This is a genomic window from Mesorhizobium sp. M7A.F.Ca.US.008.03.1.1 (assembly GCF_003997495.1).
Classification (GTDB): Bacteria; Pseudomonadota; Alphaproteobacteria; order Rhizobiales; family Rhizobiaceae; genus Mesorhizobium.
On the sequence record NZ_RZRU01000015.1, the window covers coordinates 113,233 to 153,925 of the forward strand.

The following is a 40,693-nucleotide window of genomic DNA, read 5'->3' on the forward strand; positions in this document are numbered from 1 at the left end:
TCGAAAAGATCCGCTCCATCGGCCACACCGAAGACCGCTTCGACACCAAGACGATCGACATCACCTATGGCTCGGCCGAAGGGGCCGCGGGCATGCAGGGCGCCATCGATCGGTTGTGCGAGCGGGCGGAGGCGGCGGTCGCCGGCGGCTACAACATCATCATCCTGTCCGACCGCCAGGTCGGGCCGGACCGCATCGCCATCCCGGCGCTCCTGGCGACGGCGGCGGTGCATCATCACCTGATCCGCAAAGGGTTGCGCACCTCGGTCGGCCTCGTCGTCGAATCCGGCGAGCCGCGGGAAGTGCATCATTTCTGCTGCCTTGCCGGTTATGGCGCCGAGGCGATCAATCCCTACCTCGCCTTCGACACGCTGCTCGACATGCACAAGCGTGGCGAACTGCCGAAGGAAGTGGACGCCTACGAAGTCGTTTCGCGCTACATCAAGTCGATCGGCAAGGGCATCCTCAAGGTCATGTCCAAGATGGGCATCTCGACCTACCAGTCCTATTGCGGCGCGCAGATTTTCGACGCCATCGGCCTGAAGACCGATTTCGTGCAGCAATACTTCACCGGCACCGCGACGCTGATCGAAGGCGTCGGCCTGGACGAGATCGCGACCGAGACGCTCAGCCGACACAATGACGGTTTCGGCAACGACCCCGTGCTGCGCAACAGCCTCGAAGTCGGCGGCGAATACATGTTCCGTATGCGCGGCGAGGCGCATATCTGGTCGCCTGATGCGGTCGCCACCTTGCAGCACGCCGTGCGCCAAGGGTCGTGGGAAACGTTCAAGGACTATTCCGCCCAGATCGACAGCGAGACGGCCCGCGCACAGACCATTCGCGGCCTGTTCAGGCTCAAGCTGGCGCAGGAAACCGGCCGCAAGAAGGTGGCGCTCGACGACGTCATGTCGGCGGCCGACATCGTCAAGCGGTTCTCGACCGGGGCGATGTCGTTCGGATCGATCTCGCGCGAAGCGCACACGACGCTGGCGCGCGCCATGAACCAGATCGGCGGCAAGTCGAACACCGGCGAGGGCGGCGAAGAGGCCGACCGCTATCTGCCGCTGCCTGGCGGCGGCAAGAACCCGGAACGCTCGGCGATCAAGCAGATCGCCTCGGGTCGTTTCGGCGTGACGGCCGAATACCTCGTCAATTCCGACATGATGCAGATCAAGGTGGCGCAGGGTGCAAAGCCCGGCGAGGGCGGCCAGCTGCCCGGCCACAAGGTGGATGCCACCATCGCCAAGGTCCGGCATTCGACGCCGGGCGTGGGGCTGATCTCGCCGCCGCCGCATCACGACATCTATTCGATCGAGGATCTGGCGCAGCTGATCTACGACCTCAAGAATGTCAATCCGGCCGCCGACGTGTCGGTCAAGCTGGTGTCGGAAGTCGGTGTCGGCACGGTTGCGGCGGGCGTCGCCAAGGCACGCGCCGACCACATCACCATCTCGGGTTATGATGGCGGCACCGGCGCCTCGCCGTTGACTTCGCTCAAGCATGCCGGCAGCCCGTGGGAAATGGGCCTTGCCGAGACGCACCAGACGCTGGTGCTGAACGGTCTGCGGTCGCGCGTTGCGCTGCAGGTCGATGGCGGCCTGCGCACGGGGCGCGACGTCATCATCGGCGCGCTGCTCGGCGCCGACGAGTTCGGCTTCTCGACCGCGCCGCTGATCGCGGCAGGCTGTATCATGATGCGCAAGTGCCATCTCAACACCTGCCCGGTCGGCGTCGCGACGCAGGATCCGGTGCTGCGCAAGCGCTTCAAGGGCACGCCCGAGCATGTCATCAACTTCTTCTTCTACGTCGCGGAAGAGGTGAGGGAACTGCTCGCCGAGATGGGTTACACCCATATCGACCAGATCATCGGCGACACCGATCTTCTGGAAAAGCGCGACCTGATCGTGCACTGGAAGGCGCGCGGGCTCGATTTCTCGAAGATGTTCTTCAAGCCGGATGCGCCGCATGAGGCCGTGCATTGGACCGAGCGGCAGAAGCACCCGATCGACGACGTGCTCGACCGCAAGCTGATCGAACTGGCAAAGCCGGCGCTCGAGAGCAAGCTGCCGGTCAAGATCGAGGTCGATATCCGCAATGTCGACCGCTCGACGGGCGCCATGCTGTCGGGTGAAGTGGCCAAGCGCTTCAAGCACAAGGGCCTGCGCGAGGATACGATCCAGGTGAAGCTGACCGGCACCGCCGGCCAGTCCTTCGGCGCCTTCCTGGCGCGCGGCATCTCGTTCGAGCTTGTGGGCGCCGGCAACGACTATGTCGGCAAAGGCCTGTCGGGCGGACGTATCGTCATCCGGCCGCCGGAAGAAGCCAAGATCGTCGCCGCTGAATCCATCATCGTCGGCAACACGGTGCTCTATGGCGCAACCGAGGGCGAGGCCTATTTCGCCGGCGTCGCCGGCGAGCGTTTCGCCGTGCGCAACTCGGGCGTCGCCGCTGTCGTCGAAGGCGTCGGCGACCATGGCTGCGAGTACATGACCGGCGGCATCGTCGTCGTCATAGGCAAGACCGGCCGCAACTTCGCCGCCGGCATGTCGGGCGGCGTCGCCTATGTGCTGGACGAAGCGGGTGATTTCGCCGAGCGCTGCAACATGGCGATGGTCGAGCTGGAGCCGGTTCCCGAAGAAGACGATCTGATGGAAAGGCTGCTGCACCATGGCGGCGACCTCGATCACAAGGGTCGCGTCGACGTCTCCGGCGACATGACCAGCCATGACGAGGAGCGGCTCTACCAGCTGATCTCCAACCATGTGCATTACACCGGATCGGTACGTGGCCGCGAGATTCTCGACGGCTGGACGACTTTCCGGCCGAAGTTCCGCAAGATCATGCCGGTCGAATACCGCCGCGCCCTGATCGAGATGGAACGCATGCGCATGGGCGTCGCGGCGGAATAGGCTTTTGCAATTGCCGGGGAGCCCAGGCTTCCCGGCCCATCTTCACCGACAGTTTGACCTCCGGCGCAAGGTTGCCATGGCTGCCTCAAGGGGTTAACGGGTGCGGCGAAAACCGCACCATCTGGACAGCAGGAACTGGACTATGGGCAAGGTAACAGGCTTTCTCGAAATCGACCGGCAGGTGCACAAGTACCAGCCGGCCTCCGACCGCATCCGGCATTTCCGCGAGTTCACGCTGCCGATGTCTGACAAGGAGGTCGAGAAACAGGCCGCGCGCTGCATGGATTGCGGCATTCCGTTCTGCCATGGGCCGACCGGCTGCCCGATCCACAACCAAATTCCGGACTGGAATGACCTCGTCTACAATGGCGACTGGGACAACGCGATCCGCAACCTGCATTCGACCAACAATTTCCCGGAATTCACCGGCCGCATCTGCCCCGCGCCCTGCGAGGAAGCCTGCACGCTGAACCTCGAGGACATTCCCGTCGCCATCAAGACGGTCGAGCAGGCGATCGCCGACAAGGCCTATGAAACCGGCCATATCAGGCCCTACCCGCCGGAGAAGAAGACTGGCAAGCGCGTCGCCGTCATCGGTTCCGGTCCGGCCGGTATGGCGGCTGCCCAGCAGCTTGGCCGCGCCGGCCACGATGTCCATGTCTACGAGCGCGAAAGCCGGCCGGGCGGGCTGATGCGCTACGGCATTCCCGACTTCAAGATCGAGAAGCACTACATAGACCGGCGCATCGAGCAGATGCAGGGCGAGGGCGTGACCTTCCATTGCGGCGTCAATGTCGGCGTCGACAAGCCGGTTGCCGAGCTGCTCGCCGAACATGATGCCGTGCTCTATTGCGGCGGTTCCGAAACGCCGCGCGCGGCCGGCATTCCCGGCGACGATCTCGGCGGCGTGCATGACGCGATGCCCTATCTGGTGCAGCAGAACAGGCGGGTCGGCGGCGAGCCGATCCAGTCGGTGGCGTGGCCGTCGCATCCGATCATCGCCGGCGGCCAGCATGTGGTCGTCGTCGGCGGCGGCGATACCGCGTCCGACTGTGTCGGCACGGCCTTCCGCCAGGGTGCGGTGCGTGTCACCCAGCTCGACATCCGCCCGCAGCCGCCGGAGAAGGAAGACAAGCTTTCGGTCTGGCCTTACTGGGCGACCAAGATGCGCACCTCGTCCTCGCAGGCCGAAGGCGCGGAGCGCGAATTCCAGGTGGCGACGCTCGAATTCATCGGCGAGGAAGGCCAGCTGACCGGCGTCAAGTGCTGCGAGGTCGACGACAAGCGCAAGCCGATCGCCGGTACCGAATTCGTCATTCGTGCCGATCTCGCTTTCATCGCCATCGGCTTTGCCGGGCCGGCCGCGGCCGGGGTGGCGACGGAGCTGGACGGGCAGATGAAGATCGCCACCGACAGCCGCCGCTCGCGCAATGTCGAGGCCAATGACCGCGACTACAGGACCAGCGTCGACAGGCTTTATGCGGCTGGCGACGTGCGTCGCGGCCAGTCGCTGGTCGTGTGGGCGATCCGCGAGGGCCGCCAGGCGGCACGCTCGATCGATGAGGCGTTGATGGGGTCGAGCGTTCTCCCGCGTTGAGCGTCTTTAGCGATTGATCGCGGTCGTGGTGTCGGTCGCGGCCGCGGCCTTCGGCGGCCATGAGAAATCGTCGGCGCGGCCGGGCGATGCAATCGGTGCCTTGCCCTCGACCACAAGCTTTTCACCGGGCAGGTCCGGACTTGCCTTCGCCGGCGGGGCCGCGCCAAGCAACTCTGAGCCGCCGTCGAGTGCCGGATCGCTGAGCAGCATCGGCGCGGTGCGGTCGATGACGATGGGTGCCGCGGCCGGCGCCGGCGCCTCGACAGGGGCGCCAGCCGGAGCGGACGGTGTAACCACGCTTCCCGGTGCGGTCAGGCCGAGGATCTTCAGCAACGGTTTTTCGGTATAGAAGGCGAGCTTGCGCTTGCCCGCCCTCGAGACGTTGATGCCGTCATCGGCGCGCAGCCGCACCGGCTGGCCGTTGATGTCGGGGCCGTTGGTGACGAAAGCACCGTTCTCATCGACGAAGCCGTCCCAGACGTCGACGAATTCACCGCCATGGCTTTCAGCGGCCTGATGATAGATGTCGTTGAAGGCCAGCATGTCGGAGGTCATCTTCGGCACCCGGAACGCCGGCATGCCAACCCATAGGAAGGGTACCTTTGCCTCGGCGATAGCTTTGCCGAACGCCTCGGTCCGGCGCTCATATTCCTTGGTCCAGGTTTCAGAGCGGGGCTGCTCGCGCACGTCACCCACCTTCATCTGCTGGCGGTCGTTGGAACCCAGCATGACGATCACTGCGGCGGGGTTTTCGGTCTCGATCAGCGATTTGATCTGTTCGGGCCAATTGTAGAAATCATCGCGTACGAAGCCGGACGAGCCATTGCTGCGAACGACGATCCTGACGCCGGTATTCTCGGCAAAGGCGGTGTCAAGGCCTTCGGCGAGGCCGGCCGCCATGAAGTCGCCGACCACCAGGACGGTGCGGGCGTCCGGTGCCTTGTCGACCACCGGGATTTCCGGTTCCGCGGGCGGGCGAGGGGCGCGGGGTTTTTTTGCCTTGGGCCTGGGCCTTGCCTTCTGGATGTCCTGCGGTGGCTCGATGCGCTCGCTGCGGCGCGGAAACAGAAGATCGCGCAACGACCAGCCGCGGTTTTGCTGCTCCTGTGCCAAGGCCGGCGCATGAAAGGCGCCAGCCACGCCGACGGCGAGCACGATCACGGCCAGAATGAGCACCGGCATGCGACGAACAAGCCCTGCGATGCGCGCAGCCGAAGCCAATCGTTTCCTCCATCCCATGGCGTGGTCCTGCCGAAAAACCGCATCGATCTCTCGGCAAATTCCGCGCCAACCAGATTGCTACAGCGTCCTTTGTGCGGCCGAAAGGCCGCGCGGCACCGCAGGTGGCTCTATTTCTGCCGGAGCCACTTCAGCACTTCCATGCTCGGGTAACCGTCCTGGGTCAAGCCGGCCTTGGCCTGGAAGGCCAAGATGGCTGATTTCGAGCCGTCGCCTATCTTGCCGTCGAACTTGCCGTCATAAAGGCCATGTTGGGAAAGCCGCTGCTGCAGCTCCTGCCTTTCCTCGAAAGTGAGCTTGGTGAAAGGCCGCTTCCAGTCCTGCACGAGACCGCTGGAGCCGGCGATTTCGTCGGCAAGAAGGCCGACGGCAAGCGCATATTTGTCGGCGTTGTTGTAGGCCTTGATGACCGTGAAATTCTTGATCATCAGAAAGGCCGGCCCGCTGCGGCCATCCGGCACCTTCAAAGTCGCTTTGTCGGAGCCGTTCTTGAACGGCTTGCCGTTGGCCCTGACGACGCCAAGCGCCTGCCACTGCGACAGCGTCTTGGAACCGCCAGGAAGTTTGCCGGCCGGCAGGGCGACCTCATAGCCCCAGGTCTTGCCGGCCTGCCAGCCATTCTTCTTCAACAAATTGGCCGATGTCGCCAGCGCATCGGGGATCGAATTCCAGATGTCGCGCTTGCCATTGCCATCCATGTCGACGGCATAGTGCAGATAGCTGGTCGGGATGAACTGGGTGTGGCCCATGGCGCCGGCCCAGGATCCGCTCAGATGGCTTTCATCGATGTCGCCTGTCTGCAGGATCTTCAGCGCGGCGACCAGCTGGGTGCGGGCGAATTTCGCCCGCTTCGGATCGGCATAGGCCAAGGTCGCCAGCGAGCGCACTACATTGCGCATGATGTCGTCGCGCTTGAGGATCTCACCATAATTCGACTCCATCGACCAGATGGCCAGCAGGATGTAGCGGTTGACGCCGAACCTGGCCTCGATCCGATCCAGCCACGGCTTCCATTTCCTGGCCATCTGCTGGCCGACGGCGACCGACTGGTCATGGACGCGGTTGTCGAAATAGTCCCAGGCAGGGGCCGTGAATTCAGGCTGCGTACGCGCCTTTTCCAGCACCACCGGATCGATATCCCTGATGTTCCTGAAGGCCTGGTCGTAGAGGGCGCCGGAAACGCCGCTCTGCACGGCGGTGGCGCGGAAGCCGGCGACCCACTGCCGGAAACCAGCATCGGCGAAAGCGGGGCCAGGCATCAGCAGAGCGAGCGATAGGCCGGCTGCCGCTATGACGCTGGTAAAACGTTTTGCGGCACTGCGAACGGACATCTTTTCCTCCTTCTCTGTCTCAGGAAAGACCATTCATCGCCGAACCAGGTTAGGAATTAGTTTACCATAGGTGCCACCGGGAACGAAAAGACGCTTCGAAGCTTTACCGGTGGACATTCCCCTCAGTCGCCCAGTAGTCCCCAATTCCGGCGTGAAAATGTCTTGAAACGGGGATTGCGGAGCTGGCCCTCAAACGGATAATTGAAAGCATGAAGAGAGTTCGCAAGGCAGTCTTCCCGGTCGCCGGTCTCGGCACACGGTTTCTCCCGGCCACCAAGGCTGTCCCCAAGGAAATGCTGACCGTCGTCGACCGGCCGGTGATCCAGTATGTGGTGGATGAGGCGCGCGAGGCCGGCATCGAGCATTTCATCTTCGTCACCGGCCGCAACAAGGCCGTCATCGAGGACCATTTCGACATCCAGTTCGAACTCTATGACACGCTGGCCCAGCGCGGCAAGGACGACCAGCTCGCCCGCCTGCAACGGCTGCAGCCGGCGCCGGGGCAGACCAGTTTCACACGCCAGCAGGTACCGATGGGACTTGGCCACGCCGTCTGGTGCGCCCGCGAGCTCGTCGGCGACGAGCCCTTCGCGCTTTTGTTGCCCGACATGATCATGCAGTCGGAGAAGAGCTGCACTAAGGCAATGGTCGAGCTCTACGAGGAGACCGGCAACAACATCATCGCGGTGCAGGAATGCGATCCCGCCGAAACCCACAAATACGGCATCGTCGGCCGCGGCGAGGACACGCATCACGGTTTCCGCATTACCGAGATGGTGGAAAAGCCGAAGGCCGGCACCGCGCCGTCCAATCTCTACATCAACGGCCGCTACATCCTGCAGCCGGAGATTTTCAAGATCCTCGAAGGCCAGGAAAAGGGCGCCGGCAACGAGATCCAGCTCACCGATGCCATGCTGAAGCTGGAAAAGCAGCAGCCCTTTTACGGCTATCACTATCAGGGCCGCACGTTCGACTGCGGATCGCCGGAAGGTTTTGTCGAGGCCAATGTCGCCTTCGCGCTGTGGCGCAGCGACATGAACGAGAACATGGCTGGCGTCATCCGCACGCTTCTCGACGAGCTGAAGCCTTCTGAGCGCAGGGGCGCTGCGTTTTAAAGCATTCCAGCGAGCGGCCGGATGTCGTTGGTGCGGCCGTTCAGCGCTGCACCTTCACGCCGAGGAAGATGCTGTTGGCGGTGTAGTCCCGGCCCGGCAGATTGCTGGTCAGCTTCTCGGTCCTCACTCTTGTGGTCAGGCCGGCGTAGCGGTTCAGCCACCAGGTCAGTCCGGCCTCGGCGCTCAACACCCTGTCATGGCCGTCGATGCCGATGTAATCACGCCAGTCGAGGCCCAGAGCCGCGTTGGCGGTGAGATTGGCGCGAATCTGGCGTTCGCCGGTCAGGCGACCGGAATAGAGGATGTCGCCGCTTTCGCCCGATGTGGTCGTGGGCTCGACGGTGGTCCGCCCGGTCAGGCCGATCGTGGTGCCGCGCTCGGGTGACCATTTGAGGTCGGCGTTGACGGTGGCACCCGCGATCGCATCAAGGTTTTTGTCGTCGATCGCTTCCCTGAGCCAGCCGGCCGAGAATTCGCCCGACAGCTTCTCACCCATGTCGAGTGCAAGGCCAGCGCGGGCGCCGAGCCGCGTCGACGAGCGCTCGAAGCCTTCATTGTCGATGCGTTGATCATAGGTCCGGCGGCCGACCTCGATCTCGGTGAAAGGGGTCAGGGCAGGGGAGATCTCGTAGCCGGTGCGCAACGTCGTCGTGTAGAGCGTGGAGTCCTGATCCTTCTGCGACAGCGAGGTGCCGTCCGAGAGCTTGGCGTCGCCGTAGAAGTCGTGCGAGACCGCGCCGGTCAACGTGTACTGCATCTTGCCGAGATGCTTTTCGACGGCGAGGCTGCCATCGATGGTCTGCCGCAGTGGCTGCTTGCTGACGCCCGCAATGGCGTCCGGCGATGATGCTGATTCCGGCACGGCCTCATAGCCGAGCTTGGCGATGGCGCGCAGCTCATTGTCGAGGTCGACATTGAGCTGGCCTTCGATACGCCCTTGTTCGTCGTGAACCGGGTAACCCGAGACGGTCTCGCGAAACAGGCCATAGCCGTCGATCGTGGCTGAGTTCTCGCGCCAGTCGGAGGCGGCGGAAAAGCGCAGCGCCGTCTCGGACAGCAGCGCCGACGTGCCGGCACTGCTCGAATCGCCGTTCGAGGTGGCGGTCAGGCCCTGTTCGATGGTTGGCCGGATGACGAAGGAGCCCCATTTCACGCCGGTGGCGGCAAATGGATCATCCTCCGGCTTCTTTTTCTGGCCTTCGATGGCGTCCGTGCGCTCTGCACCTGGGTCGAGCTTCTGCTTGTCGGCACTGTCGATGGTGAGGGCGCGGCGGTTGGCCGTGTCCTCGTCTGTCTCTTCACCATCGGTAGCATTCGTCGTGGCGGCGGTCGTGGAAGCGGTGATGTCGGAGGTGTCGGCCGTCGATTTCTTCTTCTTTTTCGACTTGTCGGCTGCCTTGTCCTTGGCCTGGTCAGCCGCATTCTGCCTGGCGGTCGATGAGCGGCGGCGAGGCTTGGGGGGCGCCGCTGTGTCGGCGGACGTGTCGTCAGTGGCTGCCGGCGGGTCGAAGAGGCTGCCAGTCGCGGTGGCATCGCCAGTGTCGGCGTCGTCAGGCACGGCACCGGCGCTGGCCGGCAGGTAGGTGCGGGCAGGCGCATTGTCGTCCTGCGCGGCGTTGGCCGGCTGTTGACCCTGCGCTGCCAGGGCCAGCTGTCTCGCCTTGCGCTGCTGGTCGGACAGGATCGCCGATTCCGAAACTTCGCCGCGCAGTTCGGTTTCCTGGGCATGGAGCGCCGTTGGGCGCAGCAAGGCAAACATGCTGGTTGCCAGCAGCAAGGCGCAGACCGCCTTGCCCCCACGTCCTGTCGAATTTTCTGGCTGGACCCCGAACATCGCCACCACTGCTTGCGCGGCGCACGCGCGCCATACTTACCGAACCGTAAATGGGGATGGTTAACGGAGGGTTGAGGCAGCGGCCCGTCAGCCGCCTGAAGCGCTGATTTCCAAAGGGATTCATACCGCGTGCGTTAAGCTTTTTGTTTTCGCGCCTGCCGTTGTCTGAAACCACCGCACCCGTTCGAGCAACATGCCTGGGGCCATTTCTGTTGGACAGCGCGCCGGCAAAGCGCTAATCGCATCAGCCATGCATGCGGGATCCCTGGATAAGAAGCCTTCGGACAGGCAAGCCTCGATCGCTTCGGCGCTGAGGACGGTGGCAACCGAACAGGCTGGGGTTGCAGCCCTTGCCGAGGCCTTGGAGAACGGATTGGCCGCGCCTTTCGCGCAGGCGGTCGCGACGATCTCTCGGATTGAAGGCCGGCTCATCGTCACCGGTGTCGGCAAAAGCGGCCATATCGGTTCGAAGATCGCGGCGACGCTGGCCTCGACCGGCACGCCGGCTTTCTTTGTCCATCCCGCCGAAGCCAACCACGGCGATCTCGGTATGATCGCCAGGGATGACGCCATCATCGCCATGTCGTGGTCGGGCGAAAGCAAGGAACTGATGGGCATCGTCGCCTATTCCAGGCGCTTTTCCATTCCGCTGATCGCCATCACCGCCGGAGAGACATCGGCGCTGGCACGGGCGGCGGACGTGGTGCTGCTTTTGCCGCGCGCTCCGGAGGCCTGTCCGCACGGCCTGGCGCCAACGACATCGACGCTGCTGCAACTGGTGATGGGCGACGCACTGGCGATCGCGCTGCTCGAAGCACGCGGCTTCACGCCGGACCATTTCCGCACCTTTCACCCGGGAGGCCAACTCGGCGCCAACCTGACGCAGATCCGCGAAATCATGCATGTCGGCGACAGGCTGCCGCTGGTGGTTGCGGGCACCGGCATGCAGGACGCGATCCTGGAACTGTCGCGCAAAGGATTTGGCTGCGTCGCGATCACCGACGCCGACGGTGCGCTGGTCGGCATCATAACCGATGGCGACATCCGCCGTCACATCGGCAGCAATCTGCTGGCGATGACGGTGGATCAGGTGATGACAAGAGGACCGAAGACGGCCGCGCCGGACACGCTGGTGGCAACGGCGCTGCAGACGATCAACAATTCAGCCATCACCAGCCTTATGGTGGTGGAGGGCCGGAAACCAGTCGGCCTCATCCACCTGCACGACCTGTTGCGTATCGGAGCGGCCTAAGGTGTGCTGATCTCCGGGTGATGCCGGCCTGACCTGAATCTGCGCGCTCGTTCAGACCGCCTCGACGGTCAGTTCCAGATCCGTATCGGCTGCACCCGTCACGCGCACTTGCGTGCCGGCCGGCAAATCCGGCCCGGAGACGCGCCACAGCGTATCGCCCAGCTTGATGCGGCCGCGTCCATCCCGGATCGGTTCGGCAAGTGTCGCCATCCTGCCGACCATTTGCGCGCCGCGCCGGTTGAGCAGCGGCTGGTCGGTCGGGTCATTGCGGCTGCCGACCAGCTTCTTGCCGACATAGGCCGAGACCAGCGACAGCGCCAGGAAGGCGAGGACCTGGACCTGCCAGGTCCAGAAGCCGGCGTCCCAGATCAGCAGCGACACAGCGCCGATGATCAGCGCGGCGATGCCGATCCACAGCATGAAGATACCTGGTGCGATGATTTCCATCACCAGCAGGACGAAGCCGAGAACCATCCAGTTCCACGGGCCGAGTTCGGAAACGATGCGGTCGATCATTGGTTTCGACCTCAGTTGTCGGTTGGGCGAACGACCGGCGGGCGCGCGGCCTGCCTTTGCGAGCCGGTCGTGCCTTCGCTGCGGAAGACTTCCTTGGCGATCTCGCCGATGCCGCCGAGCGAGCCGATCAGAGACGACGCCTCGAAGGGCATCAGCACGATTTTGCTGTTGGTGGCCGTGCCGATCCTGCCAAGCGCTTCAGTGTATTTCAGCGCCACGAAGTAGTTCAGCGCCTGCACATCGCCTTTGGAGATCGCTTCCGACACCACCTGGGTGGCGCGGGCTTCCGCCTCTGCCGAACGTTCGCGCGCCTCGGCATCGCGGAAGGCGGCTTCCTTGCGGCCCTCGGCCTCGAGGATCTGCGACTGCTTGAGGCCTTCGGCGGCAAGGATCTGCGCGCGCTTGTTGCGTTCCGCGGTCATCTGCCGGCCCATCGATTCGATAAGGTTGGCCGGCGGGTTGATGTCCTTGATTTCGACGCGGGTGATCTTGATGCCCCACGGGTGGGCTGCTTCATCGACGACGCGCAGCAGGCGCTCGTTGATGGCGTCGCGGTTCGACAGGAGTTCATCGAGGTCCATCGAACCCATGACGGTACGGATGTTGGTCATCGTCAAATTGAGGATGGCGTTCTGCAGGCCGGATACCTGGTAGGCGGCCTGCGCCGCGTTGAGGATCTGGAAAAAGGCGATGCCGTCGACACCGACGATGGCGTTGTCGCGGGTGATGATTTCCTGGCTCGGAACGTCAAGCACCTGCTCCATCATGTTCATCTTGGCGCCGATGCGGTCGATGAACGGGTAAATGAAATTGAGACCCGGGCTCAGTGTCTTGGTGTAACGGCCAAAGCGCTCCACCGTATAGTTGTAGCCTTGCGGGATTGTCCTGATGCCCTTGATCAGCAGCACCAATACCAGAAGGGCAAGTGCACCAACCGCAATATCGAAACCACTGAAATCCATTTGGCTCTCCCTCAGACGAAGGCCGCTCAAGCCATTCTCGCGCAGCCGACTTCACCAAAGACTTAAGTGTGTTTCAGATGCGTTACAATCAGGTGATGATGGGATTGTTTATAGGTTTGCACTCAGCGGTTGAAGGCAAACAACCTTGCATCCGTGTCATCCAGCCCGTTGATCGAAGCCGGGACAATCTCGGAAGCGATCTGCGAGAAGGTGATGCCATTGCCGCCGTAGCCCATCACCGCATGGATGCGAGGGTGGCGAGGAATGGCGCCGATATAGGGTAGGCCGGTGGTCGTGGTGCCGAAAGAACCGGCCCAGGCGAATTCAGGCCTGGTGTCGAGATGCGGAAATACCAGGCCGAGCTTCTCGGCGATGCGCGTGCTCTTGTCGGCGATCAGCTCGTCGCGCCGCGCTTCGTCGACAAAATCCTCGTCCTCGCCGCCGCAAATGACCCGGCCGTCGATCGTCGTGCGCATATACAGATACGGCTCCGACGCTTCCCAGATGAACGCTGCGTCCGGCCAAAGCTTTCGCAGTTGCGGGCGTGTCGCAATCGCCCATGTCGAGATGATCCGGTGGGCCGTCGCGGGCACGATGTCGACAAGTTCGTAGCCGGTGGCCAGAACAACATGTCGTGCGGTGATGGTAGGCCCATCCCTGGTCGCGACGACCGCTTCGTCGGCGCTGTCCTCGATCGTTGTGGCTTCGACGGGGGCGTAGAAGCGTGCCTTGCGCTCCAGGGATTTCAGCAGCAGCCCGGCCGTCAGCTTGCGTGGGTCGAGTGCGATATTGCCATGGCTGAGGATGGCGCCACCGCGATCAATGCCGAATGTCTCCGCCAGCGGCGCCGGCGTGAGATAGGTCGCGCCGATGCCGGCTAGCCGACGTGCCTCGGCCTCGTCGCGCAGTTCCGACGGACCAAGCATCGTGCCGGCCAGATAGAGCGACGGCGTCCGGCTCAGGCCACAATTGATACCGAGTTCGGCGATGCGGGCGGCGAGATTGGAGACGGCGAGCTGCGAGCGTCGCCAGGCCTGCCGCGCCGAGGCCCCGCCGACCATCTTCGAGAGCGTGGAGAGAGGCTGGTCTATTTCGAATGCCACCAGTGCGGTGGTTGCGGCCGTCGAGCCCTTCAGCGGGCCGCGCCGGTCGATGCAGATCACCTGATGGCCGTCGGCCGTCAGCGCCTCGGCCATCATGGCGCCGCTGATGCCCATGCCGACGACCAGCACATCTGTCTTGACGTCCCGGATCAGGCCGTCCGTCGGCACCGCAGGCGCCCGATAGGCTGACCAGACGGGCCGGCCACTACTGAGGTCGAGTTTGCGGGACATCGAATTCTCCGGAGGGCGCGGCTTAACGCCCCGGAGCTTGTGTTGTTCCGGTGTTAAAGCGGCGAGCCGCTCTAGCTCTCTGGTTGACGAAATTCCGGACGGAAAACCGTTTCCACACTTTTCCTGGAATTTCTCCTAGACCCAGCCGGACAGTTCGCGCCGCACCATCGCCTCGATCACCGCCATGCCCTCGGCGCTGTCGTTGAGGCAAGGGATATGGGCGAAATTCCTGCCCCCGGCATGATGGAAGGTCTCGGCCGCCTCGCGGCCGATCTCATCCAGCGTCTCGATGCAGTCGACGGAAAAGCCGGGATTGACGATGGCGATCGACTTCACGCCGTCCTGCGCGAGTTTCTCGACCATCTTGTCGGTATAGGGCTGCAGCCATTCCTGCGCGCCGAAGCGCGACTGGAAGGTGATGATCAGTTTCTTGTCATCCCAGCCGAGCCGTTCACGCAACAGCCGCGTCGTCTTCTGGCAATGGCAATGATAGGGATCGCCCTTCTCGAAATAGGGCTTTGGAATGCCGTGATAGGAGGTGATGACCACCTCCGGCTCGAAGTCCAACGTCGTCAGATGCCGTTCGATCGAACGCGCCAGCGCCTCGATATAGACCGGCTCGTCATAGTAGGGCGGCACGCTGCGGATGGCCGGTGCGCGGCGCATCTTCATCAGCGCGCGAAACAGTTGGTCATTGGCGGTTGCCGTGGTCGTCGCTGAATATTGCGGATAGAGCGGGAAGGAAAGAATGCGGTCGCAGCCCTGGTCGACCAGACGCTGGGCAATGCTGGCGGTTGAAGGGTTGCCATAGCGCATCGCCCAGTCGACGACGACATCAGGCAGGTCGCGCAGCGCTTCGGCCAGCTTTTCGGCCTGTGCGCGGGTGTAGGTGCGCAAGGGCGACTCGTTCTTTTCCCGGTTCCAGATACGGGCGTAGTTGGCGCCCGACTTCTTGGGCCGCGTGGTGAGCACAAGGCCATAGAGGATCGGATACCAGATCGCCCTGTTGAGCTCGATGACACGCGGATCGGACAGGAATTCACGGAGATACCGCCACATCGGCTTGAAATCGGTGCCATCGGGCGTGCCGAGATTGACCAGCATGACGCCGATCTTGCCAGCCTTGACCGGCGGATGCCCAGCGGGCAACGGGCCGAGCGCCTTTGCGGCCTTGGGTTCGGCAGGAGTGGAAAGCGTCATAAAGGTTCTCCGGGAGACGCGAACCTAACCATCTTGCGCGCGCATTCAATGCAGCGTCTGGCCGCACCTTTAGCCCGAAAACAGGACGTCCGTCCGGTTTTCGGGCGGGCGGTGTCATTCGGGCATGTAAGCGAGGCTATTTCGGCGGGATGGTCAGCGTTGCGCCGACAGGAAGCCGGCGCGGCTCATAGCCCTTGTTGGCGCCCGAAATGACCTTCCACTTGGCGCCGTCGCCATAGGCCTTCTTGGCCAGATCCCAATAGGTATCGCCGGCAACGATGACATGGCTGACTTCGGCCGGCGCGGCCTCAGCAGGCTTTGCCGGCTCGGCCGGTGCCGCCGCGGCTGGCGGCGCTGGCGGGGGAGGTGCTCCTTCCGTCGATATGGCCGGTGGTGTGTTGGCGATATCGCCCGAGTTGGCCGGCAATTCAGGCATCGCAGGTGCCGCTTCGGCAGGCTTGGCGGCCTCAGCCGGCGCGGGCGCCGGGGTCGCCGGCGCTGCTTCGGCTGGCTTGGCCGGCTCGGTTGCCGGGGCCGCGGGCGCTGCGGCGACGGTCGCCGCGATCTCGGTGATGCGGCCGTCGAGCTTCGGCGTGTAGGGCCGGTGGGCGCCGAGATAGTCGGCAACCACCTGTTCGAGGCCCGGACCGTAGTCGTAGGGGTTCTTGGCCTTGTCGGCGAAGACCTTGTAGCCGTCGCCGCCCTGGCGGACATAGTTGTTGGTGGCGACCAGATAGTCCTTGTCCGGCGTGATCGGCGTCCAGGCGCCGCCTTCCATGACCTCCACCGATTTGACGCGGCCGGCATTTGGCGCAACGGATTTGTCGAAGGAATATTTCAGGCCGGCGACCTGCGGGAAGCGCCCGGCGCCGTCCTCGACCTGGCTGAGGCCGCCCTCGAGGCCGGCCACCAGATCCTTGCCGGAAATCTGGAAGGTCGCGAGCGTGTTCTGGAACGGCAGCACGGTCAGCACCTCGCCCATGGTGACGGTGCCCTTGTCGATCGAGGCGCGCAGGCCGCCGCCATTGGAGATGACGATCTCGACGCCCTGTCCCTTGACGCGGTCGAGGATGGCGTCGGAGACGAGGTTGCCCATCGCGCATTCGCGGGTGCGGCAGCTCTCGCGGCTGCCGTCGATGACGTCGGTGGTCTCAGCCACTTCCTTGTTCTTCAGTGCCTCGATCGGTGCGCCAAGCTCCTTGATGCGGGCGAGCACGGTCGGGTCGGGGGTGATCGACTTGTCGAGATAGATCGGGTCGCCGCTGGCCGATTTGACGACGCCATTGTCGTCGAACACCACCTTGAACTCGCCGAGATATTTCGAATAGGACGCCGCCTGCACGACCGGCACCTTGTAGCCGTCCGGATTGTCGACCATCGTCGGGTAGGGACCTTCCGCCTTGGGGTCGGTGTTCGATAGCAGCGAATGGCTGTGGCCGCCGACAACGACGTCGATGCCCGGGATCTTGGCAATGACGTCGCGCTCGCGCCTGTAGCCGATATGGGTCACGGCGATGATCTTGTTGACGCCCTCGCCCTTCAGCTTCTCGACCTCGGCGGTGATCGACTTGACGTCGTCCTCGATGGCGACGTTGGGTCCAGGGGAAGCGAGATCCGGCGTGTCGTTGGTGATCGCGCCGATGATGCCGATCTTCTGGCCGCCGACCTCGACAACCACAGACGGCTTGACGCGGTCGCCGAGCTTGGATTGCGCGTTGGCCTTCACATTGGCGCCGAGCACTGGGAACTTGATCATGTCGAGGAACGGAGCCAAGGCCACTTCGCCGTCGTCGAATTCATGGTTGCCAAGGGCCATGCCGTCGAACTTCATGTCGTTGAGGAATTCGCCTTCGACCTTGCCCTTGTAGGTCGTGTAGAACAGTGAGCCCTGGAAATTGTCGCCGGCGCTGAGCAGCAGCACGTTCTGGCCTTCCAGCTTCTTGCGCTCCTGGGCGATCGCGGTGATCAGCCGGCCCGCGCCACCGATGCACTCGCCCTTGGTTTCCTCGTCCGCCGAGCAGGTCGATTCATATTTGTTGTTGCCTTCGATGCGGCTGTGCCAGTCGTTGATATGCAGGATATTCAGCGTGTAGTCGGCAAAGGATGCGCCGGCCGACAGGCCGAGGGCTGAGGCTGACAGGGCTGCAATGGCGGCAAGCTTCTTCATCTTCGTCTCCCGGAAAGCTGATCAGAGGCCATTAGCGCTCTTGCTTGACTGGAACATAACAGCCGGCGCTTCGGCCATGTTCCCATCACGTTCCGGATGACGCAAGCGGAATCCGGGACCTTTTGCCGGCACAAAAAAGGACGGCGGCCAACCGGCCGCCGTCCTTGGAAAACGAATGGTCGTGGGTTCAGACGCGCCTTGTCAGCACGAAATTCTGACCGCTGGAGCTCGTGCAGTTGAGCTGGCTTGTCGACACCATCAGGCAGTTGAAGCTGACCGCGGTCTGGCGGATCAGCGAGGTGCCGTTGATCTGCACCGATGTTGCGCCGGTCATCGTGTAGCTGCCGTCGGCAAGCTTCTGGCCGGTGTCGGTGGCGACGGTCGTGAAGGTGCCGCCGGCGAAGGTCGACAGGCCGGTGCCCTTGGCGTCGATCCACGAGCCCTCGACGCCTTTCGGCGCCGCAGCCATCGGCGGTTCATCAGGGCCGCTGGTCGCACAGGCGGCGAGCATCGTCGCAATGGCACCCGCCACGCTCATCGAAAGAATTTTGCGCGCAATGATCATGTGAAAATCCTCTCCTCTCGCATCGGCCCGAAAATCGGAATCGATTTTCGACAGGCACGAGGCGTGCATCCAAGTTTCCAGAGCGACGTGCGTCCAGATGAATTACCTATCGCTGTGGTCCGCATCCCTTCAATCGCCCGATTTCCGGGCGATTGCAAGGCAGTGAGGCAGGTAGGCGGTGCTGCTATCGCACAAGGATGTTGCGGAACTGCCACGGGTCGTTCCGGTCGAGGTCTTCCGGGAACAGGCCGGGACGGTTATCGAGCGGCGTCCAGTCGGTGTAGTAGCCCTTGACCGGTCCGAGATACTGGGATTGCACTTCCAGGCAGCGCCTGTAGTCCATCTCGTCGGCTTCGACGATGCCGGCTTCGGGATTCTCCAGCGCCCAGACCATGCCCGAGAGCACCGCCGAGGTGACCTGCATGCCGGTGGCGTTCTGGTAGGGCGCCAGCTTGCGCGCCTCGGCGAGCGACAGCTGCGAGCCGTACCAGTAGGCATTCTTGTCATGGCCGTAGAGCAGCACGCCGAGTTCGTCGACGCCGTCGATCAACTCGTTCTCGTCGAGCACGTGATGCACCGGCTGAGGCTTGCCGGCGGCGCCGAACATCTCGTCAAGCGACAGCATCGCGTCGTTGCAGGGATGGTAGGCATAGTGGCAGGTCGGGCGGTAGTGCACCTTGCCCTTCTTCGAACGCACGGTGAAGAAATCGGCGATCGAAATCGCCTCGTTATGTGTCACCAGCAGGCCGTATTGCGCGCCGGGCGTCGGGCACCACGAGCGCACGCGCGTGTTGGCGCCCGGCTGCTCCAGATAGATGGCGGCCTTCGAGCCGTGCTTGTGCTTCTTGGCGTTCTTCGGCATCCATGTCTCGTGTGTGCCCCAGCCAAGTTCCGCGGGCTGCAGGCCCTCGGAGATGAAGCCTTCGACCGACCATGTGTTCCAGAATACATTCATCGGTTTCGGCTTCTTGGTGCGCTGGGTGTCGCGTTCGGCGATGTGGATGCCCTTGACGCCGGCTTTCTTCATCAGCTTGGCCCAGCCCTCGCGGTCGTCCTGCGCGGGCTCCGAGAACTCCAGGCCAAGATCGGTGGCGAGATTGACCAACGCCTGCTTGACGAACCACGAGACCATGCCTGGATTGGCGCCGCAGGTGGAGACCGCCGTGGCGCCGCCGGGCTTGTCGTGCTTTTCCTTGAGCAGCGACTCGCGCAGCGCGTAGTTGGTGCGGCTGGCGTTATCGGCCTTGGCGTCGAAATAGAAGCCGAGCCACGGCTCGACGACGGTGTCGATGTAGAGCACGCCGAGCTTGCGGCAGAGCCGCATCAGGTCCACGGAGCCGGTATCGACCGACAGGTTGATGCAAAAGCCCTGGCCACCGCCATTGGCCAGAAGCGGCGTCAAGAGCTTCTTGTAGTTCTTCTCGGTCACGGCTTCCTGGACGAAGGCGATGCCGCGCTCGTCGAGCAGTTTGCGGTCGGTGTCGCGCGGGTCGATGACCGTCATGCGCGACGTGTCGAACTTGAAATGGCGTTCGATCAGCGGCAGCGTTCCCCGGCCGATCGAGCCGAAGCCGATCATTACGACAGGGCCGCTGATCTCACCGTAAACGGGCCAGTTTTCATTCGCCATTTTATCGAGCACTCCTTCAAAACCCAGGAAACTGGGAAAACATGCGCAAAACCGGGAATTTTTGCCCGGCGGCCATGCGCTACATCACAGATCATTGTCACAAACCAGCGAAAAGCGCCAACCAGCGGCTACGCTGCGTTGGCCATGTGGTTAAGGACCGTCATCAGCCGATCGCGGTCTGATGTCAGGCCCTTGTAGTCGAGCTGCGCGAGGTCGAGCGCCTCGAGCTGGGCGGCGAAAGACGCCGCGAGCTTCGCCCGATCAGGGTGCCTGGCCAGCACGGCGAGCGGGTCGATATGGATGCGGATGGTGAACAGGATATCGCGTGAAACAGGCAGTTTGCGCAGGGTTTGCCGCTCGACGCGGATGAAGGCATGGGCGTCGATGTCGCCATCGGGAAAGCGCGACGGCCGGTTGGTGGCGCGGTCGATGCGCTGCAGGTCGGAGAGCGGATGGTAGAGCGCGTTGTCGGACTGGATGGACCAGTTGTAGCGCTCGACGGCCTGCCCCTGGAGGCCATCGAACATCCGGTTGATGAGTCCCGCCGGACGCGTGCCCGGGCCGAAACCCGGCACCGGCGCGTGGATGTCCTGCAGCGGCTTGCCGAATTTTTCCAGGAGCGACCAGGACGAGGGAAAGCAAAGCGAGCCGGCGACCAGCCGCCAGCCGCTGTCACTGCTGCGCATCAGGATCAGATCTTCCTGGACGAGCTGTGAGGCTTTAGCCAGCGGCGCATCGGCGAGGGAAGCAGGCAGACGGCTCGCGGCGCCCATCACCTCGACGGCTGATCCGGTGCGCCGATGGGTTCCGGGGAACCTCTCCAGGAGATGCGCGGCGAGCAAGTCCAGCACTTCCTGCTGGGCATCGCGCGTGCCGTCCTCTTCGACGAAAACACGGTCGGGGATTTCGGCATAGAGCCGGTGCTTTTCGGCGAGATACGGCAGCAAATGGCCATCGACCTCGATCCAGTCCGCCGGGTCGAGCGGCTTCAGCCCGATACTGAACAGTTTCGACGAGCCGTCATAGGGCGTGTGGGTGGGCAGCGTATGCTTTGGGGGTGTGTGAGTGGGCATAGACGTCATGTTTCAGGTCAGTCTTGCGGGGATCAGTCCGCGCAGCGAATTGCCGACGAACAGGGATTTGGCGGATTTCAGATCGTCCAAGCTGTAGATCGCTTCGCGGGCGCGGCCTTCATCCAGAAGCTGCGCGCGCAATACGCCAGGCAGCAGGCCGCAATCGAGCCGGGGCGTGGCGAGCACGCCGTCGCCGAGATCGGCAAAGACATTGGTGATCGTGCCCTCACAGATTTCGCCGCGTTCGTTGGCCATAAGCACCTCGTCGGCCTGGGTGATGAGGTGTTCGGCGCGGGCACGCGTGTAGAGCTGCCGCCGGCTGGTCTTGTGGCGCAGCAGCGTGTCGTTCGAATCGAGCCTCGTCCGCGCCAGCCGCAGCATCCAGACCTTGTCGACGGCGAGCGGTTCATAAGGTTGCGCGGAGGCGGTCACCTCACCATCGTGTGACAGGACGAGCCGCGTGCGCATGGCAACGCCGGAACCGCTGACCGCGCTGCTCAGCGCCTCGCCGACCTTGCCTGGATCACAGCGGAAGCCGAGCTCCGCCGCCGAGCCATAGAGGCGCGCAAGATGGCGATCGAAGCGCAGGAAGCCAGGGCCGGGTTCCCAGCGCATGGTCTCGATCAGCTGAAAGTCGGCGGTGTTCCCGTCGCGAAGCGCGCTTTCAAGAGACACTCCTGATACTCCTCCTGCGCCGTCGAATCGAAGACGACGCCACCTCCGACATTGTAGACGGCCTCGCCGCCCGAAAAGAGCGAGATGGTGCGGATCGCCACGGAAAAGCGCATCGGGCCGCCGGGCGCGATCCAGCCTATGGCGCCGCAATAGGCATCGCGGGGCGTGCCTTCCAGGTCGCGCAGGATCTCCATGGCACGGATCTTAGGCGCGCCGGTGATCGAACCGCAAGGAAACAGCGCCGCGAAGATCTGGCGGATAGAGAGACCCGGCAGCAGTTTGGCCCTGACGTCGCTCACCATCTGATGCACGGTCGGGTAAGTCTCGATGCGGAACAGCGCCGGCACGTCCAGCGTGCCCACCTCGCTGATCAGCGATATATCGTTGCGCAGGAGATCGACGATCATCCGGTTTTCGGCCTGGTTCTTCTCGTCATTGCGCAAGAAGATCTTCTGCCGTTCGTCCTCGGCTTTGGTGGCGCCGCGCGGCGCCGTTCCCTTCATCGGATGCGTCTCGATCATGCCCTCGGCGTCGATCTCGAAGAACAGTTCGGGCGAGCGCGATAGCACGATGGGTTCGCCGAGCGCGATCAGCGCGCCGTATTTCACCGGCTGACGTTCCGTCAATGCATCGAAGGCGGCCAGCGGCTCGCCCGACCATTGCGCATGCACGGGAAAGGTCAAATTGCCCTGGTAGCAATCACCTTGCCTGATGTGCCGGTGCAACCGCGAGAAGCGTTTTTCATAATCCTCGGGCGACCACGTCGCATGGGCGTCGAAGATCGGGCCATTGGTCGCCGCCGTATTGCGCGGCGGCACCGCCTCTTCGACCGAGGCATCGAAAACCCCAAGGCACACGAGTGGGGAGCGGCGCCCGTTCGGCAGCAGGGGAACGAGTTTGGGTTCAAGCAGGTAGCCCGCCTCATACGAGAAATAGCCGGCAAGCCATTTGCCTGCATCATGCGCGGCTTGTGCTGCTTCCAGAGCCGGCTCGAAATCCCCTGCTTCGTGCGCCACGATCACATCGGCCGGCCGGTCGAAGACGAGCTGGCGCGCGCTTTTGTCATTGCGAAAAATTGCGGCGGGCAGGGACATGGGCACCGAATGCTGAGGTCAATGAAGCCATCAACCGCTCTATATGGGGTGCCGCCCGCGCGCAATCGAGGGAACGGCACGCTGCCTCTCAAAGCCGACCTTAGGGCCAACTCAGGAACCAAGAGCAAACGGCGGCGCCGATATTGCGCCGCCGCTTGCAATCTTCAGTGTTCGCCAGGCGATCAGCTGTTGCTGGAGGTTCCGGCTGTCGGAAACTGCTTGGCGAATTCCTTCTCGTTGCCGGCGGCGAGCAGCTTGGCCTGCTCGATCCAGCGTTCGCGCGCGATGCGGCCGTCGAAATTCATGACGTCCTCGATCCGTTTGATATCGGCGGCTGTCCAGGACGCGATCTGGGCGAAGCTGGTGACGCCTTGCGCCCTGAGCAGCTTCTCGTTGACCGGACCGATACCGATCAGCCGGCGCAGATTGTCGGGCTTGCCTGATGCTGAGCCGGCTGCTGGCTTGGCTGTTGCCGGCTTGGCTGTTGCGGATTTGGCTGGAGCCGAGGCTTTGGTGGCGGCGGGTTTCACCGCCGGCTTGGCAGGAACCGCCTTGGCAGAGACCGCTTTCGCAGCGGCCGGTTTAACCGGCGCCGGCTTTGTGGCGGCGGATTTGGCCGTCGCGGAGGTCGACATCAGGGCTGCCGGCGCCTGGCTTGCCGGCTTTGCCGCGCTGCTTCCGGCGGCAGGTGCGGCCGGCGCTTCGCGCAGCCGGCGCTCGAGGTCGGCGCGGGTCTTGCCGCATGCATCGAGTTCGCCGGTCAGGCGGTCGCTGTCGGTGCGTAGCCTGTCGCGTTCGCTGCGTGTACGGTCGAGGTCGCCGCGCAAGCTGCCGAGTTCACCGCGCAGGCGCCCCCAAAGGAACCAACCGGCCAGCACGCCTATCAGGAACGCCAGGACGACATAGAAAAAAGTGCCCATTGTCTCTCTCCAGTCAGATCCGTCTGCCGTGGGGTCATGACCTTCGGCGAAGGACTACTCTTGGTGGTTCCGCGGTAAGCAGAACAGCCGGCTTCGGTTCGAGCTATCGGCGATCGGCTTTGCTTGCCCATGGCCAACGGCCGTTGTCGCGTTCGCCTGAGCGCCACGGCCGGCTGAGATTTCTCCTCGCCGATCCGCATGCGCTCCGGCTGAGCTTGGAGCGAAGGCTACCATAGAGCTTGTGGAAAGCTATCGGAAAACTTCGGTGGAGAGTACTTCAAGAACAGATATTTAGGGCGATAGTAGAGCTGTCCAAACATGCATTCAGGCTAAACTGTCAGAGCGACGCCTGAGGGACGCATTTCAAGCGTCGAGCGCTTCGAGCTCGTCGATCAGGCCACTGATGACGCCAAGTCCGATCTGCCAGAAGGCGGGATCGGTGGCGTCGAGCCCGAAGGGCGCCAGAAGCTCGGAATGATGTTTGGTGCCCCCGGCGCGCAGCATTTCGAAATACTTGTCCTGAAAGCCGCGCTCGGCGTTCTGGTAGACCGCGTAGAGCGAGTTCACCAGGCAGTCGCCGAAAGCATAGGCATAGACATAGAAGGGCGAATGGATGAAGTGCGGGATGTAGGTCCAGAACACCTCGTAGCCTTCGCGCAGCTTGATGGCGGGACCCAGACTTTCGGCCTGCACTTCGAGCCAGAACTGACCGAGCCTGTCGGAGGTCAGTTCGCCGTTCTTGCGTTCGGCATGCACCTTGCGCTCGAATTCATAGAAGGCGATCTGGCGTACGACCGTGTTGATCATGTCCTCGACTTTCTGGGCGAGCATGGCCTTTCGCTCGCGCCGGTCGGTGGTCTGGTCGAGCAGTGAGCGGAAGGTCAGCATCTCGCCGAAGACCGACGCCGTCTCGGCCAGCGTCAGCGGCGTCGAGGCCATCAGAGCGCCCTGGCCGCCGGCCAGCACCTGATGCACGCCATGGCCAAGCTCGTGCGCCAGCGTCATCACATCGCGCGGCTTGCCCATGTAGTTGAGCAGGACATAGGGATGCGCCGACGGCACGGTCGGATGCGCGAAGGCGCCAGGCGACTTGCCGGGCCGCACCGGCGCGTCGATCCAGTTGCGGTCGAAGAAGGTTCGTGCGATCTCAGCCATGTCGGGCGAAAAGCGCTGATAGGCGGACAGCACGGTGTTCCTGGCCTCGTCCCAGCCGATGATCGCCTGGGGCGTATCCGGCAACGGCGCGTTGCGGTCCCAGTGGTTCATCACCTCCATGCCCAGCCAGCGTGCCTTCATCGCGTAATAGCGGTGCGACAGGCGCGGATAGGCATCGCGAACGGCGGAGGCCAAGGCGTCCACCACGCTGCGCTCGACGCGGTTGGCGAGATGGCGTGAATCGGCGATGTCCTCGAAGCCGCGCCAGCGGTCGGATATCTCCTTGTCCTTGGCCAGCGTGTTGGTGATCAGCGTGAAGGTGCGCAAATTTTTGCGGAAGGTCGTGGCCAGCGCCTCGGACGCCCGGCGGCGCACCTCGCCGTCGGCGTCCTGCAAACGGTTCAGCGCCGGCTCCAGCGTCAGTTCCTCGCCGTCGATGTCGAAGCGAAGGTCGGTCATCGTCTCGTCGAACAGGCGGTTCCAGGCACCGCGCCCGGTGATCGACTTTTCGTGGAAGAGCTGCTCGACGCGGTCCTCAAGCTGGTAAGGCTTGTCCTTGCGCAGATCGAGCACCCACGGCCGGTAGTGACCGAAGGCGGGATCGCCGGCGAGCGCGCCTTCGATGGCGACATCGTCGATCAGGTTGAGTTCGAGCGCGAAGAACAGAAGATGCGCGCTGGCGTCGGTCATCTTCTCCTGGATGTCGCCATAGAGCTTGGCGCGCTGGGGATCGGCGGTATTTCCGGCATAGACCAGTCCCGCATAGGAGACGATGCGGCCGATCAGTTCCTCCAGCGCCTCGTAGGCGACAAGCGCCTCGCCCAGCCTGCCGGCGCTGCCACGCGCCGCCTCGGCGGCCAGCGTGCCCTTCCAGCGGCTTTCGAAGCTGATCGCATCGGTGGCGGCCTCGGCGATGTCGCGCTTCAGCTCAGGCGCGTCCATCCCGGCATAGAGGTCGGAAAGGTTCCATTCCGGCAGGTCGCCCAGCTCGGCCGCGCCCTGACCGGACGCCGGCGCCGCCAGCCGCCGTGCGGAAACCATGTGCCCAGAATCCTTATGCATTGCCGACACCTTCCGTGGCCAACGTTCAAGGAGAAACGAGAAGCCGGTCAAATCCTAAGGAATTCATTCACCGGGTTTTTTGAAACCTTATTTAGAACCCTGTGCCAAGATGGTCCACAGGGCAGAATTCCTCGGGCGGGCGCCATACCAGTCATGACAGGTTCCATACTCATAGTCGATGACGATCCGGTGCAACGCCGGCTGCTCGAAGCGGCGGTGACGCGGTTCGGCTACAGCGCGATCGTCGTCGACGGCGGCGCGGCCGCTCTCGATATCCTCGATGGACCCGGCGCCCGCGAGGTGTCGGTGGTCATCCTCGATCTGGTCATGCCTGGTCTCGACGGTATCGGCGTGCTGAAGGCGATGCGCGAGCGCGACATCAACGTGCCGGCCATCGTGCAGACCGCGCAGGGCGGCATCGAGACCGTGGTTTCGGCGATGCGTCATGGCGCCTTCGATTTCGTCGTCAAGCCGGCGTCCCCCGACAGGCTGCAGGCGTCGATCGGCAATGCGCTCAAGGTCGAAGCCGTCGAGGGCGAGGTCAAGCGCACGTCGCGCCGTCGCGGCGGCCTCCTGACCTTCAAGGACATGATCACGCACAGCCCGGCCATGGACAGGGTGATCCGTCTTGGCCAGAAAGCGGCGGCATCCAACATCCCGATCCTGATCGAGGGCGAGTCCGGCGTCGGCAAGGAACTGGTGGCGCGCGCCATCCAGGGCAGTGGCGACCGCCGCACGAAACCCTTCGTCACCGTCAATTGCGGCGCCATTCCAGACAATCTGGTCGAATCGATCCTGTTCGGCCACGAGAAGGGTTCGTTCACCGGCGCCACCGACAAGCACACGGGCAAGTTCGTCGAAGCGCATTCGGGCACACTGTTTCTCGACGAGATCGGCGACCTGCCGCTCGACGTGCAGGTCAAGCTGTTGCGCGCGGTCCAGGACGGCGAGGTAGACCCGGTCGGTGGACGCTCGACCGTCAGGGTCGACATCAGGCTGATTTCGGCGACGCACCGCAACCTCCTGCAGCAGGTCAAGGACGGCAAGTTCCGCGAGGATCTGTTCTATCGGCTGAACGTCTATCCGATCTTCGTGCCGCCGCTGCGCGACCGCCGCGACGACATCCCGTATCTGGTCACCCATTTCATGGAGAAGGTGGCGCCGGCCGACCCGCAGCGTCGCCTGCAAGGTATTTCGGCGGCAGCGCTCGCCGTGCTGCAGGCCTATGACTGGCCCGGAAACATCCGGCAGCTCGAAAATGCCGTCTTCCGGGCCTCGGTGCTTTGCGAAGGCGATGTGCTTTCCGCCGAGGACTTCCCGCAGATACGGGCGCAGGTGGAAGGCACCGTCAACCTCGATATGGATGGCGACGCGCCGTCGCCGCCCCTGTCTTTGGAGGGGCGCGATGACGAAGCCTTGCCCGGCGAGGGCGGCCCAGCAATCGCGTTCGATCCGCCGGCAAGGCTGCAGCCTCGCTTCGGCACGTTGCGGGCGCTCGACGAGCGCGGCAATGTGCGGGCACTAGCCGATGTCGAACTCGAGATGATTAAGCTCGCCATCGATCACTACAACGGACAGATGAGCGAAGTCGCCCGCCGACTCGGCATCGGCCGCTCGACGCTCTATCGCAAGCTCAAGGAACACGGCATCGATCCGGAGACAGGCCGCGTGGACCGGCTCGCCTCCTAAAGGTGATGCCGGGCTACAAAGGATAGCGTATCCAAAGCCCGCTCGGCTGCGGTTCGGGAACCATCATTCTCGGCTCGGCCTGTCCAAATCTTAACACACCTTTGGAGCGCATGGCTTCTTGCCAGGCTGGGCTTGGGCCCGAAAGCCGGCTTTGCCACAAGGCCGACGCTAGCTTGCAATGCCACAACGGGCCTTGTATCGCCGTTTCAGCGGCATTGTGGCTGTCTCATGGACATCTCTGTTCACGCATTAAGGCTAACGGAAACAGATCGTGTTCGGGCGAAGGCGAAAATCTGATCTAAACCAGCGGTTTACCAAGAAACCTTGTGAACAATTTTTGACGGGATATCGCCACGGTGTTACCGCATTTCGGCTTCAATAAGCGATGATTAACCATTAGGATCGATATTCGGGTGTGCTAATGCCACATCCGTTTGGACAAATCCGGGGACAAACGGCAGCCTGCAAGGCCTTTTGATTTGAACAGAATCGAACGACACACAAACAGGCGGCACCATCATTTGAGCGTCTGGCCGAAGTGGCTGGCAGTGTTGGTTGTCGCTTTTGGTTTTGTTGCCGCGGCTGCGAGCGGAGCCAGCGCCGAAACACGGTCGCTGAAGCTTTATCATCTCCACACCCATGAGAAGGCCGAGATCGTCTACAAGCGCAACGGCCGCTACGTTCCCGAGGGTCTCAGGAAAATCAACATCATTTTGCGCGACTGGCGTCGCAACGAGCCGACCAAGATGGATCCGCGTCTGCTGGATCTGGTCTGGGAGGCGTATCGGGAAGCGGGTGCCACGGACTACATCCAGGTCGTCTGCGGCTATCGCTCGCCGTCGACGAACTCGATGCTGCGCGGCCGCAGCAGAGGCGTCGCCGAGAAGAGCCAGCACATGCTCGGCAAGGCGATGGATTTCTATATTCCCGGCGTGCCGCTTAAGAAGCTGCGTAACATCGGTCTCAAGATGCAGGGCGGCGGCGTCGGCTACTATCCGTCCTCGGGTTCGCCGTTCGTCCACATGGATGTCGGCAATGTGCGCCATTGGCCCGGTATCAGCCGGCAGGAACTGGTCGGCCTGTTTCCCAATGGCAAGACGCTGCATGTGCCGAGCGACGGCAGGCCGCTGCCCGGCTTTGAGCAGGCGCTCGCCTCCTACAAGGCGCGCAAGGGTTCAGGCTCGCCGGCTATTGAGATGGCCAGTGCTGGCGGCAGCAGCAAGAAATCAGGTGGCTTCCTGTCGGCTTTCTTTGGCGGCGGCGACGACGAGGCCGACGACAGCGCCGATGTCCAGACCGCTTCGGCCGCCCCCCCGCCCAAGGCGAGAAACCTGAAGCCGGCAGCGGCGGCCAAGACCAGCAACCTCCCAGGTATCGCCATCGTGGCGCCGGAGAATGCGCGCCGCGCCGAGATTCCGCAGGTGACCGAGCAGCAGGCTCCGGAGCCGGAAGAGGACACGCCGGAGACGATCATCGCGGCATTGCCGGCCCGAAGCATTCCGCTGCCGGATTTCGCACCGCGGCCGAAAGCCGATGTCGGCGCACAGCAGCCTGAGAACGTTCCTTTTGCGATGGCGGAGGCGACAGCCACCACCGAGCAGGCCGTGGCGACCGCGCATGCGCCGGCGAGCGTTCCTTTCGGCATGGCCGATGCAACGGCTTCGGCTGATTCGACCCAGGTCGCGGTCAACAACGTGCCGTTGCCGACATGGCGTCCCGACAATTCGCTGCCGGCCGCTCTGTCTGAGCCGCCCAGCAAGGATGTGCTGATGGCGCTGGCCGAGACGGCTGATCAAGGCAAGACCGCGACCGATGCGTTCTCGGTGCTGCCGACGGCGCGGCCCGAGATGGCCAGACCGGATGCGGTCAAGGCCGTGCTCGACGAGGCCAATGCCCAGGTCGGTGCGGCCGATTACCAGCTTGCTTCCTTGTCCGGATCCGAGCCGCGTTCGGCGTTCAACGATCCGGGCGCCAACGCCGCATCGCCGCGCGATGCTGTCGTTGCCCGTCCGGCCGGTTCCGATCCGGCCGCCGCGATCGGCGCCGGCGTCAAGACGACCCGCAAGGAATCGAGAGCCACCGCCCGCGACCTGAAGCCAGGCCCCAAGGCCATGGTGGTTGCAGCCGCACCGCAGGCCGCCCGCTGGGCATTGACCAGCGGCGAGCATGTCGCCACCGTTTCAAGCGCGACGACGGCGCCGGGCTACGCCTACAGCATCGTGCACACGCCGCCGAGCGAGGTCTACACGGCCGGCTTCCAGCCGAGCAGCCAGATGGCCGATGCCAATCGCTTCACCGGCAACGCCGTCAAGTTCATGTCGGTAGCCCGCTTCCAGACCAAATGACGGCAAATCAATCGACAAAGCCGCGCCGGACAACCAGCGCGGCTTTTTGCTGCGTGGCCGGATCCGGTCGCCCGGCCCGCCGGGTTCCGATCACGCCGGCCTGACATTGCCGTGATCGTGGAACGCCTTGCGCCGTCAACGGTTTCTCTCCCGTTCGTTCAAACCCGGGGATATCCATGAAGAAGATTCTATTGGCGTCGGTCATCGCTTTGGCAACCGTCTCGGCGGCCATCGCCCCTACGCAGGCCGAAACCATTGTCGTCAAGACCAACGATCATATGCATATGAAGAAGCACTGCAGGACCAAGCTGGTCACGACCTGGAAGCACCATCACAAAGTGGTCAGGGAGATCCGGGTCTGCAACTGATCCCAGCTCAAAGCAGCTCTTTTAAAAACATCTGGCAAACCCGGTCGACGCAAGTCGGCCGGGTTTTTTCATGCCCGCCTTGAAAGCCTTATTTTGCGAGCTTGCTCGCCGCGCGCGCCAGGGCTTCGATCTCGTCCCACTTGCCGGCCTTGACCAAGTCATCGGGCGCCACCCAGGAGCCACCGACGCAGACCACGTTGGGAAGGCTTAGATAGTCGGGCGCGTTCTTGGCCGAGATGCCGCCGGTCGGGCAGAATTTCACATCGGCGAGCGGTGAGGCGAAGGCCTTCAGCGAAGCGATGCCGCCCGACTGCTCGGCCGGGAAGAATTTGAGAAAGCGCAAGCCGGCTTCCCGCGCCGCCATGATCTCGCCAGGCGTGATGGCACCGGGCAGCAACGGAACATCGCTGCCGGCGGCTGCCGCCAGAAGCTCGCGCGTGATGCCGGGGCTGACGATGAACCGAGAGCCTGCGGCGGCTGCCTCTTCGAACTGCGTGGCATCGAGAATGGTGCCGGCGCCGACGATGGCTTCCTCGACTTCACCAGCCACCCGTCGGATCGCTTCCAGGGCGTCGGTGGTCCTCAGCGTGATCTCGATAGCCGGCAGGCCGCCGCGTGCCAGCGCGCGGGCCAGCGGCACCGCATCGGCGACGTCAGAGATCTTCAGCACCGGGATGACCGGCTGGCCGTTGAGGAGCGACAGGAGTTTTTCGGTCTTGCGGGGCATCTGTCTCTCCGTGCGTGGGATAATTCAACCGATTAGCAGACGAGTGTTTTTCTGTCCATGAAACGAAGCGTGTCGCGATGTCACGCGCTGTCGATGCTTGCCGGGATTCCGGCTCTGCCTTGAATAGGCTTTCGTGAGCGTTTAGTGGCTTCGGCAATGACATCACTTCCACGCTTCCGCGTCGCAGCGCTCTACCGGTTTGCCCGGCTCGACGCTTTCGAAGAACTGCGCGCGCCGCTCGCCGCCTTCTGCTGCGCGCGCGGCGTCAAGGGCACGCTGCTTCTGGCGCATGAAGGCATCAACGGCACTGTCGCCGGCAGCGAGACGGCAATTGCCGAACTGATCTTGTATCTCGAAGCCATCGAAGGGCTGGCGGGCCTCGAGGTCAAGTACAGCGCAGCGGCGGACATGCCGTTCCACCGCATGAAGGTGCGGCTGAAGCGCGAGATCGTCACCATGGGTGTCGATGACATCGATCCTTCGAAAAGTGCCGGCACCTACGTCGCGCCGACCGACTGGAACGCGCTGATTTCGCAGCCCGATACTGTCATCATCGACACGCGCAACGCCTATGAGGTGTCGATCGGCACGTTCAAGGGTGCGATCGATCCGGCCACCGCAAGCTTTCGCGAGTTCCCGGCCTGGGTGGAAGCGCACCGGGCGGAGCTCGAAGGCCGCAAGGTGGCGATGTTCTGCACCGGCGGCATACGCTGCGAAAAGGCAACGGCCTATGTCAAATCGCTCGGCTTCGAGGATGTCTTTCATCTCAAGGGCGGCATCCTCAAATACCTCGAAGAGGTTCCGGCCGAACAGAGCCTCTGGCAAGGCGAGTGCTTCGTCTTCGACGAGCGGGTTTCGGTGTCGCACGGCCTCGCCGAGGGCGAAGCGGAACTGTGCCGCGCCTGCCGCCACCCGCTGACGCCGGGCGACCTGACGTCGCCCAAATTCGCCGCCGGTGTTTCGTGCCCGCATTGCTTCGATGCGCGTTCGGACGAGGACCGCAAGCGTTATGCCGAGCGCCAGCGCCAGGTCGAGCTTGCGCAGGCGCGGGGCAGGGGTCCGCATATCGGCTCCTGATCCAGGCATGCTGCTGCTGCAAAGCGGCTGCCTGTCATTGCAATGTCAAGTTTCGGGACCTACGTCTTCGACGTTCGAAACCTGCCCGTTCGGCCGGGCAAATCCTGGAGGCACTGAATGTTCGATCCCAAGAAGCTTCTCGACGATCTGCTCGGCTCGCAAATTCCCGGCACCAGCGGCACAGTTCGCGACAAGGCGGGGCAGGCCGTGCAGATGGCCAAGGACAATCCGCTGGCCGCCGGTGCGCTGGCTGCGGTGCTGCTCGGAACCGGTACTGGTCGTAACGTGACGGGCGCCGCGGTGAAACTTGGCGGACTGGCTGCCATCGGCGGTCTCGCCTACAAGGCCTACCAGAACTACAAGGCCGGCAACGCACCCGCGGAAGCGCCGGCGGCCGGCGAACCGGAATTGCTGCCGCCGCCCAAGGACACCGCCTTCCACCCGTCGCAGGCGCCGCAAGGCGAGGACGAATTCACGCTGACCCTGATACGGGCGATGATCTCGGCGGCGAAGGCCGATGGCCATATCGACGACGAAGAGCGCCAGAAAATCGCCGGCAAGCTCAGCCTGGCCGGCATAGGCTCCGATGCCGAAAAGTTCCTGATGGCGGAGCTGGCAAGCCCGCTCGACCTCGATACGCTGGTGGCCGGCGCCAAGACCGATGCGCAGAAGCTCGAACTCTACACGGCGTCGCGCCTGACCATCGATCCCGACACACGCGCCGAGCGCGGTTATCTCGACCTGCTTGCCGGCCGGCTTGGCCTGCCGGACGCGCTGGTCGACCATGTCGAGGCGACAGTTTCGGCGGCCAAGGTCCCGGCCAAGGCCGGCACGTCACCCAATCCGCGCTGGTAGGCCAAAACGGCACAGGGCGCACTTTCCGGCTTAACCTCTCGTTAACCCAGCAAGCGCATCATTCTACCCAGTCGGATCGGCTTTTCCTCCTCCCAAGCCCGGTTCAGATCAGGGGCGGTCGCCAATGACCGCCCTTTTTGTCGGCCCGATCTGTTCGCCCGACTACGACCTTTTCCGACAGCCGAATTCGACTTTTCGCGATCGTGCTCCTGTGCTCGGCTTGCCATCGGCGCCGCCATTTGCGATGCCTTTGGTTCTTACGCCAACCCTGAAAATCAGGCGGGCACGCACCGCGATGCCGGAGGACAACAGTCATGACCGAGCAAAGAACCGCCATCGTCACCGGGGCCGGCACGGGCATCGGCAAGAGCGTTGCCACGGCGCTGCTCAAGGCCGGCTGGAACACGGTGTTCTGCGGACGCCGCAAATCCGTGCTGGATGCAGCCGTGGCTGAGGCCGGGCCCACCGACGCCAAGGCCTTGGCGGTTGCCTGCGATATCAGCAAGGCAGGCGAGGTCGACGATCTGTTCGAGACCGTCGCGGCGGCCTTCGGCCGTGTCGACCTGCTCTTCAACAATGCCGGCATGGGCTACAAATCGACGCCGATCGACGAGATACCGGTCGAAGTGTGGAACGATATCGTCGGCGTCAACCTCACCGGTTCGTTCCTGTGTGCCCGCGCCGCCTTCGGCGCCATGCGCAAGCAGAAGCCGATGGGTGGCCGCATCATCAACAATGGCTCAGTGTCGGCCTATGCGCCACGCCCTGGTTCGGTTCCTTACACGGCGACCAAGCATGCCATTACCGGGCTGACCAAGACGCTGGCGCTCGACGGCCGGCCCTATGACATCGCCTGCGGCCAGATCGACATCGGCAATGCGCTGACCGATATGGCGCAGCCGATGACGGTCGGCGTGCCGCAGGCCAACGGCTCGATATCAGCCGAAGCGGTGATGGACGTTCAGCGCGTCGCCGACGCCGTCGTCCACATGGCCAGCCTGCCGCTCGACGCCAACGTGCTGTTCATGACCGTCATGGCGACCAAGATGCCGTTTGTCGGACGTGGTTAGTTATTTCCCCGCCAGCGGCACGCCGGGCTTGAAAAGCAGAATGGGCCTGATCTCGTAAACGGCGGTGGGATTGACGCGGCGCAGGTCGCGGGCGATCGCGATTGCCGCGTCTCTCGTGGTGCAGTCGACCACATAGAGGCCGAGCAACTGTTCCTTGGTTTCGGCGAACGGGCCGTCGATGATTATGCCGTCGCCGGGGCCGCGCAGCGTGCAAGCGTCGTTTGTCGCGCCCAGACGCGCGGACGGTCCAAGCGTGCCTTCCTCATGAAGCCGGGTGTTGATCTTCAGCAGGTCGGCCATCAGCGCCGCATCTTCCTGAGGCGTCAGCGCCTTGATCGCATCTTCCACGTGATAGGCAAGGATTGCGTAGAACATTTGATGTCACCTTCCGTCTTGTCGTGAAGAGCCGAGGACGTTCCGGATGGCTCACTTCGCCAGGAACGCTCCGATCCGCTCCAGCGCGCGCAAGATGTTCTCCTCGGAATTGGCGTAGGAGAGCCTGATATAGCCTTCGCCGAGAATGCCGAAATCGGGGCCGCCGATCAGTGCCACGCCGGCCTCGTCGAGCAGCGCCGAGGCCAGCTTCTTCGCCTTCCAGCCGGTCTTCGAGACGTTGGGGAAGGCGTAGAAGGCGCCCTTGGGCGTGATGCAGGACATGTTGGGCAGGGCGTTCAATCCCTCGACGACGATCTTCCTGCGGCGGTCGAAGGCGCGCATCATCTTATCGACGTCGTCCTGCGGGCCGTCGATTGCGGCGATGCCGGCAAACTGGCTCGGCGCGTTGACGCAGGACCAGCAGTTGACCGCCAGCTTGCGCACCTTGTCGTAGAGATGGGCGCCCTTGTCGCCGTTCGGCCAGATCGACCAGCCCATGCGCCAGCCGGTCATCGCCCAGGTCTTCGACCAGCCATTGAGCACGATCAGCCGGTCGCGGATTTCGAGAAAGCCGAGCAGCGAGCAATGCGTCTCGCCATCATAGGTCATGACGTCGTAGATCTCGTCGGAGAGGATGGCGACGTGCGGATGCGCCTCCAGCCCCTTCACCAGTTTCTCGATCTCGGCACGGGGCGTGACCCCGCCGGTCGGATTGGCCGGCGAGTTGAGGATCAGCAGCCTGGTCTTCGAAGTGATCAGGGCCAGCGTCTCCTCGGCGGAGAAGGCAAAGCCGTTTTCCTCGCGCATCGGCACGGGAATAGGGGCTGCGCCGGTGAACTCGATCATCGAGCGATAGATGGGGAAGCCCGGATCGGGATAGAGAATTTCGGCGCCAGGTTCGCCGAACATCAGGATCGCCGCGAACATGGTCGGCTTGCCGCCGGGCAGGATCATCACCGTTTCGGGCGATATTTCGACGCCGGTGGTGGTCAGCGTGCGGCGCACCACCGCCTCGCGCGTCGCCAGCAGCCCGTTGGCCGGGGTGTAGCCGTGGTGGCCGTCGCGCAGCGCCTTGATCGCCGCCTCGACGATGTGCTGCGGCGTCTTGAAGTCCGGCTGGCCGATGCCGAGATTGACGATGTCGCGGCCCTGGCTTGCAAGGGCCGTCGCCCGCGCCAGAACGGCAAAGGCGTTTTCTTCGCCAAGGCGGTCGAAGGCCGAAATCGTGTGGAGCATTTTTCCCGTCCGTGTGGTTCTTGCTGTTGGGTCGCGTTTTTGTGAGCTTCGGCTGGCAAAAGTCAAACGGATTGGAGCTTTCGGTGTCGGAAAATCTCAGGGATTGGCAACCGCGCCCGCGGCCCGAACGCAAGACTATCGACGGCCGGTACGTTCGGCTTGAGCCGCTGAGTGCTGCAAAACACGGCGACGGCCTCTATGAAGCGTCCTCCGTGTCCGACATCGACGGCCGCTTCGCCTGGTTGCCCGACTATCCGCCGGAGACCCGTGCCGCTTTCCAGCCATGGCTGGACAAGGTCGAGGCCAGCGAGGATCCGCTGTTCTTCACCGTCATCGACAAGGCCAGCGGCAAGGTCGCCGGACGCCAGACGCTGATGCGCATCGATCCGGCGCACGGCGTCATCGAGATCGGCAACATCTATTGGGGGCCGCTCATCTCGCGCAAGCCGGGAGCAACCGAAGCGCAGTTCCTGTTCATGAAATACATCTTCGACGAACTCGGCTACCGCCGCTACGAATGGAAGTGCAACAACCGCAACGAGCCATCGAAGCGGGCCGCCGAACGGTTCGGCTTCAAGTTCGAAGGCATTTTCCGCCAGCATCTCATCGTCAAGGGTGAAAACCGCGACACCGCGTGGTATTCGATCATCGACAAGGAGTGGCCGGCGCTGCGCAGTGCCTATGAGGCGTGGCTCGATCCGGCCAATTTCGATGGCGACGGCCAGCAGAAGCGGCGGCTCGAGGATTGTCGCGCGGAATTTGGCGCTTAGGAGTTCACCATTGGCACATACCCACGATCACACTGGGCACGATCACGGCCCTGGTCATGTGCATGGCTCGACCGACAAGAAACGCGTTCTGATCGCAGCCTGCCTGACCGGCGGCTTCATGGTCGCCGAAGCGCTTGGCGGCATCCTCACCGGGTCGCTGGCGCTGCTGGCCGATGCCGGCCACATGCTCGCCGACTCGATCGCGCTCGGCCTTGCCTGGTATGCGTTTCATCTTGGCGGCCGGCCGGCGACCGTTCGCCTCACCTACGGCTTCGGCCGGGTCAAGACGCTGGTGGCCTATACCAACGGCATCGCCATCTTCGTCATCGCCCTGTGGATCGTCTACGAGGCCTGGGGGCGCCTGCAGGCGCCGGCACCGGTGCTTGGCGGGCCAATGCTGGCGGTGGCGATCCTCGGCCTGCTGGTCAATATCGGCTCGTTCTTCGTGCTGCATGGCGGCGACCGCGAGAGCCTGAACATGCGCGGCGCCATCCTGCATGTGCTTGGCGACCTGCTCGGCTCGGCGGCGGCCATCGCGGCGGCGCTGGTCATCCTGGCGACCGGCTGGACGCCGATCGACCCGATCCTGTCGGTCCTGGTCTCGCTGCTGATCCTCTACACGGCGTGGTCGCTGATGCGTGAAGCCGCCCATGTCCTGCTCGAGGGCGTGCCGCCAAGCCTCGACCGAGATCTGATCGCCAGGGATATCGAGGCGACCATCCAGGGTGTGCGCGAAGTGCACCACATGCATGTCTGGTCGCTCGACGGAACCAGCAACATGGCGACGCTGCATGCCTGCCTTAGCGAGGGCGTCGATGCCTATCAGGCGGTGAGTGCCGTCAAGAAGCGGCTTGCCAGCGAGCACGGCATCAGCCATGCCACCGTGGAACCGGAATTCGGACAGTGCGCCGACGATGGCGACGATCACGAGCACGACCACGGGCACGGGCATGATGCGGCTGCATATCACGACCACCATCACTAGGACCGGATCGATCGATGTCGATTGTCCTGCCTCAGGAGTTGCAAAATCTTGAAAACCAGCTTGACGAACGCCCGCTGCCCGGACGCGGCATGATGGACCGCGACACCAGGAATGCTCTTATCGCAGCAGTGTGGATCATGCTTCTGTTCGGTATCGGCGCCTACTATCTGCCGACCGTGATGCTGGCTCTCGGCAGCCTTTCGACCGTGCTCGCCGGCGCCTTTGGCATCGTCTTCGTGCTGGCGTTCTTCTCGGTGTTCTGGCTGCGGGCCCGCAACCAGCGCAAAAACCAGGGTAAATAGGCAAGGGATTTTCGACATGCGCATTCTGATCACTGGCGCCGCGGGTATGGTTGGCCGCAAGCTCATCGCCCGGCTGGCCAAGGACGGCACGCTGCGGGGCCGCAAGATCACGGCGCTCGATTTACACGATATCGTGCCGCCACAGGCGCCGAGCCTGGACGGCGTCAGCGTCACGCTGCACACCGGCGATCTCGCCGAAGCGGGGGCCACTGAGCGCCTGGTCGCATCGCGTCCCGATGTCGTGTTCCATCTCGCGGGCATCGTATCGGGCGAGGCGGAAGCCAATTTCGATCTCGGCTACCGCGTCAATCTCGACGGTACGCGCGCCCTGTTCGATGCCATCCGGGTGGCGGGCTTTGCACCGCGCGTCGTCTTCACCTCGTCGATCGCGGTGTTCGGCGCGCCCTTCCCGGATGTCATTCCCGATGAGTTTCATCCGACGCCGCTGACCTCCTACGGCACCCAGAAGCAGATGAGCGAAGCGCTGCTGGCCGACTATTCCAGGCGCGGCTTCTTCGACGGCATTGGCATCAGGCTGCCGACCATCTGCGTGCGGCCCGGCAAGCCGAACAAGGCGGCCTCGGGCTTCTTCTCCGGCATCATCCGCGAGCCCTTGAGCGGCCACGAGGCGATCCTGCCGGTGCCGCGCTCGGTCGTGCACACGCACGCCAGCCCGCGCTCGGCGGTCAATTTCTTGATCCACGCGGCTCAGATCGACGGCGGTGCCGTTGGCCCGCGCCGCAACCTGACGATGCCCGGCGTCGCCGTCACCGTCGGCGAGCAGATCGAGGCGCTGGAACGCATCGCCGGGCCAGAGGTGGTGAAACTGATCCGTGAGGAGCCGGACGCGACGATCTGGGCGATCGTCAAGGGTTGGCCGACAAGGTTCGAGGCGAAGCGGTCACGGGAGCTCGGCTTCAGCGCCGAAAAGAGTTTTGACGAGATCATCCGCGCTCACATCGAGGACGAACTCGGCGGTAAGATCGCGGGTTAGATCCTGACCGCCGGCGCTGGGCATCATCCGCCCGACGCTAGGCTCGCCGACAGCAGCAGCAGCCCGAACAGGAACACGAACGCCGCGCCGCCGATCTCGACGATCGAGTGGATGCGGTTGCCCATGCGGCCGTCGCCGGCGAAATAGACCGCCCAGTTCTTGGCGGTCACCGCCAGTGTCGCCAGTGCCGAAACGGTGATGGCGGTGCCAAGCGACATCGCCAGCACCGACAGCAAACCGCCGAGCCAGAGGCCGTTGAGCAGCGCGAAGCTGAGCACGATCAGCGCGCCGGAGCAGGGCCGGATGCCGACCGCCGCCACCGCCGTCCACGCCGTGCGCCAGTCGAAGCGATCGCCCGACAGCAGCGCCGGATCGGGTGCGTGCGAATGGCCGCAGGTGTCGCAGACCTCACCCGCCGCGTGATCGTGATGAGCATGATCGTGTGTGGCGTGATCATGGTCGTGATCATGCGCGCCGTGGTCGTGATGATCGTGGGAATGGTTGTGCGCGTGGTCGTGATCGTCATGCGCGTGCAGGGCGTGCGAATGGCCATGGGCTGCATGCGAATGTCCACCATGAGAATGACCGGCATGAGCCGCCGACAGGCTGTAGGCTGGACCCTTGCCGAACAGGCGCAGGACGGCGGGGCCGAGCTTGCGCCACAGCAGCCAGGCGCCGAACAGGGTGACGAAGACGAAGCTCATGATCTCCATGAACCAGGCTGCGTCCGTCATCGAGACGGAGGTGCCGCGCAGGACGAAGTAGGCGACCCCCATCACCGCGACCGCGGTCAGGCCCTGCAGCAGCGCCGAGACGAAGGACAAGAGGATGCCGCGCCGCAACGCCACCTCATTGGCCACCATGTAGGACGAGATCACTGCCTTGCCGTGGCCGGGGCCGGCGGCATGGAAAATACCGTAAGCGAAGGACAGGCCGACGAGTACCCAGATCTTGCTGCCGTCCTGGCGCATCGCCTTCATCGCCGTTGCAAGCGCGCGGTAGAATTCCTGCTGCCTGAGATTGATCCACATCAGGATATGGGCGAACGGGCCGGTGGTGGGCGCCATGCCGTCATTGACGCCGATGCCGAGCGAACTCTGGGCATGAGCGGCGTCGGCGACATGCATCATGGCGACAGTGAGGGCCAACAGGCCGAATGCCAAACGCAGGGACGGTCCAGAGCGGTTTCCGACCAGATTGAAACATTCTGCCGGGCTGGTTTGCGTCAAATCCTTCGGTCTTTGTCTCGGCCGGGCCACCAGCCCGGCCATCGACAAAGCCCTGGACCTTGACACAAACCATCGCCGGCAGAATGATTCAATCTGATCGGAAACCGCTCTCGTCACCGGCTTCATCCTTCTGGCTGACAGGTCAGTTCGAGCTTGGTGGCGAAGATCTTGCTCATGTCGGTGCCGGTCGGATCGTTGAAAAAGGCATCGGTGAGGGTCTTCTGGTTTTCCTTGATCGCCTCGTCCGGGTCCGGACGGACCACCTTGCTGGTGCAGTTCGAGGGCAGGCCTTCAACCGTGATGTTGGAGTCCTCGGTGAAGTCGATCGCCGTGTAGAATGTCGGATCGTAGACGCCGATATCGATCTTGCCATTGAGCTTGATCGGCACCTTAGGTTCGGACTCGAACAGGATGATCAGCTGATCGTTGTCGAAGTTGGCCATCAGATGCGGCGGCGGCGTCATCGCCACGTCCTTGCCGTCAACGGTGACGAGCTGGAAATAATTGAACTCGGCCAGCGAGGCATGAACGGTGTCGGCGACTTCCTTCAGCTCCTTGTCGTCGAGCTTCAGGTCGGAGTTCTTGTCGAACTCCATCATCACCGTCGATGAAAACAGATCGTCGAAGCGCCAGAGATGACGCAGGGCCTTCACGCTTTGGTGATCCGGGGAGAGAATCACATCGAGGCGGGCCTCGGCGAAGACATGCGGATGCACGTAAGCCGGTCCAGCGGCGGCAAAAGTAGCCGCCAAGGCCGAAGCCAGCATGATTGCGTGCCGTTTCAGGTGCATTCTCGGTCGTGATTCCATAGGCCTCGGAAGAGTTGCCGAGAGTTACCAGAAAGGGGGCGAAATTGGGACCGCGAGACTATCGACGCCGGTCAGCCAGCCTCGCGCGTCCTGAACCACTGCACCAAAAAGTCGACGAAGACGCGGACTTTCGCCGGCAGATAGCGGCGGTGCGGGTAGACGGCGAAGATGCCGCCGCCCGACAGGATACGGTCATCCATCACCGCCACCAGCCGGCCGCTCGCGAGGT

At 63.5% G+C, this 40,693-nt stretch carries 34 protein-coding genes and 1 pseudogene (1 of these 35 cut by a window edge); 14 read left to right on the forward strand and 21 right to left on the reverse strand.

What is annotated here, in order from left to right; all coding sequences use genetic code 11:
• Window positions 1-2,912: the 3' portion of a glutamate synthase large subunit gene (gltB, locus tag EOA16_RS20960; protein WP_127259971.1), read on the forward strand. It extends 1,825 nt beyond the left edge of the window; 2,912 of the gene's 4,737 nt are visible here — the last part of the coding sequence; the start codon falls outside the window, past its left edge; it ends in the stop codon at window positions 2,910-2,912.
• A gap of 142 nt (window positions 2,913-3,054) precedes the next feature.
• Entirely contained in the window at window positions 3,055-4,509 is a 1,455-nt protein-coding gene (locus EOA16_RS20965; RefSeq protein ID WP_127259972.1) for a glutamate synthase subunit beta, read from the forward strand.
• 6 nt (window positions 4,510-4,515) lie between these two features.
• Here EOA16_RS20965 and EOA16_RS20970 read toward each other — a convergent pair whose 3' ends face one another.
• A complete protein-coding gene (locus EOA16_RS20970) occupies window positions 4,516-5,730 on the reverse strand; it encodes a DUF459 domain-containing protein (protein ID WP_127259973.1) in 1,215 nt (404 codons plus the stop codon).
• Window positions 5,731-5,858: 128 nt separating this feature from the next.
• A complete protein-coding gene (locus EOA16_RS20975; protein WP_127259974.1) occupies window positions 5,859-7,079 on the reverse strand; it encodes a lytic murein transglycosylase in 1,221 nt (406 codons plus the stop codon).
• 209 nt (window positions 7,080-7,288) lie between these two features.
• Between EOA16_RS20975 and galU the strand changes: the two genes are divergently transcribed.
• Complete coding sequence (gene galU, locus EOA16_RS20980) at window positions 7,289-8,194, forward strand: UTP--glucose-1-phosphate uridylyltransferase GalU (RefSeq protein WP_127259975.1); 906 nt, start codon at window positions 7,289-7,291, stop codon at window positions 8,192-8,194.
• 40 nt (window positions 8,195-8,234) lie between these two features.
• On the opposite strand, the gene EOA16_RS20985 is transcribed toward galU, so the two are convergent.
• Complete coding sequence (locus EOA16_RS20985) at window positions 8,235-10,028, reverse strand: outer membrane beta-barrel protein (protein ID WP_164754343.1); 1,794 nt, start codon at window positions 10,026-10,028, stop codon at window positions 8,235-8,237.
• A gap of 250 nt (window positions 10,029-10,278) precedes the next feature.
• On the opposite strand from EOA16_RS20985, the gene EOA16_RS20990 reads away from it, so the two are divergent.
• Window positions 10,279-11,280 (forward strand): KpsF/GutQ family sugar-phosphate isomerase, encoded by a 1,002-nt coding sequence (locus tag EOA16_RS20990; protein ID WP_127259977.1) that lies wholly within the window; start codon window positions 10,279-10,281, stop codon window positions 11,278-11,280.
• Window positions 11,281-11,331: 51 nt separating this feature from the next.
• On the opposite strand, the gene EOA16_RS20995 is transcribed toward EOA16_RS20990, so the two are convergent.
• The 12 genes from EOA16_RS20995 to EOA16_RS21050 form a co-directional block, all read right to left on the reverse strand.
• Complete coding sequence (locus EOA16_RS20995) at window positions 11,332-11,796, reverse strand: NfeD family protein (RefSeq protein WP_023810067.1); 465 nt, start codon at window positions 11,794-11,796, stop codon at window positions 11,332-11,334.
• A gap of 11 nt (window positions 11,797-11,807) precedes the next feature.
• Complete coding sequence (locus tag EOA16_RS21000; RefSeq protein ID WP_127259978.1) at window positions 11,808-12,758, reverse strand: SPFH domain-containing protein; 951 nt, start codon at window positions 12,756-12,758, stop codon at window positions 11,808-11,810.
• Window positions 12,759-12,880: 122 nt separating this feature from the next.
• Window positions 12,881-14,092 carry an FAD-binding oxidoreductase gene (locus EOA16_RS21005; RefSeq protein ID WP_127259979.1) on the reverse strand — a complete coding sequence of 404 codons (1,212 nt, stop codon included), beginning with the start codon at window positions 14,090-14,092 and terminating at the stop codon, window positions 12,881-12,883.
• 135 nt (window positions 14,093-14,227) lie between these two features.
• On the reverse strand, window positions 14,228-15,292 hold the full coding sequence (gene hemH / locus EOA16_RS21010; RefSeq protein ID WP_127259980.1) for a ferrochelatase: 1,065 nt from the start codon (window positions 15,290-15,292) through the stop codon (window positions 14,228-14,230).
• Between the two features lie 136 nt (window positions 15,293-15,428).
• Window positions 15,429-17,459 carry a bifunctional UDP-sugar hydrolase/5'-nucleotidase gene (locus tag EOA16_RS21015; RefSeq protein WP_127259981.1) on the reverse strand — a complete coding sequence of 677 codons (2,031 nt, stop codon included), beginning with the start codon at window positions 17,457-17,459 and terminating at the stop codon, window positions 15,429-15,431.
• A gap of 187 nt (window positions 17,460-17,646) precedes the next feature.
• Entirely contained in the window at window positions 17,647-18,024 is a 378-nt protein-coding gene (locus EOA16_RS21020; protein ID WP_127259982.1) for a hypothetical protein, read from the reverse strand.
• Window positions 18,025-18,208: 184 nt separating this feature from the next.
• Window positions 18,209-19,654 (reverse strand): homospermidine synthase, encoded by a 1,446-nt coding sequence (locus tag EOA16_RS21025; RefSeq protein WP_127259983.1) that lies wholly within the window; start codon window positions 19,652-19,654, stop codon window positions 18,209-18,211.
• Window positions 19,655-19,782: 128 nt separating this feature from the next.
• Window positions 19,783-20,736 (reverse strand): DUF3445 domain-containing protein, encoded by a 954-nt coding sequence (locus EOA16_RS21030; RefSeq protein WP_127259984.1) that lies wholly within the window; start codon window positions 20,734-20,736, stop codon window positions 19,783-19,785.
• A 3-nt stretch (window positions 20,737-20,739) separates the two neighbouring features.
• Window positions 20,740-21,402 (reverse strand): aminotransferase class IV family protein, encoded by a 663-nt coding sequence (locus EOA16_RS21035; protein WP_127259985.1) that lies wholly within the window; start codon window positions 21,400-21,402, stop codon window positions 20,740-20,742.
• Window positions 21,351-22,496: an aminodeoxychorismate synthase component I gene (locus tag EOA16_RS21040; RefSeq protein WP_127259986.1), complete on the reverse strand. Its 1,146-nt coding sequence runs from the start codon at window positions 22,494-22,496 to the stop codon at window positions 21,351-21,353. Before EOA16_RS21040 ends, EOA16_RS21035 begins: the two co-directional genes overlap by 52 nt.
• 182 nt (window positions 22,497-22,678) lie before the next feature.
• Window positions 22,679-23,416, reverse strand: a complete 738-nt coding sequence (locus EOA16_RS21045; RefSeq protein ID WP_127259987.1) for a proton-conducting membrane transporter — start codon at window positions 23,414-23,416, stop codon at window positions 22,679-22,681.
• A gap of 363 nt (window positions 23,417-23,779) precedes the next feature.
• Window positions 23,780-25,612 carry a M3 family oligoendopeptidase gene (locus EOA16_RS21050; protein WP_127259988.1) on the reverse strand — a complete coding sequence of 611 codons (1,833 nt, stop codon included), beginning with the start codon at window positions 25,610-25,612 and terminating at the stop codon, window positions 23,780-23,782.
• A 174-nt stretch (window positions 25,613-25,786) separates the two neighbouring features.
• Between EOA16_RS21050 and EOA16_RS21055 the strand changes: the two genes are divergently transcribed.
• The 3 genes from EOA16_RS21055 (at window position 25,787) to EOA16_RS21065 (ending at window position 30,035) form a co-directional block, all read left to right on the forward strand.
• The gene (locus EOA16_RS21055) at window positions 25,787-27,322 is read left to right on the forward strand and encodes a sigma-54 dependent transcriptional regulator (RefSeq protein WP_127259989.1); all 1,536 of its coding nucleotides are present in this window, start codon (window positions 25,787-25,789) and stop codon (window positions 27,320-27,322) included.
• A 521-nt stretch (window positions 27,323-27,843) separates the two neighbouring features.
• On the forward strand, window positions 27,844-29,667 hold the full coding sequence (locus EOA16_RS21060; protein ID WP_127259990.1) for a DUF882 domain-containing protein: 1,824 nt from the start codon (window positions 27,844-27,846) through the stop codon (window positions 29,665-29,667).
• A 176-nt stretch (window positions 29,668-29,843) separates the two neighbouring features.
• Window positions 29,844-30,035: a hypothetical protein gene (locus EOA16_RS21065; RefSeq protein WP_127259991.1), complete on the forward strand. Its 192-nt coding sequence runs from the start codon at window positions 29,844-29,846 to the stop codon at window positions 30,033-30,035.
• Window positions 30,036-30,123: 88 nt separating this feature from the next.
• Here EOA16_RS21065 and EOA16_RS21070 read toward each other — a convergent pair whose 3' ends face one another.
• Entirely contained in the window at window positions 30,124-30,762 is a 639-nt protein-coding gene (locus tag EOA16_RS21070; RefSeq protein WP_127259992.1) for a 2-dehydro-3-deoxy-phosphogluconate aldolase, read from the reverse strand.
• A 156-nt stretch (window positions 30,763-30,918) separates the two neighbouring features.
• Here EOA16_RS21070 and EOA16_RS21075 point away from each other — a divergent pair, with 156 nt between their 5' ends.
• The 3 genes from EOA16_RS21075 to EOA16_RS21085 all read left to right on the forward strand — a co-directional run bounded on the left by EOA16_RS21075 (window position 30,919) and on the right by EOA16_RS21085 (window position 33,764).
• Complete coding sequence (locus tag EOA16_RS21075) at window positions 30,919-31,839, forward strand: rhodanese-related sulfurtransferase (protein ID WP_127259993.1); 921 nt, start codon at window positions 30,919-30,921, stop codon at window positions 31,837-31,839.
• Window positions 31,840-31,956: 117 nt separating this feature from the next.
• Complete coding sequence (locus EOA16_RS21080) at window positions 31,957-32,694, forward strand: tellurite resistance TerB family protein (RefSeq protein WP_127259994.1); 738 nt, start codon at window positions 31,957-31,959, stop codon at window positions 32,692-32,694.
• 314 nt (window positions 32,695-33,008) lie between these two features.
• A complete protein-coding gene (locus EOA16_RS21085; RefSeq protein ID WP_127259995.1) occupies window positions 33,009-33,764 on the forward strand; it encodes an SDR family oxidoreductase in 756 nt (251 codons plus the stop codon).
• On the opposite strand, the gene EOA16_RS21090 is transcribed toward EOA16_RS21085, so the two are convergent.
• Complete coding sequence (locus tag EOA16_RS21090; RefSeq protein ID WP_127259996.1) at window positions 33,765-34,139, reverse strand: YciI family protein; 375 nt, start codon at window positions 34,137-34,139, stop codon at window positions 33,765-33,767.
• 51 nt (window positions 34,140-34,190) lie between these two features.
• The gene (locus tag EOA16_RS21095) at window positions 34,191-35,375 is read right to left on the reverse strand and encodes a pyridoxal phosphate-dependent aminotransferase (protein ID WP_127259997.1); all 1,185 of its coding nucleotides are present in this window, start codon (window positions 35,373-35,375) and stop codon (window positions 34,191-34,193) included.
• A gap of 83 nt (window positions 35,376-35,458) precedes the next feature.
• Between EOA16_RS21095 and EOA16_RS21100 the strand changes: the two genes are divergently transcribed.
• The 4 genes from EOA16_RS21100 (at window position 35,459) to denD (ending at window position 38,426) form a co-directional block, all read left to right on the forward strand.
• On the forward strand, window positions 35,459-36,145 hold the full coding sequence (locus EOA16_RS21100) for a GNAT family protein (RefSeq protein WP_127259998.1): 687 nt from the start codon (window positions 35,459-35,461) through the stop codon (window positions 36,143-36,145).
• A 10-nt stretch (window positions 36,146-36,155) separates the two neighbouring features.
• Window positions 36,156-37,130, forward strand: coding sequence for a cation diffusion facilitator family transporter (locus EOA16_RS21105; RefSeq protein ID WP_127259999.1), 975 nt, complete (start codon window positions 36,156-36,158; stop codon window positions 37,128-37,130).
• A gap of 89 nt (window positions 37,131-37,219) precedes the next feature.
• Window positions 37,220-37,432: a hypothetical protein gene (locus EOA16_RS21110; protein WP_126071175.1), complete on the forward strand. Its 213-nt coding sequence runs from the start codon at window positions 37,220-37,222 to the stop codon at window positions 37,430-37,432.
• Window positions 37,433-37,448: 16 nt separating this feature from the next.
• On the forward strand, window positions 37,449-38,426 hold the full coding sequence (gene denD / locus EOA16_RS21115) for a D-erythronate dehydrogenase (RefSeq protein WP_127260000.1): 978 nt from the start codon (window positions 37,449-37,451) through the stop codon (window positions 38,424-38,426).
• A 23-nt stretch (window positions 38,427-38,449) separates the two neighbouring features.
• On the opposite strand, the gene EOA16_RS21120 is transcribed toward denD, so the two are convergent.
• From EOA16_RS21120 to EOA16_RS21130, 3 genes and pseudogenes are all read right to left on the reverse strand, one after another.
• The gene (locus EOA16_RS21120; RefSeq protein ID WP_245455988.1) at window positions 38,450-39,556 is read right to left on the reverse strand and encodes a nickel/cobalt transporter; all 1,107 of its coding nucleotides are present in this window, start codon (window positions 39,554-39,556) and stop codon (window positions 38,450-38,452) included.
• A gap of 221 nt (window positions 39,557-39,777) precedes the next feature.
• Complete coding sequence (locus tag EOA16_RS21125; protein WP_127260001.1) at window positions 39,778-40,446, reverse strand: DUF1007 family protein; 669 nt, start codon at window positions 40,444-40,446, stop codon at window positions 39,778-39,780.
• Between the two features lie 89 nt (window positions 40,447-40,535).
• Window positions 40,536-40,693 (reverse strand): annotated as a pseudogene (locus EOA16_RS21130) (LysR family transcriptional regulator); the annotation flags it as partial.

Bases quoted from the DNA above. Each gene is read 5' to 3' on its own strand.
- EOA16_RS20965 (WP_127259972.1), top strand. From the start codon at position 3,055: ATGGGCAAGGTAACAGGCTTTCTCGAAATCGACCGGCAGGTGCACAAG.
- EOA16_RS20975 (WP_127259974.1), bottom strand. From the start codon at position 7,079: ATGTCCGTTCGCAGTGCCGCAAAACGTTTTACCAGCGTCATAGCGGCA.
- galU (WP_127259975.1), top strand. From the start codon at position 7,289: ATGAAGAGAGTTCGCAAGGCAGTCTTCCCGGTCGCCGGTCTCGGCACA.
- EOA16_RS20985 (WP_164754343.1), bottom strand. From the start codon at position 10,028: ATGTTCGGGGTCCAGCCAGAAAATTCGACAGGACGTGGGGGCAAGGCG.
- EOA16_RS20990 (WP_127259977.1), top strand. From the start codon at position 10,279: ATGCATGCGGGATCCCTGGATAAGAAGCCTTCGGACAGGCAAGCCTCG.
- EOA16_RS20995 (WP_023810067.1), bottom strand. From the start codon at position 11,796: ATGATCGACCGCATCGTTTCCGAACTCGGCCCGTGGAACTGGATGGTT.
- EOA16_RS21000 (WP_127259978.1), bottom strand. From the start codon at position 12,758: ATGGATTTCAGTGGTTTCGATATTGCGGTTGGTGCACTTGCCCTTCTG.
- EOA16_RS21005 (WP_127259979.1), bottom strand. From the start codon at position 14,092: ATGTCCCGCAAACTCGACCTCAGTAGTGGCCGGCCCGTCTGGTCAGCC.
- hemH (WP_127259980.1), bottom strand. From the start codon at position 15,292: ATGACGCTTTCCACTCCTGCCGAACCCAAGGCCGCAAAGGCGCTCGGC.
- EOA16_RS21015 (WP_127259981.1), bottom strand. From the start codon at position 17,459: ATGAAGAAGCTTGCCGCCATTGCAGCCCTGTCAGCCTCAGCCCTCGGC.
- EOA16_RS21020 (WP_127259982.1), bottom strand. From the start codon at position 18,024: ATGATCATTGCGCGCAAAATTCTTTCGATGAGCGTGGCGGGTGCCATT.
- EOA16_RS21025 (WP_127259983.1), bottom strand. From the start codon at position 19,654: ATGGCGAATGAAAACTGGCCCGTTTACGGTGAGATCAGCGGCCCTGTC.
- EOA16_RS21030 (WP_127259984.1), bottom strand. From the start codon at position 20,736: ATGACGTCTATGCCCACTCACACACCCCCAAAGCATACGCTGCCCACC.
- EOA16_RS21040 (WP_127259986.1), bottom strand. From the start codon at position 22,496: ATGTCCCTGCCCGCCGCAATTTTTCGCAATGACAAAAGCGCGCGCCAG.
- EOA16_RS21045 (WP_127259987.1), bottom strand. From the start codon at position 23,416: ATGGGCACTTTTTTCTATGTCGTCCTGGCGTTCCTGATAGGCGTGCTG.
- EOA16_RS21050 (WP_127259988.1), bottom strand. From the start codon at position 25,612: ATGGTTTCCGCACGGCGGCTGGCGGCGCCGGCGTCCGGTCAGGGCGCG.
- EOA16_RS21055 (WP_127259989.1), top strand. From the start codon at position 25,787: ATGACAGGTTCCATACTCATAGTCGATGACGATCCGGTGCAACGCCGG.
- EOA16_RS21065 (WP_127259991.1), top strand. From the start codon at position 29,844: ATGAAGAAGATTCTATTGGCGTCGGTCATCGCTTTGGCAACCGTCTCG.
- EOA16_RS21070 (WP_127259992.1), bottom strand. From the start codon at position 30,762: ATGCCCCGCAAGACCGAAAAACTCCTGTCGCTCCTCAACGGCCAGCCG.
- EOA16_RS21075 (WP_127259993.1), top strand. From the start codon at position 30,919: ATGACATCACTTCCACGCTTCCGCGTCGCAGCGCTCTACCGGTTTGCC.
- EOA16_RS21080 (WP_127259994.1), top strand. From the start codon at position 31,957: ATGTTCGATCCCAAGAAGCTTCTCGACGATCTGCTCGGCTCGCAAATT.
- EOA16_RS21085 (WP_127259995.1), top strand. From the start codon at position 33,009: ATGACCGAGCAAAGAACCGCCATCGTCACCGGGGCCGGCACGGGCATC.
- EOA16_RS21090 (WP_127259996.1), bottom strand. From the start codon at position 34,139: ATGTTCTACGCAATCCTTGCCTATCACGTGGAAGATGCGATCAAGGCG.
- EOA16_RS21095 (WP_127259997.1), bottom strand. From the start codon at position 35,375: ATGCTCCACACGATTTCGGCCTTCGACCGCCTTGGCGAAGAAAACGCC.
- EOA16_RS21110 (WP_126071175.1), top strand. From the start codon at position 37,220: ATGATGGACCGCGACACCAGGAATGCTCTTATCGCAGCAGTGTGGATC.
- denD (WP_127260000.1), top strand. From the start codon at position 37,449: ATGCGCATTCTGATCACTGGCGCCGCGGGTATGGTTGGCCGCAAGCTC.
- EOA16_RS21120 (WP_245455988.1), bottom strand. From the start codon at position 39,556: ATGATGCATGTCGCCGACGCCGCTCATGCCCAGAGTTCGCTCGGCATC.
- EOA16_RS21125 (WP_127260001.1), bottom strand. From the start codon at position 40,446: ATGCACCTGAAACGGCACGCAATCATGCTGGCTTCGGCCTTGGCGGCT.